Source organism: uncultured Mailhella sp. (assembly GCF_944324995.1).
Taxonomy (GTDB): Bacteria; Desulfobacterota; Desulfovibrionia; order Desulfovibrionales; family Desulfovibrionaceae; genus Mailhella.
Genome location: NZ_CALUYL010000021.1, coordinates 1 through 57,671, shown reverse-complemented (window position 1 = coordinate 57,671; position 57,671 = coordinate 1). Strand labels below are relative to the sequence as shown.

The 57,671-nt window shown below is 62.4% G+C and carries 46 protein-coding genes, 1 tRNA gene and 1 pseudogene (1 of these 48 running past the window's edge); 32 read left to right on the top strand and 16 right to left on the bottom strand.

Annotation, left to right across the window (positions count from 1 at the left end):
• The 4 genes in view from Q0K02_RS09350 to Q0K02_RS09335 are tightly spaced (at most 9 nt apart) and all read left to right on the top strand, a layout consistent with a single transcriptional unit that may run on beyond the window.
• On the top strand, nt 1-1,060 hold the 3' portion of the coding sequence (locus Q0K02_RS09350; RefSeq protein ID WP_294487887.1) for a CoB--CoM heterodisulfide reductase iron-sulfur subunit A family protein. 914 nt of this gene lie to the left of the window's left edge; 1,060 of the gene's 1,974 nt are visible here — the last part of the coding sequence; its start codon lies beyond the left edge, outside the window; its stop codon occupies nt 1,058-1,060.
• Nucleotides 1,048-2,502, top strand: a complete 1,455-nt coding sequence (locus Q0K02_RS09345) for a hydrogenase iron-sulfur subunit (protein ID WP_294487885.1) — start codon at nt 1,048-1,050, stop codon at nt 2,500-2,502. Before Q0K02_RS09350 ends, Q0K02_RS09345 begins: the two co-directional genes overlap by 13 nt.
• A complete protein-coding gene (locus tag Q0K02_RS09340) occupies nt 2,499-3,863 on the top strand; it encodes a 4Fe-4S dicluster domain-containing protein (protein WP_363315678.1) in 1,365 nt (454 codons plus the stop codon). The genes Q0K02_RS09345 and Q0K02_RS09340 overlap by 4 nt, the downstream gene beginning before the upstream one ends.
• Nucleotides 3,864-3,872: 9 nt before the next feature.
• A complete protein-coding gene (locus Q0K02_RS09335) occupies nt 3,873-4,724 on the top strand; it encodes an FAD/NAD(P)-binding protein (RefSeq protein ID WP_294487882.1) in 852 nt (283 codons plus the stop codon).
• A 345-nt stretch (nt 4,725-5,069) separates the two neighbouring features.
• Here the strand turns inward: Q0K02_RS09335 and Q0K02_RS09330 are convergent, their stop codons facing one another.
• The 4 genes from Q0K02_RS09330 to trmFO form a co-directional block, all read right to left on the bottom strand.
• The gene (locus tag Q0K02_RS09330; RefSeq protein WP_294487880.1) at nt 5,070-5,747 is read right to left on the bottom strand and encodes a C40 family peptidase; all 678 of its coding nucleotides are present in this window, start codon (nt 5,745-5,747) and stop codon (nt 5,070-5,072) included.
• A gap of 192 nt (nt 5,748-5,939) precedes the next feature.
• Nucleotides 5,940-6,911 (bottom strand): CorA family divalent cation transporter, encoded by a 972-nt coding sequence (locus tag Q0K02_RS09325; RefSeq protein WP_294487876.1) that lies wholly within the window; start codon nt 6,909-6,911, stop codon nt 5,940-5,942.
• 175 nt (nt 6,912-7,086) lie between these two features.
• Nucleotides 7,087-7,455 carry a hypothetical protein gene (locus Q0K02_RS09320; protein ID WP_294487873.1) on the bottom strand — a complete coding sequence of 123 codons (369 nt, stop codon included), beginning with the start codon at nt 7,453-7,455 and terminating at the stop codon, nt 7,087-7,089.
• A 241-nt stretch (nt 7,456-7,696) separates the two neighbouring features.
• Complete coding sequence (trmFO, locus tag Q0K02_RS09315) at nt 7,697-9,118, bottom strand: methylenetetrahydrofolate--tRNA-(uracil(54)-C(5))-methyltransferase (FADH(2)-oxidizing) TrmFO (RefSeq protein ID WP_294487871.1); 1,422 nt, start codon at nt 9,116-9,118, stop codon at nt 7,697-7,699.
• 277 nt (nt 9,119-9,395) lie between these two features.
• On the opposite strand from trmFO, the gene Q0K02_RS09310 reads away from it, so the two are divergent.
• The gene (locus tag Q0K02_RS09310) at nt 9,396-11,462 is read left to right on the top strand and encodes an elongation factor G (protein ID WP_294487869.1); all 2,067 of its coding nucleotides are present in this window, start codon (nt 9,396-9,398) and stop codon (nt 11,460-11,462) included.
• Between the two features lie 306 nt (nt 11,463-11,768).
• Here Q0K02_RS09310 and Q0K02_RS09305 read toward each other — a convergent pair whose 3' ends face one another.
• Complete coding sequence (locus tag Q0K02_RS09305) at nt 11,769-12,254, bottom strand: EVE domain-containing protein (protein ID WP_294487867.1); 486 nt, start codon at nt 12,252-12,254, stop codon at nt 11,769-11,771.
• A 322-nt stretch (nt 12,255-12,576) separates the two neighbouring features.
• Here Q0K02_RS09305 and Q0K02_RS09300 point away from each other — a divergent pair, with 322 nt between their 5' ends.
• The 5 genes from Q0K02_RS09300 to Q0K02_RS09280 all read left to right on the top strand — a co-directional run bounded on the left by Q0K02_RS09300 (nt 12,577) and on the right by Q0K02_RS09280 (nt 20,798).
• Nucleotides 12,577-12,951: a hypothetical protein gene (locus Q0K02_RS09300; protein WP_294487865.1), complete on the top strand. Its 375-nt coding sequence runs from the start codon at nt 12,577-12,579 to the stop codon at nt 12,949-12,951.
• Between the two features lie 99 nt (nt 12,952-13,050).
• Entirely contained in the window at nt 13,051-15,954 is a 2,904-nt protein-coding gene (locus Q0K02_RS09295; RefSeq protein ID WP_294487861.1) for an insulinase family protein, read from the top strand.
• A gap of 26 nt (nt 15,955-15,980) precedes the next feature.
• A complete protein-coding gene (locus tag Q0K02_RS09290) occupies nt 15,981-16,835 on the top strand; it encodes a tetratricopeptide repeat protein (RefSeq protein ID WP_294487859.1) in 855 nt (284 codons plus the stop codon).
• A gap of 72 nt (nt 16,836-16,907) precedes the next feature.
• Nucleotides 16,908-20,204, top strand: coding sequence for a hypothetical protein (locus Q0K02_RS09285; RefSeq protein ID WP_294487856.1), 3,297 nt, complete (start codon nt 16,908-16,910; stop codon nt 20,202-20,204).
• A 120-nt stretch (nt 20,205-20,324) separates the two neighbouring features.
• Entirely contained in the window at nt 20,325-20,798 is a 474-nt protein-coding gene (locus tag Q0K02_RS09280) for a universal stress protein (RefSeq protein WP_294487853.1), read from the top strand.
• On the opposite strand, the gene Q0K02_RS09275 is transcribed toward Q0K02_RS09280, so the two are convergent.
• Nucleotides 20,795-21,418, bottom strand: coding sequence for a hypothetical protein (locus tag Q0K02_RS09275; RefSeq protein WP_294487850.1), 624 nt, complete (start codon nt 21,416-21,418; stop codon nt 20,795-20,797). The two genes, Q0K02_RS09280 and Q0K02_RS09275, sit on opposite strands and share 4 nt — an antisense overlap.
• Here Q0K02_RS09275 and hisC point away from each other — a divergent pair.
• The 11 genes and pseudogenes from hisC (at nt 21,412) to Q0K02_RS09220 (ending at nt 30,199) form a co-directional block, all read left to right on the top strand.
• Nucleotides 21,412-22,530 (top strand): histidinol-phosphate transaminase, encoded by a 1,119-nt coding sequence (gene hisC, locus Q0K02_RS09270; protein WP_294487848.1) that lies wholly within the window; start codon nt 21,412-21,414, stop codon nt 22,528-22,530. The two genes, Q0K02_RS09275 and hisC, sit on opposite strands and share 7 nt — an antisense overlap.
• Nucleotide 22,531: 1 nt before the next feature.
• Nucleotides 22,532-23,191, top strand: a pseudogene (cmk, locus tag Q0K02_RS09265) ((d)CMP kinase); the annotation flags it as partial.
• A 388-nt stretch (nt 23,192-23,579) separates the two neighbouring features.
• Nucleotides 23,580-24,479, top strand: coding sequence for a 4-(cytidine 5'-diphospho)-2-C-methyl-D-erythritol kinase (gene ispE, locus Q0K02_RS09260; protein WP_294487845.1), 900 nt, complete (start codon nt 23,580-23,582; stop codon nt 24,477-24,479).
• Between the two features lie 24 nt (nt 24,480-24,503).
• Nucleotides 24,504-24,578, top strand: a tRNA-Gln gene (locus Q0K02_RS09255).
• Nucleotides 24,579-24,660: 82 nt separating this feature from the next.
• Complete coding sequence (locus Q0K02_RS09250) at nt 24,661-25,596, top strand: ribose-phosphate pyrophosphokinase (RefSeq protein WP_294487842.1); 936 nt, start codon at nt 24,661-24,663, stop codon at nt 25,594-25,596.
• A gap of 71 nt (nt 25,597-25,667) precedes the next feature.
• Complete coding sequence (locus Q0K02_RS09245; protein ID WP_294487839.1) at nt 25,668-26,261, top strand: 50S ribosomal protein L25/general stress protein Ctc; 594 nt, start codon at nt 25,668-25,670, stop codon at nt 26,259-26,261.
• A gap of 71 nt (nt 26,262-26,332) precedes the next feature.
• On the top strand, nt 26,333-26,848 hold the full coding sequence (gene ruvC / locus Q0K02_RS09240; protein WP_294487836.1) for a crossover junction endodeoxyribonuclease RuvC: 516 nt from the start codon (nt 26,333-26,335) through the stop codon (nt 26,846-26,848).
• Between the two features lie 601 nt (nt 26,849-27,449).
• Nucleotides 27,450-27,941, top strand: a complete 492-nt coding sequence (locus tag Q0K02_RS09235) for a YchJ family protein (protein WP_294487833.1) — start codon at nt 27,450-27,452, stop codon at nt 27,939-27,941.
• 296 nt (nt 27,942-28,237) lie between these two features.
• Nucleotides 28,238-28,555 (top strand): TusE/DsrC/DsvC family sulfur relay protein, encoded by a 318-nt coding sequence (locus Q0K02_RS09230; protein WP_294446216.1) that lies wholly within the window; start codon nt 28,238-28,240, stop codon nt 28,553-28,555.
• 155 nt (nt 28,556-28,710) lie between these two features.
• The gene (locus Q0K02_RS09225) at nt 28,711-29,715 is read left to right on the top strand and encodes an OmpA family protein (RefSeq protein ID WP_294487830.1); all 1,005 of its coding nucleotides are present in this window, start codon (nt 28,711-28,713) and stop codon (nt 29,713-29,715) included.
• A gap of 67 nt (nt 29,716-29,782) precedes the next feature.
• A complete protein-coding gene (locus Q0K02_RS09220; protein ID WP_294487828.1) occupies nt 29,783-30,199 on the top strand; it encodes a hypothetical protein in 417 nt (138 codons plus the stop codon).
• 1,722 nt (nt 30,200-31,921) lie between these two features.
• Here Q0K02_RS09220 and Q0K02_RS09215 read toward each other — a convergent pair.
• The gene (locus tag Q0K02_RS09215; protein ID WP_294487825.1) at nt 31,922-32,938 is read right to left on the bottom strand and encodes a TerC family protein; all 1,017 of its coding nucleotides are present in this window, start codon (nt 32,936-32,938) and stop codon (nt 31,922-31,924) included.
• Nucleotides 32,939-33,234: 296 nt separating this feature from the next.
• Between Q0K02_RS09215 and Q0K02_RS09210 the strand changes: the two genes are divergently transcribed.
• From Q0K02_RS09210 to Q0K02_RS09175, 8 genes are all read left to right on the top strand, one after another.
• A complete protein-coding gene (locus tag Q0K02_RS09210) occupies nt 33,235-33,951 on the top strand; it encodes a carbonic anhydrase (RefSeq protein WP_294487822.1) in 717 nt (238 codons plus the stop codon).
• Between the two features lie 261 nt (nt 33,952-34,212).
• Entirely contained in the window at nt 34,213-35,076 is an 864-nt protein-coding gene (locus tag Q0K02_RS09205) for a sulfide/dihydroorotate dehydrogenase-like FAD/NAD-binding protein (RefSeq protein ID WP_294487819.1), read from the top strand.
• 2 nt (nt 35,077-35,078) lie between these two features.
• Complete coding sequence (gene gltA / locus Q0K02_RS09200; RefSeq protein WP_294487814.1) at nt 35,079-36,473, top strand: NADPH-dependent glutamate synthase; 1,395 nt, start codon at nt 35,079-35,081, stop codon at nt 36,471-36,473.
• A 545-nt stretch (nt 36,474-37,018) separates the two neighbouring features.
• Complete coding sequence (locus tag Q0K02_RS09195; RefSeq protein ID WP_294487812.1) at nt 37,019-37,756, top strand: basic amino acid ABC transporter substrate-binding protein; 738 nt, start codon at nt 37,019-37,021, stop codon at nt 37,754-37,756.
• A gap of 83 nt (nt 37,757-37,839) precedes the next feature.
• Nucleotides 37,840-38,628 carry an amino acid ABC transporter permease gene (locus tag Q0K02_RS09190; protein WP_294487892.1) on the top strand — a complete coding sequence of 263 codons (789 nt, stop codon included), beginning with the start codon at nt 37,840-37,842 and terminating at the stop codon, nt 38,626-38,628.
• Nucleotides 38,612-39,361 (top strand): amino acid ABC transporter ATP-binding protein, encoded by a 750-nt coding sequence (locus Q0K02_RS09185; protein WP_294487810.1) that lies wholly within the window; start codon nt 38,612-38,614, stop codon nt 39,359-39,361. The genes Q0K02_RS09190 and Q0K02_RS09185 overlap by 17 nt, the downstream gene beginning before the upstream one ends.
• Nucleotides 39,362-39,755: 394 nt before the next feature.
• The gene (gene glpK, locus Q0K02_RS09180) at nt 39,756-41,255 is read left to right on the top strand and encodes a glycerol kinase GlpK (protein ID WP_294487806.1); all 1,500 of its coding nucleotides are present in this window, start codon (nt 39,756-39,758) and stop codon (nt 41,253-41,255) included.
• A 217-nt stretch (nt 41,256-41,472) separates the two neighbouring features.
• Nucleotides 41,473-42,186: an MIP/aquaporin family protein gene (locus Q0K02_RS09175; RefSeq protein WP_294487803.1), complete on the top strand. Its 714-nt coding sequence runs from the start codon at nt 41,473-41,475 to the stop codon at nt 42,184-42,186.
• A gap of 92 nt (nt 42,187-42,278) precedes the next feature.
• Here the strand turns inward: Q0K02_RS09175 and Q0K02_RS09170 are convergent, their stop codons facing one another.
• Both Q0K02_RS09170 and Q0K02_RS09165 read right to left on the bottom strand, forming a co-directional pair.
• Nucleotides 42,279-43,832, bottom strand: a complete 1,554-nt coding sequence (locus Q0K02_RS09170) for an amidase family protein (protein ID WP_294487800.1) — start codon at nt 43,830-43,832, stop codon at nt 42,279-42,281.
• A 272-nt stretch (nt 43,833-44,104) separates the two neighbouring features.
• A complete protein-coding gene (locus Q0K02_RS09165; protein WP_294487797.1) occupies nt 44,105-44,644 on the bottom strand; it encodes an HPP family protein in 540 nt (179 codons plus the stop codon).
• Nucleotides 44,645-45,141: 497 nt separating this feature from the next.
• Here Q0K02_RS09165 and Q0K02_RS09160 point away from each other — a divergent pair, with 497 nt between their 5' ends.
• Entirely contained in the window at nt 45,142-45,744 is a 603-nt protein-coding gene (locus Q0K02_RS09160; protein ID WP_294487794.1) for a GNAT family N-acetyltransferase, read from the top strand.
• Nucleotides 45,745-45,929: 185 nt separating this feature from the next.
• Here the strand turns inward: Q0K02_RS09160 and Q0K02_RS09155 are convergent, their stop codons facing one another.
• The 3 genes from Q0K02_RS09155 to Q0K02_RS09145 form a co-directional block, all read right to left on the bottom strand.
• Entirely contained in the window at nt 45,930-46,790 is an 861-nt protein-coding gene (locus Q0K02_RS09155; protein ID WP_294487792.1) for a YitT family protein, read from the bottom strand.
• A gap of 94 nt (nt 46,791-46,884) precedes the next feature.
• Nucleotides 46,885-48,741, bottom strand: coding sequence for a cation-translocating P-type ATPase (locus Q0K02_RS09150; RefSeq protein ID WP_294487789.1), 1,857 nt, complete (start codon nt 48,739-48,741; stop codon nt 46,885-46,887).
• 105 nt (nt 48,742-48,846) lie between these two features.
• On the bottom strand, nt 48,847-49,122 hold the full coding sequence (locus tag Q0K02_RS09145; protein ID WP_363315677.1) for a metal-sensing transcriptional repressor: 276 nt from the start codon (nt 49,120-49,122) through the stop codon (nt 48,847-48,849).
• A gap of 523 nt (nt 49,123-49,645) precedes the next feature.
• Here Q0K02_RS09145 and Q0K02_RS09140 point away from each other — a divergent pair.
• Nucleotides 49,646-52,207: an EAL domain-containing protein gene (locus tag Q0K02_RS09140; protein WP_294487781.1), complete on the top strand. Its 2,562-nt coding sequence runs from the start codon at nt 49,646-49,648 to the stop codon at nt 52,205-52,207.
• 30 nt (nt 52,208-52,237) lie between these two features.
• Here Q0K02_RS09140 and rlmD read toward each other — a convergent pair whose 3' ends face one another.
• Nucleotides 52,238-53,719 carry a 23S rRNA (uracil(1939)-C(5))-methyltransferase RlmD gene (gene rlmD / locus Q0K02_RS09135; protein WP_294487777.1) on the bottom strand — a complete coding sequence of 494 codons (1,482 nt, stop codon included), beginning with the start codon at nt 53,717-53,719 and terminating at the stop codon, nt 52,238-52,240.
• A 413-nt stretch (nt 53,720-54,132) separates the two neighbouring features.
• Between rlmD and Q0K02_RS09130 the strand changes: the two genes are divergently transcribed.
• The gene (locus Q0K02_RS09130; protein ID WP_294445492.1) at nt 54,133-54,267 is read left to right on the top strand and encodes a hypothetical protein; all 135 of its coding nucleotides are present in this window, start codon (nt 54,133-54,135) and stop codon (nt 54,265-54,267) included.
• 106 nt (nt 54,268-54,373) lie between these two features.
• On the opposite strand, the gene Q0K02_RS09125 is transcribed toward Q0K02_RS09130, so the two are convergent.
• From Q0K02_RS09125 to Q0K02_RS09115, 3 genes are all read right to left on the bottom strand, one after another.
• Nucleotides 54,374-54,769, bottom strand: a complete 396-nt coding sequence (locus Q0K02_RS09125; RefSeq protein WP_294487774.1) for a hypothetical protein — start codon at nt 54,767-54,769, stop codon at nt 54,374-54,376.
• Between the two features lie 143 nt (nt 54,770-54,912).
• On the bottom strand, nt 54,913-56,658 hold the full coding sequence (locus Q0K02_RS09120; protein ID WP_294487771.1) for an NADH-dependent [FeFe] hydrogenase, group A6: 1,746 nt from the start codon (nt 56,656-56,658) through the stop codon (nt 54,913-54,915).
• A 23-nt stretch (nt 56,659-56,681) separates the two neighbouring features.
• The coding region (locus tag Q0K02_RS09115; RefSeq protein WP_294487769.1) for an NADH-ubiquinone oxidoreductase-F iron-sulfur binding region domain-containing protein at nt 56,682-57,671 on the bottom strand (990 nt) is incomplete at its 5' end.

The window sequence follows — 57,671 nt, the reverse complement described above, 5'->3', positions numbered from 1 at the left end:
CCCCACCGGCGCCATCGTGTACGACATGGTGGATGAAATCGTGGAAGAAAAGGTGGGCGCCATCATCGCGGCCACCGGCTACGATCTCGTGGACTGGACCGTGTACAAGGAATACGGCGGCGGCGCGTATCCCGACGTCATCACGAGCCTGCAGTACGAACGCATGATGTCCGCCTCCGGCCCCACCGGCGGCCACATCCATCGTCCTTCCGACGGCATGGAACCCAAGAACATCGTGTTCATCCAGTGCGTGGGCTCCCGCGACTGCTCCATCGACCGCCCGTACTGCTCCGGCTTCTGCTGCATGTACACGGCCAAGCAGGCCATCATGACCAAGGATCATCTGCCCGATGCCGAAGCCTTCGTGTTCTACATGGACATCCGCGCTCCGGGCAAGATGTACGATGAATTCACCCGTCGCGCTCAGGAAGAGTACGGCGTGCAGTACATCCGCGGCCGCGTGTCCGCCATCCAGCCGACGGTCCGTCCCGACGGCAAGGTGGGCTACATCGTGCGCGGCGCCGACACCCTGCTCGGTCAGCCCGTTGAGGTGGACGCCGACATGGTGGTGCTCGCCGTGGGCGTGGAAGGCGCAAAGGGCGCGGGAAGCCTCGCCGAAAAGCTGCGCATTTCCTACGACCACTACGGTTTCTTCATGGAAAGCCACGTGAAGCTGCGCCCCGTGGAAACCAACACCGCAGGCGTGTATCTCGCCGGCGTGTGCCAGGGCCCCAAGGACATTCCCGCCTCCGTGGCGCAGGGCAGCGCCGCCGCAGCCAAGGTCATGGCGCTCTTCTCCAAGCCCAAGCTGGAGAACGATCCGCAGGTGTCCGTGGTGGACATCAAGCGCTGCGTGGACTGCGGCAAGTGCATCCAGGTATGCCCCTATCAGGCCATCGAAGAGGTGGAGATCCGCGGCCAGAAGAAGGCCCACGTGATCGAAACCGTCTGCCAGGGCTGCGGCCTCTGCACGGCCACCTGCCCGCAGGGCGCCATTCAGGTCGCCCACTTCACCGACAATCAGCTTCTCGCGGAGGTTAACGCCCTATGTCTGTCCTAGCTGGCAAGGAGCTCCGTATCGTAGGTTTTCTTTGTAACTGGTGCTCTTACGGCGGCGCCGATACGGCCGGTACCGCCCGCGCCGTGCAGCCTACCGACCTTCGCATCATCCGCGTCCCCTGTTCCGGCCGCGTGAATCCTCTCTTCGTGCTCAAGGCCCTCATCAACGGGGCCGACGGCGTTCTGGTGTCGGGCTGCCATCCGCGCGACTGCCACTATTCCGCGGGCAACTACTACGCCCGTCGTCGTCTGGAACTGCTCAAGGATTTCCTGCCGGTCATCGGCATCAATCCCGACCGCTTCGAGTACACCTGGGTTTCCGCTTCCGAAGGTCAGCGCTGGAAGGACGTGGTCACCAACTTCACGAACCGCATCCACGCGCTCGGACCCGCTCCCCGCTGGGAAGACGTGCCCGCCCGCTATGATCGCCCCGAAGAACTCATCGAGTCCATCCGTCCGCTCGGCTGCGGCGCGCATCCCTCGCTGCCCGAACTCAAGCAGGCCATCAAGGACGCGCTCGCCGAAGGCCTCGAAGGCGTGCTCGGCTGGAAGCAGGGCTTCGACGCCATTCACGCCGAACCCGTGTTCATGACCACCCCCGAAGAAGTGGATTCCCTCATCTGGGGCCCCTTCAACGTTCACAACCTCGCCGTGTATCTGCCCCAGTACAAGGGCCGCAAGATAGGCGTGGTGGTCAAGGGCTGCGACAGCAAGGGCGTGGTCGAGCTGCTCGCCGAAAATCTCATTTCCCGCGAGGATGTGAAGATCTTCGGCATGGGCTGCAACGGCACCGTGAGCCTGCCCCGCATTCTGGCCAAACTCCCCGAAGGCGCGAAGATCGAATCCTGCGTCGGCCGCGGCAACAAGCTGACCGTCACCGCCGGAGGTCAGGAATACGAAATGACCATGGCGGAAGTCGCGCAGGACAAGTGCCGCCTCTGCACCAGGCCGAACGCCGTTCTCTCCGACGTGTTCGTGGGCAATCCCACCGTGGAGCCCGCGGCTCCGGCCGACGGCCGTCTGCCCGGCCTGCGCTTCCTCGACTCCTTGAGTCTTGAGGAGCGCATGGGCTACTGGAAGGGCCAGATGGAACGCTGCATTGCCTGCCACGCCTGCCGCGGCGCCTGCCCCATGTGCGTCTGCCGCGACTACTGCGTGTCCGACACCCGCGATCCCGCGTGGGTCACGCAGGAAGACACCGTGCAGCAGAAGCTGTTCTTCCAGCTCATCCACGCCCAGCACCTCGCCGGGCGCTGCACGGGCTGCACCGAATGCGAACGCGCCTGCCCCATGGACATTCCCGTGTTCGCGCTCAAGCAGCAGTTTGGCCGCATGATTCAGAAGATCTTCAGCTACGGCGCGGGCCTCGATGTGAAGGCCACGCCTCCGCTGCTCACCTATCAGGTGGAAGAACCGACTATCAAGGAGCATGATCTGGCATGAGCAGTCTCCTTTTCGCAACACCGAAAGAGCTGACGGGCTGGCTTGCCGGTCTGGCCTCCGGCCATCGCGTGCTGGCTCCCCGTCAGGAAGGCCCCAGCGTGGTCTATCGTCCCCAGACGGCCGACGAGCTCGCCTCCGCCGACATCGACGCGCTGCTGCGCCGCGCCACCGCTTCTCCCAAGCAGGCCATGCTGCCGCAGTGCGAAACGCTGGTGACCTTCAAGTCCGTCAAGGACGCTGAGGATCCCTCCAAGCTGACCACCACGCTTGAGGCTCCCATGGAGGCCGAACCCACGGTGCTTTTCGGCTGCCGTCCCTGCGACGCGCGCGGCTTCGTGGTGCTCGACCGTCCGTATCTGGAAGGCAAGTTCAAGGATCCCTACTACGGCGCCCGCCGCAAGGCCACGGTCATTGTGACGCAGGCCTGCCCCACGGCCTTTGCCTCCTGCTTCTGCAACTGGGTGGGCAGCCATCCTTCCGACAAGGAAGGTTCGGACATCCTCTTCACCGCCGTGGAAGGCGGCTTCGTTCTGGAAGTCGTCACGGAAAAGGGACAGGCCCTTGTGGAAGGCGCAGGCTTTGCCGACGCCGCGGACAAGGCCGCGGAAGCGGAAGCGGCTCATGCTGCCGCCGCCGCTTCGCTGAATCCTGCGCCCGAGCTGACCCACGTCATGGAAAAGGTGGCCTCGCGCTTCACCGACAAGGCCTTCTGGGACAAGGAAACCGTGAAGTGCCTTTCCTGCGGCGCATGCACCTATCTGTGCCCCACCTGCCAGTGCTTCACCATCACCGATGAAGGCTCGCAGCTCGACGGCCGCCGTCTGCGCAGCTGGGATTCCTGCATGACTCCGCTCTTCACGCTGGAGACCAGCGGACACAATCCCCGTCCGTCCAAGGCCGACCGCATGCGCAACCGCGTGAGCCACAAGTTCAGCTTCTACCCCGAACGCTACGACGGCTTCTTCTCCTGCGTGGGCTGCGGCCGCTGCGTGGTGAGCTGCCCCGTGTCGCTGGACATCCGTCACATGGTGCAGGCCGCCGTGGAAGGCGCGACCATCGAGATCAAGGACGAGGCTCCCGCGCCTGCGCCCGAGGCCCCGAAGGCTGCGGCTCCTGAAGCCAAGGCCCCCGAAACTGCCGAAGCGAAGTCCGAGACCGCTCCCGAAGCGAAGGCCCCGGAAGTCGCGGAAGTGAAGGCCGAGGCTGCTCCCGAAGCGCCTGCCGCTCCCGCGAAGCCTGCCGAAGCCGCCGCGCCTGAAAAGGCGGCGGAAGCTCCTGCGGCTCCCGCGCCCAAGGCGCAGAAGAGCGCTCCCAAGACGGCCACCAAGTCTTCCACCAGAAGCAAGGCCAAGAAGAGGTAAGGAGAAGATATGAGTGAACATGACTGCGGCTGCAGCAAGAATCCTTACCTGCCTGAAGTCGCTACGGTTCTGGAAGTCATCACGGAATCTCCCACCATCAAGTCGTTCCGTGTGCGCTTTGACAATGAGGAAGCATGGAACAATTTCACCTACCAGCCCGGTCAGGTGGGACAGCTTTCCGTGTTCGGCGTGGGCGAGTCCACGTTCGTCATCAACACTCCGCCTTCGTGCAAGGATTACATTCAGTTTTCCGTCATGCGCGCGGGCGAAGTGACCACCGCCATCCACAAGCTCCAGCCCGGCGACAAGGTGGGCGTGCGCGCTCCTCTGGGGAACTATTTCCCCTATGAGCAGTGGAAGGGCAAGAACATCGTGTTCGTGGGCGGCGGCATCGGCATGGCGCCTATCCGCACCATCATGCTGCACGTGATGGAACACGCTTCCGACTACGGCAAGCTCAGCCTGCTGTACGGCGCGCGTTCCCCCGAGGACATGGCCTACAAGGCCGATCTTCCCGGCTGGCTCAACAGCGATGTGCTGCACACCACGCTCACCATCGACCGCGAGGCTCCTAACTGGCCTCACCGCGTGGGCATGATTCCCAACGTGCTCAAGGAGCTGGCCCCCAGCCCCGACAACACCATCGCCGTGCTTTGCGGCCCGCCCATCATGATCAAGTTCACGCTGGCGGCGTTCCGCGAAATGGGCTTCAAGGATGAGAACATCATCACCACCCTTGAACGCCGCATGAAGTGCGGCATCGGCATCTGCGGCCGCTGCAACCTCGGCGGCAAGTACGTGTGCCTCGACGGTCCCGTGTTCTCGCAGGCCGAGCTCAACAATCTGCCTCCGGAAATGTAGTCCGGCGGCCATGCGTGCATAAGAAAAGGCCCCTTCTTCGGAAGGGGCCTTTTTCATGCTCATTCAACCAAGAGGGGAAAGCCGCAACGCCGGTCCGCGGAGCTGTGCCTTGCAACAACGTTCTGCCGTTTGCACTGCGGCGGCACGAATCATGTCCGTCTGTGCCTGACTTTCCGGAAGGCCTGCCTCATCCGGCGAGCACAAAAGCGCCTGCGTTCAGGCAGCGCCCAGAGTACCTGACTCCACGCCGACCTGATGAAAAGTTTTGAAAAAGAGGATGGGGGCTCGGGGGAAGGAAGAAAAAGTTTTTCCTCCTTCCCCCGTCCTCTCACTTCTACTTCTTACTTATAAATCAACATCCGTAATGGCTTCGATCATGGCCTGGGTGTCGGCGACGCCGGGGTCGGCGTAGAGGTCGAGGTCGCAGGGCGGTTCTTCGAGCACGCGGCGGGCGGTCATGTAGTGTCGTTTCCAGTAATCGGCGTCGAGGCGTTCGACGCGCACGCGGGAACCTGCGGAGGGGCTGTGGATGAAGCTGCCGTCGCCTATGTAGATGGCGGAGTGGCGGCCGTTGGGGGTGTTGGCGATACGGAAGATGATGATGTCGCCGGGCATGAGGTCGGCCTTGGCGACTTCCTGTCCTGCGCGGGACTGGCGCACGGAGTCGCGCGGAACCGTAACGCCGTGCTTGGCGAACACCCAGTACACGAAGCCGGAGCAGTCGAAGCCGGAAGCGGGGGAGGTACCGCCGCTTCTGTAGCGCACGCCCAGGCCCTGACGGGCGATGTCGGCCACGTTTTTGCCGAGGGACATGATGGTGGGGCAAAGGTTGGCGCGGTAGAGCGGGGCCGGGGAATCGGCTCCGGGCAGCATGCCGGAGATGGAGGCGGAGTTCATGGAGGCGGGGCGCGTCTGCGGAGTCGGAACAAGGTCTCCGCGCGGGCGGGGCTGGCAGGCGCTCAGCAGGGAAACGGCGAGGCCCGCACACAGCAGAATCGCAGAAATACGGAGTCGTGAAGTCATACAGGTGCTCCTGTAGGCGTCGCAAAACGGCAGAAAAACGACGCAGAACGATGAGATTGCGGCGCGGTAAAAAATCAAAACTGCCTCTGAAAAAGCCGGGTGTCAAGTTTGCGCTGCGGTCGGTACTGTTGCAGCGGCTGTGTTCGTCATGAAAAAGCGCGGCCCGGGAAGCAATGATTTTTTATCCGGACGTTATTTGAACCAGCCGCGCCGGAAAAAGAAGATCAGCAGGGCGGCGGTAATGAAGGCCATGAGTCCGAGCACGGCGAAATATCCGTATCTCCACTCCAGTTCGGGCATGAAATGAAAGTTCATGCCGTAGATGCCGGCAATGACGCTGAGCGGCATGCACAGCGACGTGAGCACGGTGAGCACGCGCAGGCGGTAGTCGGTTTTTCTCTGGGCGTGGAGCAGGCAGTCGTTGTGCAGATCGCGCAGGCGTATTTCCAGCTGATCCTGACTGCGCACCACGTGATTCTGACTGTCCATGACGTCCCGAAGTTCGGCCTTCAGATGACTGAAGGGCACGCTCTGCGTCTGCAGGCTCTGGAGCACGCTCATGCAGTAGAGCTGATCCTCGAACTGGGAATAGAGACGGCTTACGCAGCGGCGTATGGCGATGAGCTCGTCCTGACCTATGTTGTCCGGCTCGTCGTAGATTCTGTCGGCGAGGGCTTCCACGGCGGCGCGGGCGGCCATGTACTGACGGGTGCTGATGTCGGTGCACACGTCCATGATGAAGAGCAGCAGCGCCTGACTTGAGGGCTCGGAGAGCTCGCTGCCGTTTTGCAGGCGCAGCAGCGCGCGGTCGAAGAGCGGAATGTCCGGCGCGCCTATGCTGATGAGCACGCCCTTCATGCACAGCATCATCATGTACGAGGCGCGGGGGCTGTTCCACTGCACGCGCATGGGAAAGCGCAGGAACACGCATCCGCCGGAAACGTCCACGTCGGGAAAGTTCACGGGCTGCGTGCAGGCGGCCACGGTGTCGGATTCCACATGCAGGCCGCGCAGGTATTCGCCGAGGCGTTTTCGCTCTTCGTCGGGATTGTCGTCGTCCGCGAGGCGGATGTCGTGCCAGACAAGGATGTCGCCGCCGTCGGAAGGCGCTTTCTTGAGCCAGCGCCAGTCCCGGGCCGTGAGATGATAGTGCTGTATTTCCATGGCGGAAGGCTAGCACGAAAGGCGGAAGCTGAAAAGCGGCGAAGGATGAGAACAGCGTGAGATGAAACGATGTTTTGCGGAAGAGGGGAAGAAGCGGCCGCGGAAAGCGGCAGGGCGGCTGCTCGGCGCGGAGGCGCTCGGGGAAGGGCGGCGCGTCCCGGGCACAGCCGCGCAGCTAGAGCAGGAATCGTTTCAGAGCGGCGACTTTTGCGGCGTACTTTTCCGGCACGGGGAAGGTTTTGCCCTGCACGAAGGCGGCCAGCGCGTTGTCGATGCCGGGCACGGTGGAGCCCGCCTGGTTCAGGCGTATCCAGCTTCCGTCGTCCGCAACGTCGTAGTCGCCGACGGTGATGGTGATTGCCTGATCCATGCCGTTGACGGAAAAGCAGATCATGAGGCTCATGTCCTCGCGGCAGACGAGGTTGTGGACGTGCAGAAAGTCCGAGAGACGCGCATTGACTAGCGACATGGTTTTCTCACTGTTCAGAAGTGCCCGGGCCAGCGCCCGGCCCGGTGTTTTCAGCAGAGCGTCGAAAAAGTTCATGACGTTCCTTGTCCTGATGTCCGTTGTGCGCAGGGCGATCCTTCAGCGCGGAACGCGCGCCCGGGGCCCTGTTTTCCGGCGGTGCGGCATGCACGGATGCTTGCGCTTCTGCGGGGAGCGGAGCGCGTAGGCAAGGCGCTTCGGAAAGCTGCGGGCCTTCGGAGTTCTGCCTTCCCGGCGGACGCCGCATCGCCCGGATGCTCCCGAGGAGCGCGATCCGCCGCCCCGGGAGCTCTCCGGCTCAGAGCCCGGCCTGCTGCCGCCAGGCCTCGAAGTCGGCCCGGCCGCGGTCGGCCATTTCCGCCTTGCGCGCCTTTTTCTTCGTGCGCTCGGCAAGCTCCGGCATGAGACCGAAGTGAATGTTGGAAGGCGTGAACTGCTTTGAAGGCGTGCGCAGATGATTCATGAGCGCGCCGAGCGCCGTGGTCTGCGGCGGCAGGGGCAGCTCTCTGCCGCGGGCGCGGGCGGCGAGCAGAAGGCCCAGCCACAGGCCGCAGGCTGCGGATTCCACATAGCCTTCCACGCCGGTGATCTGTCCGGCAAGATGGACGTTCGGACGGGCCTTCAACGACAGATCCGCGTTCAGGCATTCCGGCGCGTTCACGTAGGTGTTGCGATGCACGCTGCCGAAGCGCAGAAATTCCGCATGGGCGAGGCCCGGCACGAGGCGGAACACCTTATCCTGCGCGCCGTAGGTCATCTTGGTCTGGCAGCCCACAAGGTTGAAGGAACTGCGTTCCGCGTTTTCGGCCCGGAGCTGGAGCAGGGCGTAGGGGCGGCGGCCCGTGCGCGGATCGGTGAAGCCCACGGGCTTGAGCGGCCCGAAGGTGAGCGTGCGTTCGCCGCGGTCGGCCAGCGCCTCGATGGGCATGCAGCCCTCGAAGTGGATTTCCTTCTCAAAGTCGTGGGCGGGCACGCGTTCGGCCTCGCGCAGGGCGTTGTAAAAGGCCGTGTACTCGGCGCGCGTCATGGGGCAGTTCAGATAGTCGCCGTTCTCCTTGGCCTCGGGGTCGGTCATGGTTTCCATGGGCTTGTCCAGAAAGGGCGCGTCGTCGGAGTAGGGCGGCGGCGCGTCGTTGCCGTAGCGCGAACCGCGGAAGGCTATGCTCATGTCCACGGAATCGGCCCGCACGATGGGCGCAATGGCGTCGTAGAAGTACAGACGCGTGTGCTCGCCGTTTTCCGAAATGATGTCGGCAATGGAGGAGGCCAGATTTTCCGAGGCCAGCGGCCCGGCGGCCACGATCACGGTTTTGCCCTCAATCTCGGGCGCGTCGAGGGAGGGAATCTGACGCCGCACGAGAGTGATGAGCGGCTCTTCCTCCACGCGGCGCGTGAGCGCTTCCGAAAACAGGGTGCGGTCCACGGCAAGCGCCTTGCCCGCCGGAACGGAGCAGGTTTCGGCGGCGGCCATGACGGCGCTGCCGAGCTTGCGCATCTCTTCCTTGAGCAGGCCCACGCCCGAACCCTGCGCGTCGTTGGAGCGGAAGGAGTTCGAGCAGACCAGCTCGCCGAGCAGCGGACTGACGTGGGCGGGAGAAAAGACTTCCGGCTTCTGTTCGTAAAGCGTGCAGGCGAGGCCCGCGCGCGCAAGGGCAAGGGCGCATTCGCACCCAGCGAGTCCGCCGCCGATGATGACGAAAGCGGGCGTTGACGTATCCATGACGACTCCGTGGTCAGAAAAAAGGAAGGCGGCAGTTCCGCCGTTGAAAAAAGGCGCGTTCGGATCGCGCGCCTCAACCTTACTGGAAGACGGCAGGGAAGTCACTCTTTTATGCGCACGCGTGAAAAGCCTGCTTTTTACCAGAAAAATACCAGTATGCGCTTGACAGGGCATGGCGGCACTTTTTATGACCTTATATAAGGATTCATTGAACCGATGCAGGGGCCTTGCGCCTTTTTTGCGTCCCAGAGTAATTCAAACCCTAGTGGAGATTCGTATGTCCATAGCTTTGGAAAACCAACGCACCTACGCCCTTGTCGGCACCGGTGGCTGCGGTAAGACTTCTCTGGCAGAAATGCTGCTTTTTCAGGCTGGAATCATCAATCGTCTTGGCGCCATCGAAGAAGGCACCACGGCTCTGGACTACGAACCCGAAGAGATCAAGCGTCGCGGCTCCATTCAGCCCGGTTTCGCCACCTTTGACTGGAAGGGCTTCCGTCACAACCTTATCGACATTCCCGGCGACTCCAACTTCTGCGGCGACATGGACTGGCTGCTTGCCGCCGTGGACAGCGCCGTCATCGTCGTGGACGCCGTGGACGGCGTGCGTCCGCAGATGCGCCGCATGTGGAAGAGCGTGAAGCAGGCCGGACTGCCGACCATCGCCGTGATCACCAAGATGGATCGCGAACGCGCCGACTTCGACGCCGCCCTGAACAGCCTCACCACGCATCTGGGCGTCCGCCCCGTGGTGTTCTACATTCCGATTCTGGAAAACGGCGAGTTCATGGGCCTTGTGGACGTGTTCGCCTCCAAGGCCTACCGCTTCCTGGAAAACGGCGAAACCGAGGAAATGCCCATTCCCGCCGATCTTGAGGACGAAGTGCTGCTGCTGCGCGACACCTCCGTGGAGAACATCGCCTCTTCCGACGAAGACCTCATGAACCGCTACCTCGAAGACGGCACACTTTCCGACGAAGACATCACCTTCGGCCTGCGTCAGGGCGTGCTCTCCGGCGAAATCGTGGCCGTGCTGCCCGCTTCCGCCATGCTGAACCGCGGCGGCCGCCGTCTGCTCAATCAGATCAACAATCTGCTGGCCTCGCCTGCCGATCGTCCCGCCGCGCTCGGCGCCGACGGTTCCGAACGCGCCGCCGATCCCGAAGGTCCGGCAACCTGCTTCGTGTTCCGCTCCCTGAACGACGCCTTCTCCGGTCAGGTGAACATGCTCCGCGTGGTGTCCGGCACCATTTCTTCCGATTCCTCGCTGAAGAACATGCGCACCGGCGAAATGGAGCGCCTCGGCTCGCTCTTCTACGTGAACGGCAAAACGCAGACCGCCTGCAAGGACACCCTTGGCCCCGGCGCCATCGTGGGCGTGACCAAGCTCAAGGGCACCCGCACCGGCGACACCCTGTGCGACGACAAGGCCCCCTTCGTGGTGGAACTGCCCAAGCTCCCGCCGCAGCTCATCACCTTCGCCCTCGCGCCCAAGCAGAAGGGCGACGAAGACAAGGTGTTCGCCGCCGTGCAGAAGCTGCTCGACGAAGACGTCACCCTCAAGCTCGGTCGCGACGAGGAAACTTCCGACATCCTGCTTTCCGGCATGGGCCAGCTGCACATTGAAATTTCCGTGGAAAAGGCCCGTCGCCGTTCCAAGGTCGACATCGTGCTCAAGACGCCCAAGGTGCCCTACCGCGAAACCGTGCGCGGCAAGGTGCAGGTGCAGGGCCGTCACAAGAAGCAGTCCGGCGGCCGCGGTCAGTTCGGCGACTGCTGGATCGAAATGGAAGGCGCGCCCCGCGGCTCCGGCTACACGTTTGAAGACGCCATCGTGGGCGGCGTGATTCCCCGTCAGTACATTCCCGCCATCGACAAGGGCATTCAGGAAAGCGCGGCCCGCGGCTACCTGGCCGGCTGCCCGGTGGTGGACTTCAAGGTGCGCGTCTATGACGGCTCCTACCACACCGTGGACTCCTCCGAAATGGCGTTCAAGATGGCCGGTTCCATCGCCTTCAAGGCGGCCATGTCGCAGCTCAAGGTGCTGCTGCTCGAACCCATCGTGCAGATGACCGTGACCATTCCCGACGAATACATGGGCGACGTCATCGGCGACCTGTCTTCCCGCCGCGGCAAGGTGCTCGGCTCGGATTCTCAGGGCGGCATCACCGAACTCAAGGCCAACGTGCCCATGAGCGAAGTGCTGCGCTACGCTCCCGATCTGCGCAGCATGACCGGCGGTCAGGGCGTGTTCACCATGGAATTCGATCACTATGAGGAAGCGCCTCAGCCCGTGGTCGACAAGGTCGTGGCCGAGCATCAGGCGGCCAAGGCCGGCGAATAGCGGATAACAGGAGGAAGAGCACTTCTTCCCCCGCAGATAAAAAGAATGCGGCGTTCCTCCCGGACAGGGAAGAGCGCCGCTTTTTTGCACGGGCAAGGCGTCGGCGGGGCGGTCGCGGGCGAGGCTGCTGCCACTGGCGGGGCAATCGCCGTAGTCGGGGAAATCTGCCGCGTAGTCGGGGTAAGTTGCCGCAAGCGAGGCATTCTGCTGTGGACGGGGCAAGCTGCCGCGGGCGGGGCGCTCTGCCGAGGACGGTCGGTCAGTCCTGCGTGAGCGGGGCGGGCTGCAACGGCAGGCGCGCGCCGGTCACGCCGAGGGGAGCTCGATGTCCTGATCGTTTTTCACCATGTTCATGATGTGCCGGAAGAAGCGTTCCTCCACGGGCTGCACGGAAAGGCGGCTGCCGCGCCGGAGCAGTTCCATGCCTTCGAGTTCGGGCTGCTTGCGGAGCTCCTCCAGCGGAATGGGACGGGTAAAACGGCTCACGAGTTTGACGTCCACCATGTACCAGCGGGGATTTTCGGGCGTGGCCTTTTCGTCGTAGTGCCGGTTCTTCGGATCCTGCGCGGTGTGATCGGGGTAGGCTTCGCGCACCACTTCCACAAGCGCCACGATTTCCGGCTTCTTGCCGCTGTGATAGAAAAATCCGAGATCGCCCTTTTTCATGGATTGCATGAGATTGCGGGCCTGATAGTTGCGCACGCCGTCCCACGAGGTGGTGGCGTTCGGCGAAAAGATGAGGTCATCCAGGGAAAAGCAGCCGGGTTCCGTTTTGAAAAGCCAGTATTGCATGGGCGTTCCTCTGCATGGTTGATGTTGCTTTCGGTATAAGGTCGGGCATGCCGGATGACAAGAGGGCGCGTTTGCAGGACTTGCGGGCCGTGCCTTGCGCGGCTTTCGCTCCAGATGGGCTCTTTCGGGGCGTTTTTTCTCCCGCTTTGGCCGGAGGCGCGGCGCAAAAGGGTGAAGTGCGGGGGCCCTTTTGCGTTCATAAAATTAAACACAATGAATTTCAACAAGTTATCAATATCAACGTTGACACTCTCCGCGCGTGAATGCTATGCAGGACAAAAGGGGCTCAGGCCCCATGTATTACGATGGAAACGGAGTTGTCATGGCCACCGCGATGAATGAACTGGAGAAGATCACGCTGCATCTGGAAAATGGAGCCGGTCTCATATTTTACGGACGTCTGTTTTCCGAGGCCGTGTGGTACGATGAATACAGCGGTGTGCTGACGCATCAGAAACTCTACGTCACCGACCAGAACGAACAGGTGTACGTCATTCAGAAGGGCAGTGGAGAGAGGAGCGTGTGCCGGGCCTATCGCATATCGGTGCACGGCGAGCGCTGCGTGATCTACAACGGGCGCTATTCCATGGAGATTCCTCTCGATCTGCTTCTGCTTGCCGTGCGCACCTTGTGCGGCGTCGAGGACGGCATGGCCCTGGAACAGGCGGAAGAGATTCTTCGCGCCGCCAACTGCTGAACTCAGGTTCGGCCTCTGCCCGCGTGGGCGTCGTGGGCGACCTTGCCGCGGGCCGCCTTTTTCATTTTGAACACCGGAAAACACATATAAGGAAAACGCATGAACTGTCATGGATTCACCCTTGTGAGGGAAGAAGAGCTGCGCGAAGCCGGCGGACGCGTCCGCCTCTGGAAGCACGACGTCACCGGCGCGGAGCTTTTGTCCATCTGCAATGACGATGAAAACAAGTCCTTCGGCGTCAGCTTCCGCACGCCGCCCAGGGATTCCACGGGCGTGGCCCACATTCTCGAACATTCCGTGCTCTGCGGTTCGGACAAGTATCCCGTGAAGGAACCCTTCGTGGAACTGCTCAAGAGCTCGCTTCAGACCTTTCTCAACGCGCTCACCTTCCCGGACAAGACCTGCTATCCCGTGGCGAGCTGCAATCTTCAGGACTTCTACAACCTTGTGGACGTGTATCTCGACGCGGTGTTTCATCCGCGCATCGACGAGAACGTGCTGCGTCAGGAAGGCTGGCACATCGAGGCCGATGCCCCCGACGGCCCCTGGCAGTTCAAGGGCGTGGTGTTCAACGAAATGAAGGGCGTGTATTCCTCGCCCGATTCCGTGCTCATGGAGGAATGCCAGCACGCCGTGTTCCCGGACATGCTCTACAGCCTCGATTCCGGCGGCGATCCTGCGGTGATTCCCACTCTCACCTTTGAGGCCTTCCGCGAGTTTCACGCGAGCTACTATCATCCTTCCAACGCGCGTTTCTTCTTCTGGGGCGACGACCCCGAAGATGCCCGTCTGGCCCGCATAGCCGACGTGCTCGCGCCCTATCGGAAGCGCGAAGTGCGCTCCGAAGTGCCGCTTCAGCCGCGGCTTTCTTCGCCGCGTCATCTTGAGATTCCCTACGCCGCCTCCGAGGGCGAGGACGCCGACAAGGCGCACGTGGCCGTGAACTGGCTGCTGTGCGAGTCGAAGGAAACCGAGGAGATGTTCGTGCTCAACATGCTCGAACACGTCATTGCCGGCCTTCCCGGCTCGCCGCTGCGCAAGGCGCTCATGGATTCCGGGCTCGGCGAGGACATTTCCGGCTGCGGTCTGGAAGGCGATCTGCGCCAGGCCTACTTCTCCATGGGGCTGCGTTCCATTGATCCGAAGAACGCCGCCGAAGTGGAGCGCCTCATGATGGACACGCTGGCCGATCTTGCGGAACACGGCGTGCCCGAACCCGCCGTGGAGGCCGCGCTCAATTCTCTGGAATTCATGCTGCGCGAAAACAACACCGGCTCGTTCCCGAGAGGCCTTGCCGCCATGTTCCGCAGCCTTTCCGACTGGCTGTACGACGGCGACGCCTTTGCGCCGCTCGCCTGGGAAAAGCCGCTCGCGTCCATCAAGAGCCGTCTTGCCTCCGGCGAAAAGGTGTTTGAAAACGCCATCCGCCGCTGGTTCCTCGACAATCCTCATCGCGTGACGGTGCTGCTCGTGCCCGACGCCGGTCTTGCCGCCGCGCGTCAGAGCGCCGAAGACGCGCGTCTTGCCGCCATCCGCGACGGCATGAGCGAAAAGGAGCGCGAAGAGGTGGTCGGCATTGCCGCGGCGCTGCGCCTTGCCCAGCAGACGCCCGATTCTCAGGAGGCGCTCGATACCGTGCCGAGCCTCGGCAAGCAGGATCTGCCCGTGCAGAACGCGGTCATTCCCTGCAAGGTGGAGCGGGAAAACGCCCTTGACGTGGTGACGCACGAACTCGACACCATGGGCATTCTCTACGCCGGACTGTCCTTCGATCTTTCCGGCGTGCCTTCGCGTCTTCTGCCGCTCGTGCCGCTGTACGCCCGCGCGCTGACCGAGCTCGGCACGAAGCGCAGCGACTACGTGCAGCTCGGCTTTGAAATTTCGGCGCATACCGGCAGCCTCGGCGCGGGAGCCGTGGTGCTGGCGCGCGTGGCCGACGCTTCGCCGGTGTGCCTGCTTACGCTGTCCGGCAAGTGCACGGCGGAAAAGGTGGAGCGCATGACCGACCTCATGCGGGAAATTCTCACGGAGCCCGACTTCGACAACCGCGAGCGCTTCACGCAGATGGCGCTTGAGGAGAAGGCCCGCATGGAGCAGGCCGCGGTGCCTGCGGGGCACACGCTGGTGAACACCCGTCTGAGCGGTCGCCTTTCTCTGGCCGGACGCATTTCCGAAGCCATGAACGGCGTGAGCGAACTTTTCTATGTGCGCGATCTCATTCACCGTCTGGATGCGGAATGGGAGCTTGTTCGCGCCGATCTTCTTGCGCTTCATGAGTGCATCGTGCGCCGGGGCGGCGTGAAGATCGACATGACGGCGGACGCTTCGCTTCTTGCCGCGGCGCGCGGAGCGCTGGAAGCGCTGGTTGCCGAACTGCCCGACCGCGAAGTGCCGGCGTGCGCGCCGGAATTCGACGCGCTGCCCGGAGCCGAGCTTCTGAGCATTCCCGCGCAGGTGAACTACGTGGGACTCGGTCTGAATCTGAAGGAGGTCGGCTACCGTTACAGCGGAGCGCAGGCGGTGATTCTGCGGCATCTGCGCATGGGCTACCTGTGGGACCGCGTGCGCGTGCAGGGCGGAGCCTACGGCTGCTTTGCCCGCTACGGCCGCGCCACGGGCGCGTTCACCTTTGCCTCCTACCGCGATCCCAATGTGGAGAACACGCTGCGCGTGTATCGCGAAACGGCGGATTATCTGGGCAATCTGCGTCTTTCCGACGCGGACGTCACCCGCGCGGTGGTGGGAGCCATCGGCGACGTGGACGCCTACATGCTGCCCGGAGCGAAGGGCGCAACCGCGTTTTCCCGGTACATGACCGGAGAGACGAACGAGGAGCGTCAGCGCATCCGCGAGGAAATTCTTGCCACGCGGCTGTCCGATTTTCATGATTTCGCGCCGTACTTGGCCGCGGCTCTGAAAAAGGCCGTGCCCTGCGTGCTCGGCGGAGCCGACGCCGAGGCCGTGGCCGGAGCCGAAGGCTGGACCGTGACCCGCGTGCTCTAGGACGCGACAAGAAAAAAGGACATGCCATGAAAAATGAAAAGTCCCGCGGCACCATGCTTGTGAGTTCCGCGGTCATTCTGTGTGCGGTGACGTTTGTCGCCGGTTTTGCCTGCGGAAACATGGTGGCGGAGCACAAGGCCGTGAGCCGGAGCGCGACGGCGGCGGCTCCCGCGCCGGCACCCGAGGCCGCTCCCGCCGCCCCTGCCTCGACCAGCGCCTCAACGGCCGAGGCGCAGGCCCAGCACATCAGTCATCTGCGCGACGAGGCCCGTCAGAATCCCGACAGCGCCGACGCCTGGACCAAGCTCGGCAATGCCTGCTTCGACGCGGGCGACGCCGACGGGGCCATTGAAGCCTATCAGGAGTCGCTGCGTCTTGAGCCGGGCAACGCCGACGTGCGCACCGACATGGGCAGCATGTACCGCATGAAGGGCGAGCCCGCCCGCGCCGTGGAATGCTACGATCAGGCGCTCAAGGATCATCCCGGCCACCGGAACGCCATATTCAACAAGGGCGTGACCATGATGCTCGATCTGGAGCAGCCGGAGCAGGCCGTGGCGTTCTGGCAGTCCATGCTGAAGGCGTATCCCGGACTTAAGCTGTCGAGCGGCGCGGAGCTGAGCAGAATCATGCCGGAAATCGTGGTGGACGCCGCGCTTCAGCTTGAGGCGCACGGCCGGAAGGTGGTGGCGCTGCGCGCCTACGAGCAGGCGCTGAAGCTGGATCCTTCCTTTGCGCCCGCGCTGGTTCACGGCGCGTGGCTCATGGAAGGCATGGGGCGCGCCGCCGATGCGCAGCCTCTGTGGAAGCGCGTGCTTGAACGTTATCCCGACGCCACCGATCCCGCAGGCAAGCCTGTTCGAGACCACATCACGAAGTAATCATACGGGATTGTCATGTTTCGGTTTTTGTTTTCTCATATCCGCGTTGCGGCGGTGCCGGCGGCGTTGTGGATGATTCTCTGTCTGCCTTTTCCGCTGCTTGCCGAAACGGAGCAGGAAGGGGCCGTCATTGCTGATCCCGCGCCTGCCGTGGTGGTTCCCGAGCCTGTGACCATTCGGGCGGAGCCGCAGCCTTTGTCGCCGCCGCCGGCGGAGAAGCGCTCTTCCGCCGTGCGGATAGGGGTGCGTTCTTCGCTGTCCATGCTGCTGGACAAAAGCGGCGCGCTCGATCAGAGCGCCGCGGCGGCCCGTCTGAACGAGTTTTCGCCCTACGCCGTGAGCGTGCTTTCCCGCGAGACGGGCGCGCTGTGGCTGCATCTCGATCTTGCGGACGTGAAGGATTCTGCGCCGCACACGCTCTGGCTCAATCTGGGCTCGCAGATACCCGCGGGGGTGTCGGCCTGGATTTCCGCCGACGGCAGAACGTGGCAGAGCGTGCAGGCCGAGTCCTTCGGCGTGTACGATCTCTTGTCCGCCGGGCGTCAGGGGCAGGTGCTGCTGCGCCTGAACGGTCTGCCGGGTCTGTGGTTTTCTCCGGCGCTGTGTTCTCCGCACGCCGTCATGGATTCGCCGGAAAGGCTGGGGCATCTGTTTTCTCTGACCGCGCTGGCGCTGCTGGGATTTCTCTGCCTGCTGCTCAGCGTGACGGAGCGCGGCGAGGGCCGTTTCTGGACGGGCGCGCTCGCCTTTGCCGCCATGGCGCAGATAGGCTGGGGCGTGCCCGCCACGCCTTCGGGCAGCGTGGGAACGTGGTCGTTTCCCGGCATGTTTGCGGCGGGCGTGGCGCTGTTCATGCTGCCGCACGCGGGGCGCGTTCTCATGCGCACGCGCGTGGCCTCGCCGTTTGTGGATACGCTTTTTCTGCTGTTTGCGCTGCCCGGCGCGTGTGCGGCCATCGTGCCGCTGCTGCCGGGCATGGCGTGGACGGCAAGACTGCTGCCCCTGTGGCCGCTGGCCGCGCTGCTGTGCCTGTTCCCTGCCGTGGTGCTGATGTTCCGCGGGGTGCAGGGCGGCGGACCGTTCACGCTGGCCTGCCTGTCCATGGGCGGCGGCGCGGTGGTGTCGCTGTGGGGCCTGCTGCACGGCATGGAAAGTCCCTGGTGGGGGCTGGCCGTGCAGGCGGGCGAGGCCGCGGGTCTGCTGTTTCTGGCTTCTGCCGCGCCGCATCGCGACGCGCCCGCGCCGGAGCCGGAACTTTCTCTGGACGCCTCTCCGCGCCGCAGCGGCGAGACGCGCGCCAACACCTACAAGGACAACAGCCTTGCGGCGCTGCGCCGGGCCTTCCGGGGCACGGCGGAGGAGCTTTTCGACGAGGCCTGCCGTCTGGATCTTGCCCTTTCCCGCGCCGGTGTGGACAAGAAGGACAAGGTGGACATCATGACCCATGCCGACGCCATGACGGCGGCCGCGCGCAGACTTTCGGAAAGCGCGCTGGATCTTCCCTCCGCGGCCGCGCTGCCGGAGGCGTCGATGCAGGTGTTCGAGCTGCGGCAGGTCATTCAGAAGGTGTTTGCCTCGGTGTTCGATGAGGCGGAGAAAAAGGGCCTCGGTCTGGCCTGGTACGTGGCTCCGCAGATAGGGCAGAAGTTCCGGGGCGACGCCGCGCGGTTGACCACCCTGCTCACGCTGCTCCTTGCGGATGCGGTTCGGGCTTCGTCGCACGGCGCGGTCAGTCTGCATGTGCGCCGCAGCGCCGCGAGCACGCATCCGGGGCATTTGCAGTTCACCGTTTCGGACAACGGCGAGGCGGTTCCGCCCCGCGGCAGACAGAGCGCGCTGCTTGCCCGCGCCTGGGAGCTGGCTTCCGCCCACGGCGGCGATTTGTTCGTCGACAGCACGCCGCAGGGCATGGAACTTTCCTTCAGCATGGAATGCACGGCCATGGAGAACGACGGCGTGACCGAACGCTCCATGCCGCCCGCCGAGGGCCGGGCGCCTGCGGAGGGCAAAATCGTCATTCTGGCCTCGCCAGACGGCCTGAGCCGTCAGCTGTACGCGCACTATCTTTCCGACATGGGCTGCGCAATCTGGGAAGCCAGGGACGCCGAAGAGGCGGCGGCGCTTTACGCGGCCTCGCCCGCCTCGCTGGTGGTGTTCGACGGCGCGCTCGGCGAGGAAGACATGGTGCAGGGCCTTGCGGCCATCCGCATGTTCGAGGGCGAGCAGTCGCTGCCTGCGGCGCCGTTCCTTCTGCTGGCCCGCGACGACATGCAGGCCGAGCGCATGGCCAAGGCGGGCTGCGACGAATCGCTGCTGCTGCCCGTGGTGCGCAAGGATCTGCGGGCCATGACGCGCTGGATTCTTTCGCCGACTTCCGCGCGGCCGGTGCTGAGCACGCAGCGCGTCACGCTGGCGGCGGTGCTGGCGGGCGCGCATTCCGGCTCCGGGCGCATGCAGCCCAAGGCCGTGCGCCGCGCCTCTTCGCCTGCCGCGCCTGCGCAGAGCGCGCCGAAGATGGACGAAAGGGCGACGGAAGCGGAAACAAAGCCTGTCGCAGCGCAGGAGTGCGCCCAGATTCAGGAGGCCTCTGCTTCCGAAAAGCCGGAAAAGAAAGGCTGGCTCTCGTCGCTCTTCCACGGGCGCGACCGCGCGGAAAAACCGCTGGACGTGAAGGGCGCGCCTTTGCCGGAAAACGTGCCGACGCCTCCCGAGTCCGAGGCGGACTCCGGGGATGCCATGCAGGCAAAGGGCGCAGAAGACGCGCGGCCTGCGGGCGCTCTGCGGCCTGCGCCGGAACCTGCCGCCGAAGCGGATGGCGAGGTGGTGGAACTGCTGGCCGAAGAGGTGCTGGTTGAGGAGAGCGACGTGCATGAGCTTCGCGTTGAGGACAGAGTGCCGGACGAAAGCGATGCGGCGGAGTTCATCGAGCTCGACGCCTCGCTGATTCGAGCCGAAGGCGAAGCGCCCGAGGCGGTCGCGGAGCCTTCCGAAAAGGCGGAGTACGAAGCGGAAGGGAGTCGCGGCGAGGCAGAGATGGCTGAGCCGAACACCGTTGACGCAGCGGCCCTGCCGTCGGACGACGCGGAAAAAACGGGTGAAGCCGCCTCTTCGGCAGAGGACGCGGAGCTCGTGACGGCGCCTGCGGAGGTCATCAGCGCCGGGCTGAACCGCATTTCCGATGCGCTTCTTCACGGCGACGTGCAGGCCATACGCAGCGGCTCCCGCGAGCTTTCCCTCGTTGCCGACAGATACGGCATGCACACGCTGGCCGACATGGCCCGCTGTTTCCGGGCGGCGTGGGAAGAAGGCGATGTGGAAGCCGCCGCGCAGATTGTGGAAGAAATGCGCGCCGAGGCCGCCCGACTGTGAAACCGGGGAATGACTGGTTTTTTTTCGAGCCTCAGAGCTTGCAACTTTGAAAGAAAGCACTTATGTTAAATTCATGTTTGGGCGGCATTCCGCCTCGGACACTGAAACACAGGAGGCAATATGCCAAAGCTGCAGAAGATCATATGTGCGCTGGACCTTTCCGAGCACAGCAAGACAGTGGCAGAATACGCCTGCATGCTGGCCAAGGCCATGCATGCCAGCATCGTGGCAGTGTATGCGGCCCCTACGCTGACTCAGTACACGGGTTTCCATGTTCCGCCGAATACCATCGACAGCTTTGTCGGTGAGATCGTTTCCGGCGCGGAAAAGGCCATGACGCAGTTCGTGTCTGAAAACTTTGAAGGCGTGGAAACCAAGGCCGAGGTCGTGGTCGGCTACGCTGCCGAAGAAATTCTTGAAATTGCGGCCAAGGAAGACGCCGACCTCATCGTCATGGGCACCCACGGACGCAAGGGCATCGACCGCATCCTGTTCGGCTCCGTGGCCGAGCGCGTCGTGAAGAACTCCCATGTGCCGGTTCTGACCATTCGTCCTTCCGACAACTACACCGGCGGCGCGATGTACAAGGATTAACGTTTACGCATGAACATAAACAGGGCTTTCCTTTTACGGCTTTGTCCGGGAGAGGAAAGCCCTTTTTGTTGCTCTTTTCCTTTTTTGGAGCCATGCTCGCCCTGCGGGGACGCTTTTTGACCGCGCGGACGCTGAGCGACCGCGCCAAAGCAGTGCTCGTCCGCCTGCCCGGTGTTTCGGGCCCGTCGGCTTCTGCGCGCAGTCCGCGGGCAGGGCGGCCTGAACATGCCGGATGCCCGGTCTGACGCCGTTTTGTCGCCCGACGCGGGCGGCATGTCCGCAGAAAGAGCGCGCAGGCTCTCCGTCTTCGGGCGGCGTTCCGGCACGTCTTGCCTCTTCGCTTCGGCGAAAGACGGCTGCGTTTTTGCCTGCCGGAGTGTTTCGGCATCCGGCCTGCCCGGGCGCTCGATCTGCCCCGATGTTCGGGGAGACCCGCGCAAAGCGTCGCGCCCTTTGCCGGGCCGCCTGCGGTTTTGGTTGAGGCCGCGTGGGGTTTTCGCGTCGGAGTTTAAATGTTCGCCGACATCCGGCGACGCGGCAAACGCTGTTTTTTCTGCACGAGGCGGCGTCCGCCTTTTCATCATCTGCACCTTGTTTGATCCGAGGATTCGCCATGACACTTCCCTTCACCTCATTCAACGACGTCCGCCCCGAAGTGGCGACGTTTGAATCCTATGAGCCCGGGCTCAGCATTGCGGAAATCGCCGAGCGCTACGGGCTTTCCCGCGTCGTCAAGATGGCCAGCAACGAAAATCCGCTGGGCGTGTCGCCCCGCGTGCGCAAGGTCATTGCAGACTGCGCCGAAGAGGCCTTCCGCTATCCGCAGTCGGGCAACCCGAGACTGGTGAAGGCGCTGGCTTCCTTCTACGGCGTGGACCCGAAGCGCATCTTCGTGGGCAACGGCTCCGACGAGGTCATCGACCTCTTGTTCCGCGTGCGCGCCGTGCCCGGCGTTCACAACGCCGTGGCCTTCCGCCCCTGCTTCGGCCTGTATCCCACGCAGGCGAAGATGGCCGGCGTGGAGCTGCGTCAGGCTCCGCTGAATCCCGACTTTACCTTCAATTTCGACGGACTGCTCAAGCTGGTGGATGAAAACACCACGCTCGTCATCATCACCTCGCCCGACAATCCTTCCGGCCGCGTCGCCTCGCCGGACGATCTCGAAGCGCTGGCCCGCGCGCTGCCTCCGGCCTGCCTGCTCGTGGTGGACGAAGCCTACATGGAATTCGCCGGTCCCGAGCACTCCATACTTTCGCGGCTCGACCGTCTGCCCAACGTGGCCGTCATGCGCACCTTCTCCAAGGTGTACGGTCTGGCCGGTCTGCGCATCGGCTACGCCATTCTGCCCCCGGCCATTGCCGACTACATGTGGCGCGTGCGTCTGCCGTTCTCGCTGAACATTCTGGCCGAAGAAGCCGCCCTGGCCGCCCTGGCCGACGAATCCTTCCGCGAGCGCACCGAAGAGCTCGTGAAGCGCGGCCGCGCGCGTCTTACCCGCGAGCTGCGCGCCATGGGCTGCGACGTGACGCCGAGCCTGTCGAACTTCATCATGTTCCGCCTGCCGGAAGGCTCCATGGACGCAAAGGCTCTGCACGGCGAACTTTTGAAGCGCGGCGTCATCATCCGCGCGCTCGGCAGCTATCATCTGCCCGACCGCCTGCGCGTGAGCGTGGGCACCGACGAGGAGAACGATCTGTTCCTGTCCCTCATGCACGACATTCTGGGGGTCTGAGATGACCGTATCGTTCGGCGTCATCACCATGGACGGCCCCGCCGGGGTGGGCAAGAGCACGCTGGCCCGCAGGCTGGCGGCAACGCTCGGCATAGCGTATCTCGACACCGGAGCCATGTACCGCACGCTGGGGCTGCGCCTCGGCGCGGCGGCCGCGGACATGGACGAGCAGCGCCTGCGCGCCAAATGCCGCGAGTATCGTTTTTCGCTGGAGGCGCGGGGCGGCGACGCCGCGCCGGTGCTCTGCTGCAACGGGGAGCCCGTGGGGCAGGAGATACGCACGGAGCGGGCCGGACGCCTGGCCTCGCTGGTGGCGCGTCTGCCCGTGCTGCGCGAGGAGCTTCAGCGGGCGCAGCGCGCGCTCGGCGAAGGGAGTTCGCTGGTGGCCGAAGGCCGCGACATGGGAACCCGCGTGTTTCCCGGAGCCAGGCACAAGTTTTTTCTGGACGCCAGACCCGAAGTGCGGGCCCGTCGCCGCTACCTGGAGCTTGAGGCCCGCGGCGCGCTGAACGGAGCCACGCTGGAGGAAATTCAGCGCGGCATCGAGGAGCGCGACGCTCAGGACAGAGGCCGCGCGGTGGATCCTCTGCGTCCCGCCGAGGATGCAATCATCGTCGATACTTCCGATCTTGATCTCGACGGCGTGCTGCGCGTGATTCTGAACGCCGTGGAGGCCGGAGGCGTGGAAGAAAAAACGCGCGCGGTCTGCGCGCGGGCCTTTGCCTCGTTTGCCGGGCCTCTGCCGGAGAGCCTGCGCGGCGCGGCGGGTGAGAATGCGCTTGAGCAGGCCCGCAGAGACGGCCTTGCCGCGGCCGAAGCCGTGGCGGCGGGGCGCAGGCTTTCCTGCCGGGTCACGCTTTCCTGCCGTGCGGAAGAAGGGCGTCTCGTGGCGGAAGCCAGTGTGGAAGAGGGCCCTTTGGCCGGAGTGCTGGCGCTTTCCGCCGCGCAGTGCGCCGCATCGTCCATGGCCGCCGCGTTGCCTGGCGGGGCGTCCATTCAGGCGGAAATCGTCGGCTGATGTCTTTTCCGGCATCGTATTCGGAGCGCGTATGAACGAAGAATGCGTTTCGGCGTCCCCGCTGCCGTCCGGGCGGACGGAAACGGTGTACGCCGGCTGCAAGATCAATCTTTTTCTTTTCATTACGGGAAGACTGCCGAACGGCTACCACGAACTGCACACGCTGTTTGTTCCGGCGTCCGAACCGCGGGACGAGCTGACCTTCTCCCCGGCGCAGCGGGAGCACGGCATCCGCGTGACATGCGACACGGAAGGCATCGACCCGGAGCGCAACACGCTCACGCGCGCCTACGAGCTCTACGCCGAGGCCACGGGCTTTGCGCCCGCCGTGGACGTGGAACTGCGCAAGAGCGTTCCGCACGGGGCGGGGCTCGGCGGCGGCAGTTCCGACGCCGCGCAGGTGCTGCTCTGGCTCCAGCGTCGCGCTCCGAAGCCTCTGCCCGAGGAAGCGCTCCGTGCTCTGGCCGCCCGCGTGGGCGCGGACGTGCCGTTCTTTCTTCTGAACCGCCCCTGCCTTGCCGAAGGCATAGGAGAGCGGCTTTCTGAAACGGAAAGCGGCGTGGAAGGATGGAGCTGCGTGCTCGTCTGTCCGCATGTCCGGGTGAACACGGCCTGGGCCTATGCGGCCTGGGATGCAGAAAGAGCGTCATTTTCCTTGACAGAGAAAACGAAGGCAGATAAAAATAACCGTTCAAGTTGCCAGTCATTCTATGGCATGAACGACTTTGAGCCCGTAGTTTTCGCGGCTCATCCCTCCCTTGCGGCGCTGAAGGCGCAGCTTGTGGAAGGCGGAGCGGACATTGCGGGCATGAGCGGAAGCGGTTCGGCACTGTTCGGGCTTTTTCGCGATTCCGGGCGCGCGGCGCAGGCCGCAGCGGCGCTTCGGAAGCAGAAAGAGTCCGCAGAAGTGTTCGGCCCTTTCCTTGTTTGAGTCGCCGTGCCGGGCTGGTTGTGGTGGGGTGTCGCCAAGCGGTAAGGCAGCGGGTTTTGGGTCCGCTATTCGCAGGTTCAAGTCCTGCCGCCCCAGCCATTTTGTCGTTGTGTTCCGGCTTCGCCTGGTGGCGTCGCCGCCTCTGCATCTCGGGATACTTTACTCAGGAAGGCATGTTCCTATGTACGGCGACCTTAAAATTCTCACGGGTACGGCCAATCCGCAGCTGGCCATGGATATCTGCGATCACCTCGGTTGTTCCCTCACGCCTGCGCTCTGCACCACGTTCAGCGACGGAGAGCTGCGTGTGGAAATCGGCGCCAGCGTGCGCGGACACGACGTGTTCGTCATCCAGTCCACCTGCTCCCCGGCCAACCAGTCCCTTATGGAACTGTGCCTCATCCTCGACGCTCTGAAGCGCGCCAGCGCCGGCCGCATCACCGCCGTCATTCCGTATTTCGGCTATGCCCGTCAGGACCGCAAGGTCAGCCCCCGCGCGCCCATCAGCGCCAAGCTCGTTTCCGACTTTCTCACCGTGGCCGGCGCTCAGCGCATCGTCACGGTCGATCTGCACGCCGGTCAGATTCAGGGCTTCTTCAACTGCCCCGTGGACAACCTGTACGCCCGCCCCGTGCTGCTGAAAAAGCTCAGCGCGCTTTCCGGCGACATCGTCATGGTTTCTCCCGACGCCGGCGGTGTGGAACGCGCCCGTTCCTTCGCCAAGAAGATGGACGCCAGCCTGGCCGTCATCGACAAGCGCCGCGATCGTCCCAACCAGGTGGCGGAAATGCACATCGTGGGCGACGTTGCCGGCAAGACCGCCGTGCTCGTGGACGACATGATCGACACCGCGGGCACCATCTGCACGGCTGCCAACATTCTCATGGAAGGCGGCGCCAAGGAAGTTTACGCCTGTGCCACGCACGCCGTGCTTTCCGGCCCCGCCTGCGAACGTCTCAATGACTCCCCCTTCAAGGAAGTCATCGTGACCGACACCATTCCGCTCGGCGACCATGCCGCCCAGTGCGAAAAGCTCCGTGTGGCTTCCGTTGCCGGAGTTCTGGCCAAGAGTATCCGCAATATTCACGACGGTTCTTCTGTTAGCGCCCTGTTCTGATCAGGGTATTGAAGACGATATATCGCGCCGCGCCCCGTTCGACGGGAGACGGCCCATAAGGAGAAAGCATCATGTCCGAACTGAAAACTCTTTCTGTGAAGAAGCGTACCGCTTTCGGCAAAGGCGCCAACCGCCGCCTGCGTACCGAAAATCTGGTGCCCGGCGTGTACTACACCGCCGACGGTCAGAATATCGCCGTTCAGATGGCTGAACTGCCCCTTACCAAGATCTACGAACAGGTCGGTCGCACCAACGTCTTCCAGCTCGAAATCGAAGACGAAAACGGCGCCAAGACCCTGCATCCCGTGTTCGTGTGGGACGCTCAGTACTCCCCTGTGAAGAACACCTTCACCCACATCGACTTCTTCGGCGTGGACCTCGACAAGGAAATCAAGGTCAAGGTGCAGGTCGAATACGTCGGCACCCCCAAGGGCGTGAAGATGGGCGGCACCCTGGAAACCTACCGCGACGAAGTGGTGCTTTCCGCCAAGCCCGCCGATATGCCCCGCAAGGTCAATCTCGATGTCTCCGGTCTGGAAATCAACCAGAGCATCCGCGTTTCCAACATGCCTCTGCCTGAAGGCGTGAAGGCCGTGTACAAGTCCGACTTCACCATGGCCGCCGTCTTCATGGAAGGCGCCGACGACGCTCCCGCCGCCGAATAAGGCGCAAGAGCATTCCGAGCATTCGGGCCGGGACAGTTTTCTGCCCCGGCCTTTTTTTATCCAGGTGAGACATGATTTCTTCTTCGGATTCATCCGTCACTGTGCTTGGCATCGACCCCGGCTCCAACATCACGGGCTGGGGCGTGGTGCGCGAGTCTTCCGGCAGGCTGGAACTGGTGGCCAACGGCGTTCTGCGCGTGAAGGGCAGTTCCTTTTCCGATCGGCTGGCCTGCATCTTTCACGGCCTGCACGACATCATTGCGGAATATCGGCCGCAGGAGGCGGGCGTGGAACAGGTGTTCACCGCAAAGAACATCATGTCCGCCATCAAGCTGGCGCAGGCGCGCGGAGCCGCCGTTGCGGCGTGCGCGTCCTTCCATCTTCCCGTGCAGGACTATGAGCCCACGCTCGTGAAAAAGACGCTGGCGGGCACGGGCCGCGCCGAAAAGGAACAGGTGGCCTTCATGGTGGCCAGGCTGCTGGGCCGCGCGCATATCGAGGGCCCTCTGGACACCACCGACGCCCTGGCCATTGCGGTATGTCATCTCACGTTGCGTCGCTTCCGCAGGCTGGAGAGCCTGGTCTGAACGGGGAAGTGCCGTTTTTTTGTACGCGCCTCTCCCGGCGTCGCTGTGAAGCCGTGCCGCCGGCAGAAAAAATTGGAAAAATTTTTTCTGCCGAAAAAAATGTTTTGCTGACGGCAGGTTAGCTCTCTTTTTTCAAGACGTCTCGCCGGATCGTCCCCTCCTGCGCCCTGAATGTCGGACTTCTTTTTGAGGGAAAAGGGGCGCAGAGGCCCTGCCCTCGGCGGGAAAGGGTGCTGTGCGCGTGTTTTTTTGAGCTGCGAGAGGGGATTTCCGGCGGTGATGTTCAAATTTTTTTTGCTCGTCCGCCGCACGGCGGCATTCGGGAAAAAGGCCTGTTCAAAAAAGAATACGGATTTTCGCCCCTTCCGAAGGGAAAACAAAGGCGATGAAATTTTAATATGTTGATTTTATTTGATAAGTAAAGATTCTCTTCAATTTGGCATGGAATTTGCATATTGATAGACATCATTCCTTTGAAACACCGATCAACACCACTCGCCCGTCGGCCTCCCTCTCCGGCGGGCTTTTTTTCGGCCCTGCGGACTTGTCAATGACATAAAATGCGGGCACACTGCGCGCAAACCCTTTTGGAGGATAAGTTATGAGTCTTTGTCCCTGTGGCTCCGGCCTTGAGCTGGACGCCTGCTGCGGCCAGTATATCGACGGAAAGGCCAAGGCCCCCACGGCCGAAGCCCTCATGCGCGCCCGCTACACGGCGCATTGCCTGGGCAAGTATCAGTTCCTTACCGACACCACGCATCCCGAGTTCCGCGAAGACGCCTCTGCCGACGAAATCAAGGAATGGTCGTCCATGATGACCTGGGAAGGTCTCGACATCATTGAAACCGTGGAAGGCGGCGAAAACGATTCCACGGGCGAAGTGAAGTTCAGCGCCCACTACAGCGTGCAGAACGTGCCTCAGGAACTGCGCGAAGACGCCTTCTTCCGCAAGGAAGGCGACGAATGGTTCTACGTGGAAGGCAACGTGTACGCCAAGCAGCCCGTGCGCCGCGAGACCCCCAAGATCGGCCGCAACGATCCCTGCCCCTGCGGCAGCGGCAAGAAGTACAAGAAGTGCTGCATGCCCCACTAGGGGAGAGCGGAAAGCCCTGATTTGCTCCGTTCGTCGGAGAAAGGACTTGCGTCCCGGCGCAAAACCCTGTACAAGGCTTTTCCAACGGTTCTTCTGTTCCGGCGCAAGGGATGAAAGTTCGGAGAGGTTTTGCCCATCAGGCAAAAAGAATAGCCGGCAGGGCTTGTCATTTCCCCATATTTGTGGCAGGCTCCCTGAACAGAAGGAACGTCTTTTTTCCTTTTTTGTATGTATGTGAGTCTGCGCCTTACGCAGGCAATTTCCCCACAGTCCCAACATGTCCAAGGAGGACGCGCATGGCTGAAGTTTCTTTCCAGGGAAAGACCTTTGAAGTCGACGAAGACGGTTTCCTGCTTCGCTTCGAAGACTGGTGCCCTGAATGGCTGGAATACGTGAAGGAATCCGAAGGTATTCCGGAACTCACCGCCGATCATCATAAGGTTATCGATTTCCTGCAGGACTACTACAAGAAGAATGGTATCGCCCCCATGGTGCGTATCATGTCCAAGAACACCGGCTACAAGCTGAAGGAAATCTACGAACTGTTCCCCTCCGGCCCCGGCAAGGGCGCCTGCAAGATGGCCGGTCTGCCCAAGCCCACCGGCTGCGTGTAAGTCGTACGCTTCACGCTTTAGTCGCTTAGACGATTGCTTGAAAAGGCGAGAGAGTTTAACTCTTTCGCCTTTTTTCTACTTGCCTGTGGTAAAGCCCTCTGATAGAGATAGGACATCCGAGTTTGCCATAACATTTTTAAGTAATGGAGGATTCCATGAAAGTGTTTCGTAATGCGCTGGTTGCTGCGGCTCTGGTGATGGGGATTGCCTCTGCTGCCCAGGCCGCTGATATGGTCCGCAAGGTGGACAGCTTCGATCTGCTCGCCGACCAGTCCGGCTCCATGATGATGCAGGCTCCCGACCTCAAGATGACCAAGGCCGCTGCCGCCCAGCAGGTGCTCTCTGCTGTGAACGAAGCCATTCCGAACCTCGGATACAAGGCTTCCATGCACACTCTCGCTCCCGCCGGCAAGGTTGTTTCCTACGGCGACTGGGATCGTTCCGCCATGGGCGCCGGCATTGATTCCCTCAAGACCGAAGGCGTCATCTTCGGCCGCATGACCCCCATGGGCGACGGCTTTGCCGCCAACTCCGGCGACTACGCCACCATGGCTCGTCCTACCGCCATCGTGCTCGCTTCCGACGGCGCCAACAACACCGGCATTGATCCCGTTGCCGAAGCGGCCGCCATCTATCAGGCTCAGCCCGGCATCTGCTTCCATGTCATTTCCTTCGCCGACACTCCCGAAGGTCAGGCCGTGCTCGACAAGATCGCCGCTCTGAACTCCTGCTCCGTGTCCGTGAAGGGCTCCGACCTGCTGGCCGATCAGAACGCCGTGAACCAGTTCGTGGCCGACGTGTTCTACACCACCGGCTCCGCTCCCGTGGAAGAAGCCCTCGTGCTCCACGGCGTGAACTTCGCCTTCGACTCCTACGCTCTTGACGCCAAGGCTCAGGGCATCCTCGACGAAGCCGCCGTCGTGCTCAAGGAAAAGAACGTTCGCGTGACCCTCGAAGGCTGGACCGACTCCATCGGCACCGACGCCTACAACAAGAAGCTGTCTCAGAATCGCGCCAACGCGGTTAAGGCGTACCTTGTGGAACAGGGCGTGCCCGCTTCCAAGCTCACCGCCATCGGCATGGGCAAGTCCTTCAAGTACGACAACTCCACCGAAGAAGGCCGTTACCTGAACCGTCGCGTGGAAATTCTCTTCAACTAATCGCTGAATCAACATGACGAAGAGGCCCGGCATCTGCCGGGCCTCTCTCAATAGCGGAGTTTCATTGATGTTTCGTAAGTGTTGGATGGGTGTGCTGGTCTGCGGCCTTCTTCTTGCTTCGCCGTGCAGTTCCTTTGCCGTCAACGAATCCAAGATTCAGGCCGATCTGAACACGTTTGCCCGTCAGTACGTCAGCAGCGCCAACAAGCGCATGTCGGTCAATCGCGCGCGTCCTCAGATCATCAAGCGCGGCGCCATGTACGTGGCCACGTTTACGGAAATTGATCTGCAGACGATTACGACGCAGATGCGCAAGAGCAACAGCAAGCATTTTGACTATGTTGCCACGCTTTCCTACAACGAGCTCACCTTTGAAAGCGCGGGCAAGACCCGCAAGGAAGCCACCAGCGGCCAGTTCCGCTGCGTGAAGGTGCGCAAGCTTACCGAACTGCCCCGCTACGTGAAGGGCAAGTGGGAAAACTGATTCTCGTGCAGGAAAAGGGCCCCCTTTCGAGGGGGCTTTTTCTTTTTAAAAACCGGGCGAAGGGGCGAGGAGCCGGGAGTCCGGGAAAAGGCGCAGTTGCGCCGGGCGGAGCGTCGGAGTGCGGGATGTTTTCCGAAGGGCGGCGCTTGAGCGATGTTGCGGAATGTGGCCCCTGCGCCGGAAGAGAGAATGTGCGCCGGGATGCAGGAGCCGAGTCGGGATGCGGAACCTGCACCGGAACGCGGAACCTGGGCCGGAGAATGCAGGAGCCGAGTGGAGTGCGGAAACCGCGCAGGAACGCAGACGCTGGGGCGGCATGTGCAGAAGCCGGGCAGGCATGCGGACGCTGTGCAGGCGCGGAATCTGCGCGGGGAACGCGGAATCCGGAGCGTGCGCGAAGACGAGAAAACGGGACTGCGGGGAGGCTTCGGGAACAGACGGGCCGGCAAGCGCGTTTCCCGGCGCTGTGCGGGGCTTTTTGCCGGAATCGGGGACGGGAAGACGATCCGTCGCAAAAACGGCCTCTGCATTCGCGTTCAGGCGTTTTTCAGGCAGAGTAAGCATGCAGGGCGTCGTCCTTTCGGGAGACTGGCTCCGGGAGAGGGCTTCGCTTTGCGAAGAGAAATCGCCGAAGGAAGCAGCAAGGCGTTTTTTGCGCTCGGCTCATGCGGGGATTTGGCGTCGTTTGTTCAGTGCTGAAAGGCAGGATTCGTCAGGCGGGCGTCGCCTTTTGCAAAAAGCGGCGGGCAGGAGACGGCGGCCGGAGGGCGGAACCGTTCGTGGGGGCGGAAGGCAAAGACGTGGGGCAGAGCGTGCCGTTTTCCCGGACGGCAGGGGAGAGGGGCAACGATGCCCTGTGTCCTCGTGCTCCATCCTTCGGGCAGCGGGGAGCCGTCTTTTTGCGGAACGGCGTGCGGATGCCGGAACGGGCACGGCCTCTCTGAGCATGGGAGTGCGGAGACTGAAACGGGCGTCATTTTCCCGTGACACGTTTTTCGAGGCCGGGCGCTTGCTGAACGAAACAGGTGGGGGGCGACGTGCGCGGGGCCCTGCCGACGCGTCGCGACTTGTCCTCGAAACGGATTCGGGTCCGGAACGGGACGTCGTTTCCCCGAGGTGCAGGCTTCGGGGCATGAGACGACGTTTTTTCGTGGTGTCCCCCTGGAAAAGGCGGCGTCGTTTTTGGCTACGCAGCGTTCAGGGAGCGGCGCGTTTTTGCGGCACGGGTTTCGGGAAATGAGGGAGATATTTTCCCGGGGCCCGGCGCTCTGCGCTGGGGGATGACGTTTTTTCGGGCGCAGGAGCGCGGAAGCCCCGAGGCGTTCGCTCCGCACAAGGTGCAGGGCCGAGCTTTGAACGAAGCGGGGAGGGGGCGGCGTGCGCCTGCGGCGAACGCTCCGACGAGCCGCGGGCTTGTCCGCGAAAGGCCGTCCTGAGACTGCGGCGCTCCCTGGATGGCGATGGGGAGCGAGGGCCGTTGCGGGCGCTCGGCTGCGCCGACCGGGGGCCGCTTCGGTCAAATGATTTTCGGAAACGGGAAGGCCTTCGGGCGCGGCGGCGCGGAAGGCGCGTCGTCCGGAACCGGGGCGCGCGCCGTGCGCCGGGCGCAAAAAAAGGCGGCGCATGATGCGCCGCCGTGTCGGGCCCGGAGTCGACCCGACCCGGAACGCCGCTCAGCCGGATGTCCGGGGAGAGAGAAGGCGGCGTTCCAGAAGGAAAGGATCAGGCTTTCTTTTCGGGCAGGAAGGAGGCCAGAATGCCCAGAGCCAGGAAGCCGACCACCACGCTCAGCGAAATCATGGCGGGCAGATGAATCACGCCGGCCACGTCGAGCAGCATCTTGGCGCCGATGAAGGCCAGAATGGCGATGACGGACTTTTCCAGATGGCGCAGGTAGCGCTTGGCGGCGGCCAGCAGGAAGAACATGGACCGCAGGCCGAGAATGGCGAAGATGTTGCTGGTGTACACGATGAAGGGATCGGGCGTGATGGCGAGCACCGCGGGCACGGAGTCGAAGGCGAACATGATGTCGGAAATTTCGATGACCACCAGGCACAGGAACAGCGGCGTGGCTCTCCAGATGATCTTGCCCACAGGCTTTTCCGCCAGCTTGACGGTGCTGCCTTCCACATGCTTCTTGGGAGCTTCCACGGCGTGGCCGTTTTCATCGGTGCGCACGAAGAAGTCGTGACCGTGCAGGTGCGTATAGACGGGAATGAACTTCTGCGTCCAGCGCACGGCCCAGTGCTGGGAATAGTCGATGTCTTCGTCGTGCTCCTTGCCGAGGGACTGGAACATCTTCCAGGCCGTCCAGAGCACGAACACGCCGAAGCCGGCCAGCGCGTAGGGGCCGAACATCTTGATGAGGGAGCTGCCCGCGGCCACGAAGAGCAGGCGCATGACCACCGCGCCCAGAATGCCGTAGAACAGCACGCGGTGCTGATAGGCGTCCTTGATGCCGAAGGACGTGAAGATGGCCATCATCACGAAGAGGTTGTCCACGGAAAGGGATTCTTCCAGCAGATAGCCGGCGATGAACAGCTGCATCTGCGAAGCGCCTTCGTTCCAGCCGATGTATCCGGCAAAGGCGAACGCGAGGGAAATCCATATCGCGGACCAGATGGCCGCATTGCGCGCGGTGACGGGCTTGTCGTCGTTGTGGGATCGCAGATCGAGCCACATGCACGCGATGATCACCAGGGAGAAGACGCCCACCTCTACGAGAGAGTGTCCGAACATGTTGTATCCTCCAGAGTTTTCTTTCTGCCGGAAGATACAAAAAAGACCTTCCGGCAATATCACTATTGCCGCAAGGTCTCACTTATCAGACTCGTACGGGCTGACGGCAATGCCAGAAGCTCTCGCTCCATGCTGTTGACATTGCCCGGGACTCACGATCCCAGTTACTCCCCTTTGCGTCCCCTTCTCCTTACGAAATCTTTCACGCGCTGTCAAGAGGCGGACTCAGGCTCTTGTCTGACAGGCCCGCTGCGGCTACACTCCGCATCACATTTCATGCTTATTTCGAGGGATTCATGTCGTTTCACATCATCCGCGCGCGGCGCGCGCATCCGCAGCATCCTGTGCTTCTCCGGCTTACTTCCGGTTTCCGTCGTTTTCAATATCGCTGGTATCACCCCGACGAACCCCTGTTCGAGTCCCTGCGCGAAGGGCAGAATCCGCTTGCGCTCGTCATCGCCTGCTGCGATTCCCGGGTCGATCCCGTGCTGCTCACCGACTGTCGTCCCGGCGATCTCTTCGTGGTGCGCAACGTGGCCAATCTGGTGCCGCCCTACGCCCCGGACGGCGGCAGGCACGGCGTTTCCGCCGCGCTCGAATACGCGGTCAAGCACCTCAGGGTGCAGGACGTCATCATCATGGGGCACGCCTGCTGCGGCGGCATTCATGCGCTGGTGTCGGGCGGCGACGACGAAGACCGCGACGAATTCATAGGCCCGTGGGTGGACGTGGCTCGCCACGCTCTGGAAAAGGTGGACGAGGCCATGCCCGGCGCGTGCGACGCCGACAGGGCCCGCGCCTGCGAACTGTGGAACGTGCGCCTTTCTCTGGACAACCTGATGACCTTTCCGTGGGTGAAAAGCGCGGTGGAGGAAGGCCGCCTTTCCCTGCACGGCTGGTATTTCGATCTGCAGAGCGGCGAGCTTCTGGAATACGACGCGGAACGTCAGGCCTTCCGTCCGCTGGTAGGGCATCCCCACGTGGGGAGAAATCCTGTATCTTCCCGCGGATGAACAGGAACATCATTGACAATGGATTGTTTTCACAAGCGAAATTGCAGTCTTTCTTTCTCTTGTGACGCGCTTTGGGCATTGACGCGATGTCGATTTGCTTCTAAGGATAGTGGGAAAGGCTTTAGAACGTTTCACGACATCAGCATTCTTCTGCGCATCCGGACGTCAATGCCCGCCGCATCCGCCCGGATACGACGGTTGCGCCTGTCGCTTCGGCGCTGAAGCTGTTTCTCTACAAGCACAAGGAGGCATGGAGGTTTTATGCCCACGAAAATTCTGCATAAGGAAAAGCTGATTCCCGGGCGCACCAGCAAGCTCGTGCTGGACGCTCCGCAGATCGCCGCCACGGCCCGTCCGGGTCATTTCGTCATTCTCCGCGTGGATGAGAAGGGCGAGCGTTTCCCGCTGACCATTGCCGACACCGACAAGGAACACGGCACCATCACCATCGTGTATCTGGTGCTCGGCCGCTCCACCCAGATGCTTGAGGAACTCGAAGAAGGGCAGTACATCCACGACGTTTGCGGACCGCTCGGCCGCGCGACCAACATTCAGCGTTTTGAAGCGCCGAAGAAGGTCATCTGCGTGGGCGGCGGCACGGGCGTGGCCGCCATGCATCACATTGCCAAGGGCCATCACGAGGCCGGCAACTACGTCATTGCCTGCATCGGCGCGCGCAACAAGGATCTTTTGCTCTTTGAAAAGGAACTCTCCCTGTTCTGCGACGAAGTGCTTGTTTCTACGGACGACGGTTCCGAAGGCCAGAAGGGCATCGTGACCGATCTTGTCCGCAACCGCCTCGACAGCGAGGGCGGCAACATCGCCGAAGTGGTGGCCGTGGGCCCGGTGCCCATGATGCAGGCCGTGGCGGATCTTACCCGCGGCTACAACGTGCCCACCACCGTGAGCCTCAACTCCCTCATGGTGGACGGCCTCGGCATGTGCGGCGCCTGCCGCGTGACCGTGGGCGGCGAAATGAAGTTCACCTGCGTGGACGGTCCCGAATTCGACGGTCACAAGGTGGATTTTGCGGAACTGCGCAGCCGTCTCGGTTCGTTCCGTTCTCAGGAAGCCGTGGCCCGCGAGCATCATCGCTGCAACTGTTTTGAAAAGAAGGAGGCCTAGTCATGAGTCAGGAAGTCACCCGCGGGGCGAAGATTCCCCGTCATGATATGCCCTGCCAGGCTCCCGAGGAACGCATCAGGAATTTCAATGAAGTGGCCCTCGGCTACACCGCCGAGATGGCCCATGAAGAAGCCACCCGCTGCCTGCAGTGCAAGAAGCCCATGTGCCGCACCGGCTGCCCCGTGGACATCGCCATTCCCGACTTCATCGCCGAAGTGGTGAAGGGCGACATCGACGAAGCGAGCCGCATCATTCACAAGTCCAGCAGCCTGCCCGCCGTGTGCGGCCGCGTGTGCCCCCAGGAAAAGCAGTGTGAAGGCAAGTGCATTCTCGGCAAGAAGGGGCAGCCCGTGGCCATCGGCCGCCTGGAACGCTTCGTGGCCGACCACGCCTCCGCCGAAAAGGCTCCCGAAATCAAAAAGGTCGGCCGCCGCGTGGCGTGCATCGGTTCCGGCCCCTCGTCCGTCACCTGCGCGGGCTATCTGGCCCGTCTCGGCGTGGACGTCACCATGTTTGAAGGTCTGCACGAGGCCGGCGGCGTGCTCATTTACGGCATTCCGGCCTTCCGTCTGCCCAAGGACGTGGTGGCTCACGAACTCGACGCCCTGCGCGCCATGGACGTGGACATCCGCCTGAACTACGTGGGCGGCCGCACAGTCACCGTGGATAGCCTGCTCAAGCAGGGCTACGACGCCGTGTTCATCGGCGTGGGCGCGGGTCTGCCGCATTTTCTGGGCGTTCCCGGCGAGAACTGCATCGGCGTGTTCTCGGCCAACGAATACCTCACCCGCGTGAACCTGGGCCGCGCGCATTCCTTCCCGGCCTATGACACGCCCGTGGCTCCCGGCAAACACGTCACCGTGTTCGGCGCGGGCAACGTGGCCATGGACGCCGCCCGCACCGCGCTGCGTCTCGGCGCGGAAAGCGTTCACATCGTGTACCGCCGCACCCGCGCGGAAATGCCCGCCCGCGGCGAGGAAATCGAACACGCGCTCGAAGAGGGCGTGAAGCTGCTGGAACTGGCCGCGCCCGTGCGCTTCATCACCGACGAGGAAAATCACCTCACCGGCGTGGAACTGCAGCGCATGGAACTCGGCGAACCCGACGCTTCCGGCCGTCGCCGTCCCCGTCCCGTGGAAGGACAGAACTTCATTCAGGAAACCGACCTCGCCATCGTGGCGCTCGGCACGCGCTCCAATCCGCTCATGCTGGACTGCACGCCCGGCCTCAAGCTCACGGACCGCGGCTACATCGCCGTGGATGAGAACGGCGAAACCTCCATTCCCAACGTGTACGCCGGCGGCGACATCGTGACCGGCGCGGCCACCGTCATTCTGGCCATGGGCGCGGGCCGTCGCGCCGCCCAGAGCATTGCCCGCAAGATGGGTCTGGAATAGACTTCGACCACAACATGATGATCCGGGGCCGCTTTGCCGCAGGGCAGGGCGGCCCCGGCGCGTTGGAGCGTCGCCGCTCCGGGGGCGGAAGAGGGGAAACGAACCGGCGTCCGTTTTGCGGAGAGCCCGACGCTTTCGGCCGACGTTCCGGAAAAAGCGGGGCGCAAAACTTTTTTGTATTGTTTTTCCGCTTCCCAGGCAGGGCGCAAAACGGGCGCGCTGCGGCCGGATGCCGGTTTGCATGTTACGCGCGGATCGGAAAAAAGACCATTAATCCGGATGGTTCGCCGTACCTGGACGGAGAGGGGCAGATCGAAGTCTGCCTGAGCTGCGGCGCTTTCTTCCGGGGCGGACGGGGGCGCGGAAGCCTTGGCGGACAACGAAGCTTTCTTGACATGCCGCCCCCCTATCCTTCATAGTGACAAGGATTATATGTTTGATTCCCGTGCCGGCGGCAGGCGTCTTTTCAAGCGCGACCGGCAGGAACATGAGGCAGGCTGAGCATTCAGCCTTTTTTCTGTACCTTTTGCCCGAAAGGAGTCGCCATGCTTCGTCGTCTTCTGTGCGCTCTTCTGCTGCCCGCCCTGCTGTGCTCTTCCGCCATGGCCGCGGAAAAGCTCGTCGTCGCCACCAATCCCGAATGGCCCCCCATGGAATTTCTTGACGACAACAAGAACATCATCGGCTACGACGTGGACATGTTCAAGGCCGTCGCCGCCGAGGCCGGCATGGAAGCCGAATTCAAAATGACCGCCTGGGACGGCATTTTCGCCGGCATCGCCGCGGGCAACTACGACGTCATCGCCTCCGCCGTGACCATCACGCCGGAACGCCAGCGCGCCTTTGCCTTCACCGTGCCCTACTACGACGTGCGGCAGATCGTCGTGCTGCGCAAGGGCGATTCCGCGTCGGGCTTTGCCGACCTCGCGGGCAAGGTGATCGGCGGCCAGATAGGCACCACCGGCATTTTCGTGGCCCAGAAGAGCGGCGTGAAGATGACCATCCGCGAATACGACAACGTGGGTCTTGCCATGCAGGATCTCATCAACTCCCGCATCGACGCCGTGGTCTGCGACTCTCCCGTGGCCCTGTACTACGCCAACCAGAAGGAAGGCTTTTCCGATCAGCTGACCGTGGCCTTCCGCACCGAAGCCACGGAATCCTTCGGCTTCGTGGTGAGCAAGAACCGCAAGGATCTGGTGGAGCGCCTGAACAAGGGCATTGAAGCCGTGCGCGCCAAGGGCATTGAAGCCGAGATCGTCCGCAAGTGGATGGGCGAATAGGTCGTCTCGCAGGAGACGTTCACTTTCAGTTCGGGATATTGTGAATCATGCGTGAGAATGAAGAAAACGGTCTTCCGGCGGGCATGGCCCCGGAGGGAAAGATAGAAGTTCCGGCGGGCGGCCTCGTGCTGCCCGATTCCGAGAAGGGCGGGATCGTCAACGCCTGGTCCCTGTCTCTGGTGGGCGCGGTGGTCGTGCTGGCCGTGCTGTGTACCGTCTGGCCCGATCCGTATCTGGAAATCCTGCGCTTTCTGCCGGGCGGACTGGTCGTCACCTTCGAGGTGACCGTTCTTTCCATCGTCTGCGCCATTCCCCTCGGACTCATCACCGGTCTCGGCAGACTTTCGCACAATCGCGTCATCAATCTGATCGCGTCCACGTATGTGGAAATCATCCGCGGCATTCCGCTGCTCGTGCAGATTTTCTACATCTACTACGCGCTCGCGAAGTTTTTGCAGGTGAGCGGACTCACCTCCGCCGTCATTGCCATCAGCTTCTGCTACGGCGCGTACATGGGCGAAGTGTTCAGGGCCGGCATCATGGCCGTGCCCAAGGGGCAGACCGAGGCCTCGCGTTCGCTGGGCTTCAACAAGGTGCAGACCATGATGTTCGTGGTGCTGCCGCAGGCGCTGCGCACCATCGTGCCGCCCGTGGGCAACGAATGCATCGCCATGCTCAAGGATACCTCGCTGGTTTCCGTCATGGCCATGCCCGACCTCATGCAGTTCGGCCGCAGCTTTGCCGCCAAGAGCTATCTGTACTTTGAGACCTACACCGTCATCGCGCTGATTTATCTCATCATCACGCTGCTGCTTTCCAAGGCGGTCAGCATTCTGGAATCCAGGCTGAACTACTATGACAAACGCAAATAATGCGGAGCCCATCATCCGCATCGAACACGTGTGGAAGTTCTTTGGCGAACTGCCCGCGCTCCAGGACGTCTCCCTGCACGTGTGGCAGGGCCAGCGCGTGGTCATCATCGGCCCGTCCGGTTCCGGCAAGTCCACCCTGCTGCGCTCCATCAACAGGCTTGAGGAGATAAACAGCGGACTCATCGCCGTGGACGGCATCGACGTCAACGATCCGAACAACGACATCAACAAGATACGTCAGAATCTGGGCATGGTGTTCCAGCAGTTCAATCTGTTCCCGCACAAGACCGTGCTGCAGAACCTCACCATGGCGCCGTGCAAGCTGCGCGGCATGCCCAGAAAGGACGCCGAGGAACTCGCGCTCTCGCTGCTCCGCAAGGTGGGCATAAGCGACAAGGCGAACGTGTATCCCGCCATGCTCTCGGGCGGTCAGCAGCAGCGCGTGGCCATAGCCCGCGCGCTCGCCATGCAGCCGGAACTCATGCTCTTCGACGAGCCCACCTCGGCCCTTGATCCCGAAATGGTGGGCGAAGTGCTGGACGTCATGGTGAACCTCGCCCGTGACGGCATGACCATGATATGCGTCACCCACGAAATGGGCTTTGCCCGCACCGTGGCCGACGTGGTGGTGTTCATGGACAAGGGGCAGATTCTTGAAGTGGGATCGCCGGAAGACATCTTCGAGCGTCCGCAGCATCCGCGTCTTCAGCAGTTTCTGAATCAGGTGCTCTGAGCGCAGCCGCGATGCAGAGAAAATAACTCGGGCCTCTTCCTTCGGGAAGGGGCCCTTTTTTTGTGCATTGACGGAAATTTTTATTTATCTGCCGAACATGTTTTGCTTTTCACTCTTTAATGACACGGCAATGGAACGTATCCTTATGAAGGAACTCTTGTCATAATTGTTAATTGATTGCCATTTTCATGAAATATTTGTATTATAGAGATAACACTAACAGTTGAAGGACGGGGAATGCGGAGCCTGATTTGTCTGTAGAAACGAGGGTTTGGCATTCGTGATTTTTCAGAGAAACGGCAGTATTTTTCATGTATTATTGGCGTTTTGGTCTTTATCATGAATAGAAGGTCCGCACTTCGACCGCACAGTATCGGAAAGGAGGAATTTGGTCATGGCCAAGTATATCATGGCTCTGGATGCGGGTACCACGTCGAACCGCTGCATCCTGTTCAACGAAAAAGGGGAGACCTGCAGCGTCGCGCAGAAGGAATTCACCCAGTATTTCCCGCATCCGGGCTGGGTTGAGCACGACGCCATGGAAATATGGCTCACCCAGTATGCCGTAGCGGCCGAAGCCCTGGCGAAAATAGATGCCACCGCCGAGGATATTGCCGCCATCGGCATCACCAACCAGCGCGAGACCACCATAGTGTGGGACAAGGAAACGGGAGAGCCCATCAATCACGCCATCGTGTGGCAGGATCGCCGCACCGCCGAATATTGCGACAGCCTGCGCGCCAAGGGACTCACCGAGTCCTTCCGCGCCAAGACGGGCCTTGTCATTGATCCGTATTTTTCCGGCACGAAGATCCGCTGGATTCTGGAAAACGTGCCCGGAGCCCGCGAGAAGGCCGAAGCCGGACAGCTGCTCTTCGGCACCGTGGAAACCTGGCTCATCTGGAAGCTCACCGGCGGCAAGGTGCATATTACCGACTACTCCAACGCCGCGCGCACCATGCTGTTCAACATCGTCGATCTGAAGTGGGACGAGGAAATCATGGCCGAGATGGGCATTCCTGCGTGCATGCTTCCCGAGGCGCGTCCGTCGAGCTGCGTGTACGGCGAAACCGTGCAGGAACTCTTCGGCGGGGTGATTCCCATTGCCGGCGCGGCGGGCGATCAGCAGGCCGCGCTCTTCGGGCAGACCTGCTTTGAGCCCGGCGAGGCCAAGAACACCTACGGCACGGGCTGCTTCATGCTCATGAACACCGGCGAGAAGCCCATCTTCTCCAAGAACGGACTGGTCACCACCATCGCCTGGGGGCTGGACGGCAAGGTCAACTACGCGCTGGAAGGTTCCATTTTCGTGGCGGGTTCGGCCATTCAGTGGCTGCGCGATCAGCTGCGCGTTCTGGATGCGGCTTCCGATTCCGAATACTTTGCCAGCAAGGTGAGCGACACCAACGGCTGCTATGTGGTGCCGGCCTTCACCGGACTCGGCGCGCCGCACTGGGATCCCTACGCGCGCGGAGCCATCGTGGGCCTGACCCGCGGCGTGAACCGGTATCACATCATCCGCGCCACGCTGGAATCCCTGGCCTATCAGACCTACGAGGTGCTGGGAGCCATGGAAGCCGATTCCGGCATCAAGATGACCTCCCTCAAGGTGGACGGCGGCGCTTCGGCCAACGATCTGCTCATGCAGATGCAGGCCGACATCAACCAGGCTCCCGTCAACCGCCCCGTGTGCGTGGAAACCACGGCCATGGGCGCGGCGTACCTGGCCGGTCTGGCCGTGGGCTACTGGAAGAACAAGGAAGACGTCATCCGCAACTGGGCCAGCGACAAGGTGTTCGGCCCCAAGATCACCCGCGTGGAGCGCGACAAGAAGGTGCGCGGCTGGAAGAAGGCCGTCAGGTGCGCCTACGACTGGGCCCGCGACGAGGACTAGTCTCTCCTTTCCCATTCTGAAACGACACGGATGCTGAACGGGCGTCTCTGGTCGAGAGGGCAGGCCGCAGGCCTGCCCCTCCCGGCCGAAAGCAAAAAACGACCCGGGTCTCCCTTGTTGTCCTCTGTTCATGGCGCGGGGGCGTTCTTTCCCCTTGTCAGAAAGAGAAAGAATCCCTCCCTTTCATTCATCCTGAAACCCTGTTTGTGAGCTTCTTATGCCGTATCTTGCTGAATTTTTTGGAACGATGATTCTGATTCTTCTCGGTGACGGCGTTGTGGCCAACGTCAATCTGAACAGATCCGGCATGAAGGGAGCCGGAGCCGTGCAGATAACCTTTGCCTGGGGTCTGGCGGTCATGCTTCCGGCGTTCACCTTCGGCGCGGCGTCCGGCGCGCACTTCAATCCCGCGCTCACCGTGGCGCTTGCTGCGGGCGGCTATTTCAGCTGGAGCATGGTGCCCGGCTACTGCATCGCGCAGATGGCCGGAGCCTTTGTCGGCGCGTGCCTCGTGTATGCGCTGTTCAAGGATCAGTTCGACGCTACCGACGATCCCAACATCAAGCGCGGCGTGTTCTGCACTTCGCCTGCGGTTCCCAACCGTTTCCGCAACATGCTCAGCGAAATCATCGGAACCTTCGTGCTGGTCTTTGCCATTCTGGGCCTCAATCAGGTGCCCAACATGCCCGGCGGCGTGAACTACATTCTGGTGTTCGGCATCATCGTGTCCATCGGCATGAGCCTCGGCGGGCTCACCGGCTACGCCATCAACCCCGCCCGCGACCTCGGTCCGCGCCTCGCGCACACCGTGCTGCCCATACGCGGCAAGGGAAGCTCGCACTGGGATTACGCCGTGGTGCCGCTTGTCGGCCCCATGATCGGCGGCCTCGTCGCCGTGTGCCTGTACAACCTGCTGCCCTGGATGAAGTAGCCGCCGCGGATTGCCGTGCATGAAAAGGAGCCGACCCTTACGGGTCGGCTCTTTGCGTCTGTCATGAGGGCAGTCTGCGTGTCGCCGCGGCGCTAGTCCACGGATACGGAGGAGAAGTCCAGATCCGGGAAGGCAACCGGCGCCTTGCGGTGTCTGGTGGCCTGTTCGTAGGCATAGCCCATGCCTATGAGAAGTTCTTCGCTGAAGGGAGCGCCCATGAGTTCCACGCCGACGGGCACGCCCTGAGGAGCGGTGGGCGTGACGGAGGAGAATCCGCCGGGCAGCGTGATGGCCGGAAGTCCGGTGACGGACGCCATGAGACCGTTGCGTTCGGCCTGACCGCGCTTGTCGTTGGTCTGCACCACGAGGATGGATTGCAGCGGATACAGGAAAGCGTCGATGTCGTGGTCGGCCATGTACTTCACGACAAAGTCATGCAGACGGGCGTTTTTGGCGAGACGGGCCTTGTATTCCGGGTTGTCGGCCGGATTGACTTCGGCGGCCTTGGCGGCCATGTCCCCGGCCACGGAGGGCGTGATCAGGCCTGTGGCCACGTATTCCTTCGTATTCTTGACGGGAGCGGCCTTGCCGAGTTCCTTCAGATAGTTGTCGAGAGAAATGCTCTGTTCCCAGCGCTGCACGTCGTTGTTCTTGATGAGATCGGAAACCCGAAGTTCGGGAATGTCCACGGTCACCACCTCGGCGCCGAGGGCCTTGAAGTCACTCACGGCGGCATCCATGACACGGCGCACGTCGGGATCGTGGCCGAGATTGGTGGCGAGAAGGGCGATTTTTTTGCCCTTGACGGCGTTGCCGCTGAGGGCGCGGGTGTAGTCGGGAATCTTTTTGTCCTTCATGACGGCGGTGGAGGCGTCGGCGGGATCATAGCCGGCCATGACGCCGAGCAGAATGGCGGCGTCGGTCACGCTGCGGGCGATGGGGCCGCCCTGATCCTGAAATTCCGAGCAGGGCGAAATGCCCGTGCGGCTGACGAGGCCGCGCGTGGGGCGTATGCCCACCAGACTGTTGGCGCTCGATGGCGAACGGATGGAGTTCACCGTGTCGGAGCCGGTACCGGCCGCGGCGAAGTTGGCGGCCACGGCTGCGCCGGTGCCGCCGGATGAGCCGCCGGGCGTGCGCGTGAGATCGTAGGGGTTGAGGGTCTGACCGCCCATGGAGCTGACGGTCATGCCGTGGTTGGCCAGTTCCGTGAGGTTGGCCTTGCCGATGATGACGGCTCCGGCCTCGCGGAGCTTCCGCACGGTGAAGGCGTCGCGGCCGGGTTGCAGATCCTTGAAGGCCAGCGCGCCGCTGGTGGTCTTCATGTCGCTGGTGTCGTAGTTGTCCTTGAGCACGATGGGAATGCCGTGCAGCGGACCGACGGCCTTGCCTGAGGCTCTTTCGGCGTCCTTCTGTCTGGCGACCTCAAGGGCGGCGGGGTTGACGGTGATCATGGAGTTGAGGCAGCCGTCGTACACCTGAATGCGGCGCAGATAGTAGCGGGTGAGCTGTTCGGAAGTCAGGGAACCGTTGCGCATCTGAGCTTCAAGCTCGGGAATGCTCTTTTCAAAAATAGGGGAAGCGGCCATGGCGGATGAAGAAAGTAACAGGGTCATGCAGGAAGCATACAGTAAACTTTTGATCATGGAAATCCTCTTTCCTGTTGAGGGTGCAAGGACGCCTTCCTTGATGCAAAAGTCGTGCCGATGTGCGTAACATGCTTGAAAGAAAAGATTTCTATATTATGATTGAAATGCGTGGTACGGATATATGCCGATACAAAGACGCCTCTGCGGACGAATATGGCCGCAGAGGCGTCTGTCGCAGGGGTTGGCGAAGAGGAAACAATTTTGCATCGCAGCCGGGGCGTTATGCCATTATCATAACGCTCGCCACGGGGGGGGCGACAACAGGGGCGTCACCACCAGTAGAGGGGATAGCGGCGCGAATGGGGAATGTTGTTCACGATGAGGGCGATGAACAGCATGATGCAGGCTCCGGCAAGGCAGGGAACGAGCGCGTACCAGTAGCCGAGCTGACGGATGCCTTCGCCGCCGGTCACGGCGATGAGGGCCGTGGCGCCTCCGGGCGGATGCAGGGTGCCGGTCATGAGCATGACGGCGATGGCCGTGGACACGGCAAGGCAGGCGGCAAGCCAGACGGTGTCGGGAAAGAGCAGGCCCACGGTGACGCCGGTGAGCGCGGAAACGAAGTGGCCGCCCACCAGATTGCGGGGCTGGGCCAGGGGGCTCTGGATGGCGCCGAAGGCGAGCACCGCCGAAGCGCCGAACGAGCCGATGAGCAGGGGAAAACCCGTGCTTCTGGTCACGTAGCGCTCCAGAAGGGCGATAAGGGCGATGGAAAGACAGCTTCCGAACCAGGAGAGCAGAATTTCCTTTCCGCAGACGCGGGGCGGCGTTTCTCCGCCTCCGCGCATTTTTTTCAGTACGCTGGTCATGATTCCTCCGGCCGGATTGTGTCCGGCAGCGGAAGAACCGTAGGAAAAAACGGGCGCAAAGGCTGTGTCCACGGGCACAACCTGCCCGAAAACAGGCGCGTCGTCGCCCACGGCCGGGAAGTCCGGGGGCGTTGCGCCGGAGAGGCCGGAAAACGAGGCGCGACAGACTGGGGGCGTTCGGGCTGCGCTGATAAGCGGCGCGCGGAGAACCGGGGAGCGGCGAACCTCCGGCACGCATCAGGGGAGCGTTGAACGAGCGGCGCGCGGACTGCGCGGCGGGTATCCGGGGCGCGGCAAACGGGGGCCGGGCGCTGACCGGGCCGGAGCGGCGCAGACGTCGGCGTTCTTGCGGATGCGGGCCCGGCATGGCGCACGCGGCAAGAGCGTTCCGGGCCCGTCCGTTCGGCGCGGGAAAACGCGAGGCGGGCAGGCTTCCCGGCGGTTTGACTTTCGTTCCGGCTTCATGCAGCGTCTGTCTTTTCAAGGAGGAATCGAGCATGTCGGAGAACGGAAACGTGCGTCTGGTCAGGGCTGCGTCGGAAGAGCTGCACGACGTGGCAAGGGCGTTGCAGGAAGCCTTTGCGCCTGCCGTGTGTGAAGCGTTCGGGCTGAGGGATTATGGCCCCATACCTCCGGATGAGGACGTGTGGGCGTCGTTCCGCGCGCCCGGAGCGCAGGTGTACCATATTGTTCGAAACGAGGAGCGCGTCGGCGGAGCGGTGGTCAGGATAGATGAGAAAAGCGGATGCAACGCTCTGGAGCTTTTCTTCATTTCTCCGGCCTTTCACGGCAGGGGGCTGGGGCTGGCCGCCTGGCGGGCCATAGAAGCCATGTATCCGCAGACGAAGGTTTGGGAAACCGTGACGCCGTACTTTGAAAAGCGCAACATTCATTTTTACGTGAACAGGTGCGGATTTCACATTGTGGAATTTTTCAATGCGCACCATCGGGATCCCGCCGTGGCTGCGCCGCTGTGCCCGGACGGTCTGCCCCTGCCGGGCATGGACGAGTATTTCCGCTTTCGGAAAATCATGGGCGACGTGAAGGCGTCGGATTCGACGTCCGGAGCAGAGTCCGCCGAAGATTATCCGGCAATCTGACGCGGCCTGCGGAGGCGCTGACGTCGATTCCTGACGCGGAGGGCCTGTAGGCACGCGTGAGGAGACCGCTCCGGGCCCGCCGCCGGGTGCGGGAAAAGGCGCGGCGAAAGAGCCCGGCGCGGCGGGGCAAGGATCCCGGAAGAGATGAGCGCCGCAGGCGAGGCGATGCCGCACGTTTCCGGCTTTTACAGGGTGGGGCGCTGATAGAAGAGACCGGCGAGGTCCTGGGTTTTTATGGTGTTGATGAAGGAATGGGGATCGACCTCCCGGACGGCATGCACGACCTTCTTGCTTTCGTCGCTGGACACCACGGAATAGACGAGGCTGCGTTCCTTGAGGTGGAAGGAGCCCTCGCCTCTGAGGATGGTCGCGCCGTGGCGGGAGGTGGCGTAGATGACTTCGCACACTTCCTGCGGATTGTCCGTGACGATGAAGAGCGTTTTTTTCTGATAGCGCTTGTAGAGCGTGTGGACGACCTGCGTGGTGGTGTACTGGAAGATGATGGAATAGAGGGCCTTGTCCCAGCCGAAGACGAAGCCGGCCACGACGAGAAGAACAACGTTGAAGTAGAGCACGACGTTCCAGGCGTCTATGCCCTTGCGCTGGGAAAGATAGATGGCGATGAAGTCCGTGCCGCCGCTCGTGGTGTCCATGCGCAGGCAGAGGCTGATGGAAAAGCCGTTGATGATGCCGCCGAAAATGCTGATGAGCAGCGTGTCGTAGGTGATGATGTAGGAAGGAAGAAGATCGGTCAGCAGGCCGGTGAGCACGATCATCAGGCAGGAATAGAGGGTGAACTTTTTGCCGATGTAGCGGAACCCGATGTAGATGGGTATCATGTTCAGCAGAAAGTTGACCACGGCGAAGGACAGGGAGACGTTCAGAAAGCGTTCCGAAAGCCGTTGAATGAGAATGGTAAGACCTGTCGCGCCGCCGGGATAGAGTCCGCCGGTCTGCACGAAGGTGTTGATGTTGAGCGCCATGAGCAGCGAGGCCAGGCACACGACGAGAATGGTCTTGGAGTCGTCTTTCCAGCTGAAGAGCATGGGAACCTCTGAAAAAAGGTGATGGATATATCCTTTCTTTACGGGTTCCTGAAAAAATAGCAAGAGGCCCGGGCGGACCTCTTGCGCGGAAGCGTCAGACGCTCTTTTTCTCCCAGCGCAGCAGCAGGGCGGAGTGAAGCACCACGGCCACGGAGCCCGCGTTGTGGACAAGCGCTCCGGTGACGGGATTGAGCGCCCCGACCGCGGCCAGCACGATGGCCGCAAAGTTCAGCGCCATGGAAAAGGTCAGGTTGAAGCGTATGGCCTTCATCATGCGCCGGGAGAGCAGAAAGGCGTGCGGCACTTCGCCTATGCCGTCGCGAACGAGCACGATGTCGGCGGCGTCCACGGCAATGTCGCTGCCCATGCCGCCCATGGCCATGCCCACATGCGCCTTTTTCAGCGCCGGAGCGTCGTTGACGCCGTCGCCGATCATGCACACGCGGGCGTGTTCGTCCATGAAGCGCATCTTGTCTTCGGGCAGGCATTCGGCGTGCCAGTCCTCAATGCCGAGCTCCCGGGCCGTGTGACGCGCGGCGCCTGCGTGATCGCCGGTGAGAAGCACCGGTCTCACCCCGGCATCTTTGAGGGCGCGCACGGTTTGCGCGGCCTCGGCACGGGGCATGTCGGAAAGGGCGATGAATCCGGCAGGGCGGCCGTCCGCGGCAATCCACACGACGGTGCAGCCTTCGTTCACAAACTCCGCGGCCCGGGCAACAGCCTCTTCGGTCGGGGCTGCGCCCTCGGCGGCGAGAAAGGCGGAGCTTCCCGCGGCCACGCGTTGCCCTTCCACGGTGCAGCGCACGCCGCGGCCCGGAATCATCTGAAAATTTTCGCCGTCGGGAATCTGCTCCTCTTCGCCGAAGCCCTGCACCACGGCGCGGCCGAGCGGATGTTCCGAACGACGTTCCGCTCCGGCGCAGAGCCGGTGGAGTTCCCGGTCCGAGAGGTCGGGGCGCAGACTGCACGCCGCGCGCACCCGCGGTTCGCCGAGCGTGAGCGTGCCGGTCTTGTCGAAGGCGCAGATGTCGGCGTCGGCCAGGCGTTCCAGCGCGTCGCCCTGCCGCACGAGCATGCCGTGCCGCGTCAGGTTGCCTATGGCCGCCACAATGGCCGTGGGCGTGGCGAGCACCAGCGAACAGGGGCAGAACACCACGAGAATGGTGACCGCTCGAATGATTTCCCCGGTAACAAGCCATGTGGCGAGCGCGGCGGAGAATGCGCCCGCCACTATCCAGGTGGCCCAGCGGTCGGCCAGACGCACCACCTTCGCCTTGCCGGCGTCCGCGGACTGCACCAGACGTATCATGCGCTGAATGGAGCCGTCCGTGCCGCTGCGGGTGGCCTTCATGTCGAAGGAGCCGTAGCGGTTCACGGTGCCGCTGTACACTTCGTCGCCTTCCGCCTTGTCCACGGGCAGGGATTCGCCGGTGAGCAGCGCCTGATCCACGGAACTCTGACCGCGCAGGATCACGCCGTCGGCAGGCACGGTTTCTCCGGGCAGCACGCGCAGCGCGTCGCCTTCGCGCACGTCTTTTGCCGGAGTCATGATTTCCCGCCCGTCCTTGAGAAGGCGCGCGGTCTGCGGGCTGAGGCGGACCAGCTTTTCAATGCCCGCCCGGGCGCGCGCCGTGGTCACTTCTTCGAGCAGCGAGCCGAGCTGCATGATGAAGGCCACCTCGCCGGCGGCAAAGTCTTCGCCGATGATCACGGAGGCGACAAGGGCCGTGGCCACCAGCACGTCGGCCTTGACGTCGAAGGCCGTGACCAGTCCGACCACGGCCTCCTTGACGATGGGCACGCCGCACAGCACGATGGCGACCCATGCGGGGTCCACGGGAAAGCCCTCGGGAACAAGCATGCTGGCCAGCAGCGACAGCCCCGAAAGCATGAGAAATATGAGTTCCGTCTTGAAGTCGCGCCAGATCGAGAGCATGTCCGTTGTCGTCATGAGGGGCCTCCTGCAGCCGTGGGCATGTCTGAAAAATACCTATAGGGGTATAGGTTTGTCAAGGGGCGCAAAAAAGACCGGCCGCAGGGAAGGGCCGGTCCTTCGTCAGTTCATGTTGGCGAAGCGTTCCACGGCCTTGGTGAAGCTGGCTATGGTCTGGTCGGCGTCGCCGTGTTCTATGCCGTCGCGCACGCAGTGGCGTATGTGGCCTTCGAGCACCACCTGTCCGGCCTTGTGCAGGGCGGACTTGGCGGCGTTGATCTGGGCGAGAATGTCCTCGCAGGGCACGTCCTCGTCGATCATGCGGTCGATGGCCTGCACCTGACCGATGATCTTTTTCAGGCGGCGGTGCAGGTTTTCGGAATCCATGCATTGTCTCATGCGGGTACCTCCGGCCCCGAGGGTCGGGGCATGTTTTCCGCCGAAGTTGCGGCTCCTGGCTTTGGAGCGGCAGGGAAGGACGCGTCCTGCAGGGCGGCGGCATCTGCGGCGGGACACATGACGCCGTTCAGGAAAGGGCGTCGGAACGAGTGTATCTTAACTTCTTCGGCCTTCAAAGAAGGCGAAAGGCGGTCGTGCCGGAGCGTTGCCGGGCGTGGGGGAAGTTTCGGCGGCGGAGTTTGGCGCTCCTTTCCGGCAGGAGGAGGGAGCTGTGAGCCGTCCTGGGCGTCTGAAAAAGACCGCAGGCATCATGCTTTCCTGCTCTTTGGGGACAGGTGGAACCGGAACTATCTTTTATGATGAAAAAAGCCGACAGGGAGAGCTGCGGGACTCGTCTTGTAGCTCGGCGCGTTCTGATATAGAATAACCCATATTTTCCGCAGAAATATTTTGCCGTCGGGAGCAGCCGGGATGTTTTTATGAGGCTGCGTCCATCTGCATGGACAGGGTGAAAGAAGGATCGATGGATAGTCTTTGGAACAACAGTGAGCTTCGTCAGCAGATGCTGAACCATTTCGGAGACAGTACGGGCGAGTGCTATCAGTACTATTCCTTTGTGGAAAAAAAGTTTTGCTTTTCCGAGAATATTCAGAAAATAACGGCCATGATTCCCCGTTCGGGCTGTTCGCTGGACGAGTGGTACCGGGTGATATATCCCGCGGACTGCGCCAGACTGAAGCGCTATGTTTCGGGCTCCTTCCGCCGGGAGCGGCAGCATTATCATTTCAACTACCGCATGCGGAACCGTTTCGGACAGCTGATATGGCTGAGCAGCAAGGGAAAATGCTATTTCGATGAATGCGGCAGGGCGAGTTTTTTTCTGGGAACGATATCGGCGCAGGATCATCTGGAGCAGCCCGTCAGGGACAGCTGTCAGACGGCGTGGCTGAAGGAGCTGGAAAAGGCGCACCATCAGGGACGAAACGGCCATCTTCTGATGGTGAACGTGGACAATCTGAGCCGGATAAACCTGAAATACGGCCGGGAGTGCGGCAACGGCGTTCTTGAAGTGCTCAGGGACGCCATGAACGAGGCCTGCACGGGCGAGCAGCGGGCATGCCGGATCAACGGCAACTGCTTCTGCATACTTCTGTCGGAGACGGACGAGGAGCAGGTGAAGGCGTATTTTCGGAATGTGCAGAGAAGCCTTGAGGGCGAGTGCACCATTTCCGGCGGCTGCGTTCCGCTGCAGAAGTATCAGATTCCGGAGAGCGAACTGCTTCTGCAGTATGCCGAGAGTTCTCTGGAGGCTGCAAAGAAGTCGGGAAAGAACAGACTGTGCTTCTTCATGCCCGAGGATTATGAGCGAAAGATAGCCGCTCTGGAACTGCTCGAGGAAATGGAGAACGCCGTCAGGAACGACTTTTCGGGATTTTTTCTTCTCTATCAGGCGCAGATCCGTTCCGAGACTTTTGAACTTGCAGGAGCGGAGGCGCTGCTTCGGTTCCGCTCTTCTCGAAGGGGCGTCATTTCCCCGGACGAGTGCATTCCGGTGCTGGAGCAGAGCGGGCTCATCGTGCCGGTCGGCAAGTGGATCATCCGGAAGGCGCTGGAACAGTGCCGCTTCTGGAGACTGACGGTTCCCGACTTTCGCGTCAGCATCAACATGTCCTACCGTCAGCTGTGGCAGTCGGAGATCCAGGAGGATGTTCTGAAGCTGCTTCGGGAGAGCGGTCTTCCCGGAAGCGCTCTCGCCGTCGAGGTCACGGAAGGCAGAGAGCTTCAGAACTATCCGTATCTGAACGCCGTGTTCAGCGCCTGGAAGGAGGAGGGCATAGCGATCGCCGTGGACGATTTCGGAACCGGCTATTCCAGCCTGAGCTGGCTGAAGGAATTGTCCATCGACGAGATCAAGATCGACCGCTGCTTCGTGAGCGGCATTCAGCACAGCGCCTACAATCTGCGTCTTTTGTCCAACATCATCGAACTGGCTGCGGGCGGCGGCATCCTCGTATGCTGCGAAGGCGTGGAAAACTCCGAGGAACTTGCCGTGCTGGAGCCGCTTCATCCGGCGCTCTATCAGGGGTACTTCTTTGCAAGGCCCATGTCCCCTGAGAAATTCGTGCTCAGAAGGAAGTATCTGGAGGCCGTTCCCTGTTCTGACGACAGGGAGCGGGAGAAACTCTCCGTGTCTTCAAAGGACAGGTATGCGCTTGAGCACACCATACTGGAGAAGACCGAGGACGTCATTTCCCTGTGCGACGTTCTGACGCATGAGATATACTATCTCAATGCCGCGGGGAAAAGGATCTTCGGCGTCAGGGACTACCGGGGACGCAAATGCTATGAGGCGCTGCGGGGTCTGGACGCTCCCTGCAGCTTCTGTCCCAATGCCGGGCTGCGCCATGACTCCTTTCATATATGGGAGGACTGGAACAGCTACTGCGACAGGCATTTTCTTCTGAAGGACAAGCTTCTGGACGTGGACAAGAAGACGTTGCGTCTTCAGGTAGGCATGGACATCACGAGGCGGGAATACCTCAGCCGGAAGTCCCAGGCCCGTCTGGATTTTGCAAGACGCATCACCGGCTACGTGGATGTGCTGCATCGTCAGAGGGACTGGAGCCGTGCCGTGGATCTGGTGCTGGCCTCGCTCGGGGAATTCTACAGGGCCGACCGGGCCTATCTTTTTGAACCTTCGCCTGCGAAGCCCGGATTCTGGGACAATACCTTCGAGTGGTGCGCTTCCGGCATCACGCCGCAGAAGGAGAATCTTCAGCAGGTGCCGCCGCAAGCGGTGTTCCGATGGATGGAACTCTTCCTGCACGACAAGTCCGTCATCATCTACAATAAGGAGCCGCTCAGGAGTCGTTCCCCTCTTGAATGGGAGATGCTCGAGTGTCAGGAGATCCATCGGCTTATCGCCGTGCCGCTCATGGAAGAAGGCCGTGTGGCCGGTTTCGTGGGCGTGGACAATCCCCGCAACGCCATCGACGACGACACCCAGATCCGGGTGCTGGCCAGCTTCCTCGTGGTCCGCTTTCAGAGAGAGCGCAGAGAGCGTCTGGAGCGGGGCGAACTCTGAGGATCGCCGCCCTGCCGTGATGTCGCGCTCTCAGGCTTCCTGCTTTCCGGGAGACGTGAGCGAGAGCGCGGCCACGGTTTCCACGTGCGGCGTCTGCGGAAAAAGATCCACGGGCTGCACGGCGCGGATGCCGTAGGCCGGGGCGAGCAGGGCCAGATCGCGCGCCAGCGTGGCCGGATTGCACGACACGAGCACGAGGCGCGGCGACCGATGCTTGAGTATGGCCTGCACGGTGCGCTCGTCCATGCCCGCGCGCGGCGGATCGGTGACGAGAAGGTCGGGCACGCCGCGCTCGCGGAAGCAGCGTTCGAGCCTCGCGGCGTCGCCGCATTCAAAGCGGTATTCTGTGTTTTCCCCGGCCGTTTCGGCGTTCCGGGCGGCGAGTTCCACGGCCTGCGCCACGGTTTCGAGGCCGAACACGCGCGAAAAATGCGGGCCCATGGTCAGGGCGAGGCCGCCTGCGCCGCAGTAGATGTCCCAGCATTCTTTGCCCCAGAGGCCGGTTGCGCCGGGAAAAAGGGAGGCGGCGAGCTCGGCGGCGGTGTTGTAGAGCAGTTCGGCGGCGCGGCTGTTCACCTGAAAGAAGGAATTGTGATCGAGCGTGAAGGTGACCTTCCGGCCCTGAAGAGCGAGCGTTTCGGAAAGCCGGGATTCTCCCAGCGTGAACACGGTCTGCTCGCCGTAGGCCACGTCGGATTCGGCGGCGCGGATGCTGTGAACGAAGCCCGTCACGCCGGAGTTTTTTTCCATGAGCGCGCTGCCGAGCTTGCGGACGGTCGAGGCTTCCTGCGGCGAGGGCAGGGTGATGAGCTCCACGAGGCAGCCGCCGTCCTGCGGCTCGCGGATGACGGCAAAGCGCAGAATGTCGTTCTGCCTGACCGAGCTGCTGAAGCCTTTCCTGCGCGGAGCGCGTTCCCTGCCGCTGCGGCCGGAAGGAGCGGCTACGAGGCGGAATTTTTCGCAAAGCTCCCTGAGATCGGCGAGCACGGTCATGGCACGCGGACTTTGCAGCAGGCACTGCGTGACCGGAATCACCGTGCGGGACGAGCGCGCCCGCAGGCCGAGCGTGGTGCGGCCGGAGGCGTCCTGCGCAAAGGCGAATTCCATCTTGTTCCGGTATCCCCATTCCGCGTGTTCTCCCGGGCTGAGCGCGGGGCGGATCACGCCTTCGGGCAGATCGAGACGCCCCAGCCTGCGCAGAGAGTCCTGCACGATGCGGGTTTTTTCCTCAAGCTGACGGGCGTAGGGCAGGCGCTGCCAGGGGCAGCCGCCGCATTCGTCGGCGTGAGGGCAGGGCGCGTTCCGCTCGTCGGGAGCGTGGCGGAGCACGTCGAGCAGCTCGGCTTCGGCCATGCGCTTTTTCACATGACAGAGCCGTACCCGCACGCGCTGACCGGGAAGGCCGCCGCGAACAAAGATGGTCATGCCTTCATCGCTGCGTCCCACGGTCCTGCCGTCGGGGGAAAGGCCGTGCAGCTCAAGTTCCAGCGTGTCGTTGCTTTGGTATGCCATGAACGTCTCCTGTGGGGTGATGGGGCATCATAGCAGGGAGGGGGAGGAAAGGCAAAAGGCCGGAATCAGGGCGGAACTCCGGAAGGGAGCTTGCGACGGGGCGGCAGACCGGGGGCGATGGGCCGATTCGCCGCCCCGTCATGGTGCGCCGAGGCATCGAGCCGGGAGCAGGGGAAAGTTGCGCTTTTTAGCGCGGCGATGTGGCGCGGCGGCATGCGAGGCCCCGGCCTGCCCCCTTTGTCCGCCTATCCTTGGATCCCTTGCGGGAACATGGCGCAACCGCTTCGTATTCTGTCGGAGCTGGCGAGCCGTTCGGGAAAACCGCCTTGACTTTTTACAGGGCTTGGGAGAAGGTAAACGGTGATTCCGGCAGCTCGCCGGAAGGGCCGTCCAGACTTTTCGAGGAGCACAGTATGGGAGAACTCATCACCAGCGCCATGCACTCCACCCCTCAGGGCTTCGTGGGCGTGGGCTGCATCTTCATCTATTTCATCGTCATGATCTGCGCCATCATCTATCGCGTGAGACGCGGCGAACACGTTCATTGATTGTTGTCGTCATTGCACGAAAAAGGCGTCCCTTCCTGGAAGGGACGCCTTTTTCATTTGTCGGCATCGTCTGCCGCGAGCGGAGCGCGCTCTGCCCGGGCCGACATCATTGAGGCGTGCAGGGATGGCTGCGCAGGGCGAAGCGGGCCGTGCCTTCGGCAAGAATCTTGTCGAATTCGGCCATGTTGTTTTCGGCCACGTCGCGCAGGGCGAGCAGCAGCGGAATGGCCGTGAGAAGCCAGAACCTGCCGGACACCTTGCCCGACGAGGTTCCGCCGTGGTCGTAGGCGGCCACGAAGGGGCGGACGGTGGTGCTCAGCTCTTCGCCGGTCTTTTCCTTGAAGATGCGGTGAATGTCCATGACGAGCTCATGGGAGCTGTAGGGGAAGGGAATGTCGGCAAAGGCCTGTTTCATGTCTTCCCAGAGGTACGGATCGCCGCGAAGGCCCCAGCTCGGGGGCTGTATATTGAACATTTCGGAAAGAAAGCGGGTTTCAGACATAAATCCTCCACAGATTGAGCCGGAATGTGAACCGGTGCGGGGTTTCATATTGGCGGCAAGAGCGGGAAAAGTCAAAGCCTGTATGAAAAAAAGCGCCCCGGCCGGGCATGCCGGTCGGGGCGCGGAGCGTTCAGGCGATACGACTACTTGCTCCGGCAGGAACGGTACTGTTCATAGTAGCGGGTGTGCAGCAGCTCGTGAGCCTTGTGGCTGTTCGGCGCGCCGAGGAAGTCCCGGTACAGGGCCTGAATTTCGGGGTTGTCGTGACTTCTGCGCACGGGCAGGTTGCGGTCGTTGCGGTACAGCGCCTCGATGCGCAGACGGGGAGTGTCGGCGTCGAGGTTGATGGGTTGACCGCCGCCGTTGACGCAGCCGCCGGGGCAGGCCATGATTTCAATGAAGTTCCAGCCGCGGGGATTGCCCTTGCGGATCATTTCGCAGACCTTGCGGGCGTTGGCGAGGCCGTGGGCCACGGCCACCTTGAGGGTGAGCGCGCCGTTGAAGTTCACCTCGGCCTCGCGGATGCCTTCCATGCCGCGCACGGATTCGAGTTCCACGGGTTCCATTTCCTCGCCGGTGACGACCTTGTAGGCGGTGCGCATGGCGGCTTCCATCACGCCGCCGGTGGCGCCGAAGATGTTGCCTGCGCCGGAGCCTTCGCCCATGATGGGATCGAATTCCTCCTCCGGCAGGGCGAAGAAGTTGATGTTGGCTTCCTTGATCATCTGGGCGAGTTCGGCGGTGGTGAGCACGATGTCGGTGTCGGCGAAGCCGCTGGCGGAAAGTTCGCGGCGCTCGGCCTCGAACTTCTTGGCGGTGCAGGGCATGATGGAGACCGACACGATCTTGGAGGGATCGATGCCCTGTTTCTGGGCGTAGTAGGTCTTGAGCATGGCCCCGAACATGGACTGCGGACTCTTGGCCGTGGACAGATGCGGCAGCAGATCGGGATAGTAGAGCTCGATGAAGTTGATCCAGCCGGGCGAGCAGCTCGTGATCATGGGAAGGACGCCGCCGTTCTTCAGGCGATCGACGAGCTCGTGGCCTTCTTCCATGATGGTGAGGTCGGCGGACCAGTTGGTGTCGAAGACCTTGTCGAAGCCGAGGCGGCGCAGGGCGCTGACCATCTGGCCGGTGGCGATGTCGCCGGGCTTGCCGCCGAAGGGTTCGCTGATGGCCACGCGCACGGAGGGAGCCGTCTGCACCATGACGATTTTTTCCGGATCGCGCAGGGCCTGCCAGGCGCGTTCGGTGTCGCTTTTCATGGTGATGGCGCCGGTGGGGCAGACCTTGCGGCACTGGCCGCAGAAGGTGCAGGAGACTTCGCCGAGGCCGAGGTTGAAGGCCGGGGTCACGCGGGCGTTGAGGCCGCGGTAGGCGAAGGAATAGATGCTCACGCCCTGCACTTCGGCGCACATGCGCACGCAGCGGCCGCAGAGTATGCACTTGGACGGATCGCGCACGATGCAGGGATTGCTTTCGTCCTTTTCCATGGGCGGACGGTTGTACTCGTAGCGCACGCGGCGGATGCCCAGATTGTTGGCCACGCGCTGCAGCTCGCAGTTGCCGGAACGCGAACAGGCAAGGCAGTCCTTGGGATGGTTGGCGAGCAGCAGTTCCACGATGTTCTTGCGCGATTCGAGCACTTCGGGATCGTTGGTGAAGACTTCCATGCCTTCGCTGACCTTGGCGATGCAGGCGGGCACGAAGGAACGGGCCTTCGTCACCTTGCACACGCACACGCGGCAGGAGCCCTCGGGGCGCAGCAGCGGATGGTAGCAGAGCGTGGGAATGTTGATGCCGACAAGTTTTGCGGCTTCCAGAATGGTGGCGTCCGCGGGGGCGGTCACTTTCTGGCCGTCTATAGTCAGAGTAACGGTATCACTCATGATGATTCTCCTCGAGGTCGGGCTTACACGCGGCTGATGGCGCCGTGCTTGCACTTGTCCATGCAGGTGCCGCACTTGATGCACTTGTTGGGATTGATCAGGTGGGGTTCGCGCACCTTGCCGGTGATGGCTCCCACGGGGCAATTGCGGGCGCAGAGGGTGCAGCCCTTGCACTTTTCGGGATCAATCCTGTACTGGAGCAGCTTGGTGCAGACGCCGGCGGGGCACTTCTTGTCGTGAATGTGTGCCTCGTATTCCGAGCGGAAGAAGCGCAGCGTGGAGAGCACGGGGTTGGGGGCCGTCTGACCGAGGGCGCAGAGCGAAGAGGTGCGCATGGTGTGGGCCAGGCGTTCGAGTTCCTCGATGTCGCCGTCGCGGCCTTCGCCGCCGCAGATGCGCTCCAGAATTTCGAGCATGCGCTTGCTGCCTTCGCGGCAGGGGGTGCATTTGCCGCAGCTTTCGGCCTGCGTGAAGGTGAGGAAGAAGCGGGCGAGGTCCACCATGCAGGTGTCTTCGTCCACCACGACCAGGCCGCCGGAACCCATCATGGCGCCCGCGGCGGTGAGGGAATCGTAATCGACGGGGTTGTCGAGCATGGAGGCGGGCAGGCACGCGCCGGAAGGCCCGCCTATCTGCACGGCCTTGAACTTCTTGTCGTTCTTGATGCCGGCGCAGATGTCGAAAATGATGTGGCGCATGGAAACGCCCATGGGAATTTCCACAAGACCGGTGTTGCGCACCTTGCCGGTGACGGCGAAGATCTTGGTGCCCGGGGACTTTTCGGTGCCGTCCTGACGGAAGGCGTCCGCGCCCTCGGTGATGATGCGGGCCACGTTGGCGAAGGTTTCCACGTTGTTGAGCACGGTGGGCTGTTCCCACAGGCCGCGCTTGGCCGGGAAGGGCGGACGCACGCGGGGCATGCCGCGCTTGCCTTCGATGGAGCGCATGAGGGCGGTTTCTTCGCCGCACACGAACGCGCCCGCGCCCTGCTTGATCTTCAGATGGAAGCTGAA

Coding starts and splice junctions, on each gene's coding strand:
- Q0K02_RS09345 (WP_294487885.1), top strand. CDS start 1,048: ATGTCTGTCCTAGCTGGCAAGGAGCTCCGTATCGTAGGTTTTCTTTGT.
- Q0K02_RS09340 (WP_363315678.1), top strand. CDS start 2,499: ATGAGCAGTCTCCTTTTCGCAACACCGAAAGAGCTGACGGGCTGGCTT.
- Q0K02_RS09335 (WP_294487882.1), top strand. CDS start 3,873: ATGAGTGAACATGACTGCGGCTGCAGCAAGAATCCTTACCTGCCTGAA.
- Q0K02_RS09330 (WP_294487880.1), bottom strand. CDS start 5,747: ATGACTTCACGACTCCGTATTTCTGCGATTCTGCTGTGTGCGGGCCTC.
- Q0K02_RS09325 (WP_294487876.1), bottom strand. CDS start 6,911: ATGGAAATACAGCACTATCATCTCACGGCCCGGGACTGGCGCTGGCTC.
- Q0K02_RS09320 (WP_294487873.1), bottom strand. CDS start 7,455: ATGAACTTTTTCGACGCTCTGCTGAAAACACCGGGCCGGGCGCTGGCC.
- trmFO (WP_294487871.1), bottom strand. CDS start 9,118: ATGGATACGTCAACGCCCGCTTTCGTCATCATCGGCGGCGGACTCGCT.
- Q0K02_RS09310 (WP_294487869.1), top strand. CDS start 9,396: ATGTCCATAGCTTTGGAAAACCAACGCACCTACGCCCTTGTCGGCACC.
- Q0K02_RS09305 (WP_294487867.1), bottom strand. CDS start 12,254: ATGCAATACTGGCTTTTCAAAACGGAACCCGGCTGCTTTTCCCTGGAT.
- Q0K02_RS09300 (WP_294487865.1), top strand. CDS start 12,577: ATGGCCACCGCGATGAATGAACTGGAGAAGATCACGCTGCATCTGGAA.
- Q0K02_RS09295 (WP_294487861.1), top strand. CDS start 13,051: ATGAACTGTCATGGATTCACCCTTGTGAGGGAAGAAGAGCTGCGCGAA.
- Q0K02_RS09290 (WP_294487859.1), top strand. CDS start 15,981: ATGAAAAATGAAAAGTCCCGCGGCACCATGCTTGTGAGTTCCGCGGTC.
- Q0K02_RS09285 (WP_294487856.1), top strand. CDS start 16,908: ATGATTCTCTGTCTGCCTTTTCCGCTGCTTGCCGAAACGGAGCAGGAA.
- Q0K02_RS09280 (WP_294487853.1), top strand. CDS start 20,325: ATGCCAAAGCTGCAGAAGATCATATGTGCGCTGGACCTTTCCGAGCAC.
- hisC (WP_294487848.1), top strand. CDS start 21,412: ATGACACTTCCCTTCACCTCATTCAACGACGTCCGCCCCGAAGTGGCG.
- ispE (WP_294487845.1), top strand. CDS start 23,580: ATGAACGAAGAATGCGTTTCGGCGTCCCCGCTGCCGTCCGGGCGGACG.
- Q0K02_RS09250 (WP_294487842.1), top strand. CDS start 24,661: ATGTACGGCGACCTTAAAATTCTCACGGGTACGGCCAATCCGCAGCTG.
- Q0K02_RS09245 (WP_294487839.1), top strand. CDS start 25,668: ATGTCCGAACTGAAAACTCTTTCTGTGAAGAAGCGTACCGCTTTCGGC.
- ruvC (WP_294487836.1), top strand. CDS start 26,333: ATGATTTCTTCTTCGGATTCATCCGTCACTGTGCTTGGCATCGACCCC.
- Q0K02_RS09235 (WP_294487833.1), top strand. CDS start 27,450: ATGAGTCTTTGTCCCTGTGGCTCCGGCCTTGAGCTGGACGCCTGCTGC.
- Q0K02_RS09230 (WP_294446216.1), top strand. CDS start 28,238: ATGGCTGAAGTTTCTTTCCAGGGAAAGACCTTTGAAGTCGACGAAGAC.
- Q0K02_RS09225 (WP_294487830.1), top strand. CDS start 28,711: ATGAAAGTGTTTCGTAATGCGCTGGTTGCTGCGGCTCTGGTGATGGGG.
- Q0K02_RS09220 (WP_294487828.1), top strand. CDS start 29,783: ATGTTTCGTAAGTGTTGGATGGGTGTGCTGGTCTGCGGCCTTCTTCTT.
- Q0K02_RS09215 (WP_294487825.1), bottom strand. CDS start 32,938: ATGTTCGGACACTCTCTCGTAGAGGTGGGCGTCTTCTCCCTGGTGATC.
- Q0K02_RS09210 (WP_294487822.1), top strand. CDS start 33,235: ATGTCGTTTCACATCATCCGCGCGCGGCGCGCGCATCCGCAGCATCCT.
- Q0K02_RS09205 (WP_294487819.1), top strand. CDS start 34,213: ATGCCCACGAAAATTCTGCATAAGGAAAAGCTGATTCCCGGGCGCACC.
- gltA (WP_294487814.1), top strand. CDS start 35,079: ATGAGTCAGGAAGTCACCCGCGGGGCGAAGATTCCCCGTCATGATATG.
- Q0K02_RS09195 (WP_294487812.1), top strand. CDS start 37,019: ATGCTTCGTCGTCTTCTGTGCGCTCTTCTGCTGCCCGCCCTGCTGTGC.
- Q0K02_RS09190 (WP_294487892.1), top strand. CDS start 37,840: ATGGCCCCGGAGGGAAAGATAGAAGTTCCGGCGGGCGGCCTCGTGCTG.
- Q0K02_RS09185 (WP_294487810.1), top strand. CDS start 38,612: ATGACAAACGCAAATAATGCGGAGCCCATCATCCGCATCGAACACGTG.
- glpK (WP_294487806.1), top strand. CDS start 39,756: ATGGCCAAGTATATCATGGCTCTGGATGCGGGTACCACGTCGAACCGC.
- Q0K02_RS09175 (WP_294487803.1), top strand. CDS start 41,473: ATGCCGTATCTTGCTGAATTTTTTGGAACGATGATTCTGATTCTTCTC.
- Q0K02_RS09170 (WP_294487800.1), bottom strand. CDS start 43,832: ATGATCAAAAGTTTACTGTATGCTTCCTGCATGACCCTGTTACTTTCT.
- Q0K02_RS09165 (WP_294487797.1), bottom strand. CDS start 44,644: ATGACCAGCGTACTGAAAAAAATGCGCGGAGGCGGAGAAACGCCGCCC.
- Q0K02_RS09160 (WP_294487794.1), top strand. CDS start 45,142: ATGTCGGAGAACGGAAACGTGCGTCTGGTCAGGGCTGCGTCGGAAGAG.
- Q0K02_RS09155 (WP_294487792.1), bottom strand. CDS start 46,790: ATGCTCTTCAGCTGGAAAGACGACTCCAAGACCATTCTCGTCGTGTGC.
- Q0K02_RS09150 (WP_294487789.1), bottom strand. CDS start 48,741: ATGACGACAACGGACATGCTCTCGATCTGGCGCGACTTCAAGACGGAA.
- Q0K02_RS09145 (WP_363315677.1), bottom strand. CDS start 49,122: ATGAGACAATGCATGGATTCCGAAAACCTGCACCGCCGCCTGAAAAAG.
- Q0K02_RS09140 (WP_294487781.1), top strand. CDS start 49,646: ATGGATAGTCTTTGGAACAACAGTGAGCTTCGTCAGCAGATGCTGAAC.
- rlmD (WP_294487777.1), bottom strand. CDS start 53,719: ATGGCATACCAAAGCAACGACACGCTGGAACTTGAGCTGCACGGCCTT.
- Q0K02_RS09130 (WP_294445492.1), top strand. CDS start 54,133: ATGGGAGAACTCATCACCAGCGCCATGCACTCCACCCCTCAGGGCTTC.
- Q0K02_RS09125 (WP_294487774.1), bottom strand. CDS start 54,769: ATGTCTGAAACCCGCTTTCTTTCCGAAATGTTCAATATACAGCCCCCG.
- Q0K02_RS09120 (WP_294487771.1), bottom strand. CDS start 56,658: ATGAGTGATACCGTTACTCTGACTATAGACGGCCAGAAAGTGACCGCC.